Origin of the sequence: Stenotrophomonas sp. GZD-301 (assembly GCF_049310345.1) — a bacterium.
GTDB lineage: Bacteria > Pseudomonadota > Gammaproteobacteria > Xanthomonadales > Xanthomonadaceae > Stenotrophomonas.
On record NZ_JBMOWY010000022.1, the window covers coordinates 1 to 55896 of the forward strand.

A 55896-nucleotide genomic window follows, 5' to 3' on the forward strand; every position below is an offset into this window, starting at 1 on the left:
CCCCCAGGCACTCCGAAACGCCCACTCCCTGGCCGCGAGCCGCAGATGGCTTTCCGATCCGGTTGAGGCAGTGTGTGAGGGGCGAGGACCGCTGCACCCCGTAGCGACGCTCCAAAACATGGATGTTTTGGAGCAGCCCCCAGGGATGGGTTCACGGCGTGTCGCGGAGGGGTGCACCGGGCCTCGCCCCTGCGCGATAGCAAACAAACCGCCGCGCTCTTCGCGCCAAACCCGGCCACGGATCATTATCCATTTGAAATGTAAGCGTTTTCGGCGGGGCGTTGATTCGTTACATCCGGTATCATTGCCCGTTGATACCCAACTGGAGCCCCGCCATGCGCCGCAAGATCGTCGCCGGTAACTGGAAGCTGCACGGCAGCCGCCAATTCGCCACTGACCTGGTCAGTGACCTGGTTGCCAGCCTGCCGCGCGATGGGGTGGAGGTCGTCATCCTGCCGCCCCTGCCGTATCTGGGCGAGCTGGTCGAGGACTTCGAGGGCCGGGCCATCGCCTTCGGCTCGCAGGACGTGAGCTCCAACGAGAAGGGCGCCTACACCGGCGAGGTCTCGGCCTCGATGCTGGCCGAGGTCGGGGCCCGCTATGGCCTGGTCGGCCATTCCGAGCGTCGCCAGTACCATAATGAATCCAGCGAGCTGGTGGCGCGCAAGTTCGCCGCCGCCCTTCATGCCGGCCTGGTCCCGGTGCTGTGCGTGGGCGAGACCCTGGAGCAGCGCGAGGCGGGCCAGACCGAGCAGGTCATCGCCGGCCAGCTCGCCCCGGTGCTGGCCCTGGTCGGCCCGGCGGGCTTCCAGCACGCCGTGGTCGCCTATGAGCCGGTCTGGGCCATCGGCACCGGCCGGACCGCCAGCAAAGAGCAGGCCCAGCAGGTCCATGCCTTCATCCGTGGCGAAGTGGCCAAGCTGGATGCTAGAATCGCTGATTCGTTGCCGATCCTTTACGGTGGCAGCGTGAAGCCCGACAACGCTGGGGAACTGTTCGCGCAGCCCGATGTCGATGGTGGGCTGGTGGGCGGCGCCTCCCTGGTGGCCGCGGACTTCCTGGCCATCGTCGATGCGGCGGCCGGGCGCTAACAAGATAATGTGCCGACCGACCGTCGGCGCGACATGTCCGAGGACGGATTCGAAATGCTGATGTTGATCCTCAATGTGGTCTACGTGCTGGTGGCGGTGGCCATGATCGCGCTCATCCTGATGCAGCGTGGTTCCGGCGCGGCCGCAGGTTCGGGTTTCGGCGCGGGCGCCTCGGGGACTGTGTTTGGCGCGCGTGGCGCGTCCAACTTCCTGTCCAAGTCGACCAAGTGGCTGGCCGTGGTGTTCTTCGGTATCAGCCTCTTCATGGCCTGGTACGCCAGCCACGGCTCGCGCCCGGCTGCGCAGCAGGACCTGGGGCTGATGTCGGCCCCGGTGGAAAGCGTGCCGGCCGCGCCGGCAGGCGAGCTGCCGGTGGTGCCGAAGGCCCCGGTTGCACCCGCCCAGACCCCGGCCCAGCAGCCGGTTCCGCAGGCCACTGTGCCGGCTGAGGCGGAAGCGAAAACTTCTGGTGAAGAAAAGCCTTCGGAAGGCACCCAGAATCGCTGAAGACGGTTACAATATGCGGCGCATTGGGAAGTAACCCCCGGTGCGATCGTAAGCCCAGGTGGCGGAATTGGTAGACGCACTACCTTGAGGTGGTAGCGACGAGAGTCGTAGGGGTTCGAGTCCCCTCTTGGGCACCATTGTTTGTAAGCGGATTTCGTCTGGCGCGCACGGCGCCAGGTAGCGGAGTCCGTCCACTCCCCCATGCCAAAGCGCCTGCAGGCGCAGCGGCAGAGGCAAGAGAGAATCGCTGTGCTGGCCGAATATTTGCCGTCTCTGCTGTTTCTGATCGTTGCCACCGGTATCGGCGTTGCGCTGATGCTGGTCGGCCGATTCCTCGGTCCACGACGTCCTGATCTGCAAAAGCTCTCGCCGTACGAGTGCGGCTTCGAGGCTTTCGAGGACGCGCGCATGAAGTTCGATGTGCGCTACTACCTGATCGCGATCCAGTTCATCGTATTTGACTTGGAAATCATTTTCATCGTGCCGTGGACCCAGGTCTTCATGGAACTGGGTGCGCGTTCGTTGGTCACGATGGGCCTGTTCGTGGGCATGCTTTTCCTCGGTTTCATTTACGTCTGGAAGAAGGGAGCGCTGGAATGGGAGTGATTCAGACTCTCGATGGCCTGATGAACAACCCGGTCCCGGAAGGGCGGGTCGACGACATCCTGCGCCCTGAAGGCGACAACCCGCTGCTCGAAAAGGGCTACGTGACCACCAGCGTTGACGCGCTGTTGAACTGGGCGCGTACCGGCTCGATGTGGCCGATGACCTTTGGTCTGGCCTGCTGCGCGGTGGAAATGATGCATGCCGGCGCGGCGCGTCTGGATCTTGACCGCTACGGCGTGGTGTTCCGCCCGTCGCCGCGTCAGTCCGACGTGATGATCGTGGCCGGCACCCTGGTCAACAAGATGGCCCCGGCGCTGCGCAAGGTCTACGACCAGATGCCGGACCCGAAGTGGGTCATTTCGATGGGCAGCTGTGCCAACGGTGGCGGCTACTACCACTACTCCTATGCAGTAGTGCGTGGTTGCGACCGCGTGGTCCCGGTGGACGTGTACGTCCCCGGGTGTCCGCCTACCGCCGAAGCGCTGGTGTACGGGATCCTGCAGTTGCAGAAGAAGATCTGGCGTACGCAGACCATCGCCCGCTGACATTCCTCCTGACAAGAGCACGCCAAGCCCCCATGGCAGAGCAAGCATCCTTCATCGACCGACTTTCCGCACGCTTTGCCGGTGCGCAGGTCTTCGTGGTCGAACCCCGCGGCGAAGTGACGCTGGAAGTGCCCGCCGCTGACTGGCATGCCACCGCCCTGGCGCTGCGCGACGAATTCGGTTTCGAGCAGTCCGTCGACCTGTGCGGCCTGGACTACCTCGGCTACGGCAGCGACGAATGGGATACGGCCGACGTGTCGTCCCAGGGCTTCAGCCGTGGCGTCGAGGGCAAGTCCGTCGGTCGTTTCGCATGGGGCGAGTTCCCCACCCGCGAAACCAGCGATGGCGCCCAGCCGCAGCCGATTCCGCTGCAGCGTTTCGCCGTGGTCGCCCAGCTGCGTTCCTACCAGCACAACCTCACCATGCGCATCCGCTGTTTCGCGCCGAATGAGGAACTGCCGGTGGTCGCGTCGCTGACCAGCGTCTGGCCGGGCCTGAACTGGTTCGAGCGCGAAGCGTTCGACCTGTACGGCGTGATCTTCGAAGGTCACCCGGACCTGCGCCGGATCCTGACCGACTACGGTTTCGTTGGCCATCCGTTCCGCAAGGATTTCCCGCTGATCGGCAACGTCGAAGTGCGCTACGACGAAGAGAAGAAGCGCGTGATCTACGAGCCGGTCACCTCGGTGGAGCCGCGTGTCGGCGTGCCGCGCGTGATCCGTGACGATGCCCGTTTCCAGACCGCTGCCGGCGAAAGCGCGCAGACGGAGGCAGTAAAGTGAGCGAATTCCACCAGGCCAGCCAGGCCTTTGCGAGCAATTCCGCCGAAAGCCGGCAGGAAATCCGCAACTACACGATGAACTTCGGCCCGCAGCATCCGGCCGCGCACGGTGTGCTGCGCCTGATCCTGGAAATGGACGGCGAAACCATCATGCGTGCCGACCCCCACGTGGGCCTGCTGCACCGTGGTACCGAAAAGCTGGCCGAGTCCAAGCCGTTCAACCAGTCGATCGGCTACATGGATCGCCTGGATTACGTGTCGATGATGTGCAACGAGCACGCCTACGTGCGCGCGATCGAAACCCTGATGGGGATCGAAGCGCCCGAGCGTGCGCAGTACATCCGCACCATGTTCGACGAAATCACCCGCATCCTGAACCACCTGATGTGGCTGGGTTCCAACGCGCTCGATCTGGGCGCGATGGCCGTGATGCTGTACGCGTTCCGTGAGCGCGAAGAGCTGATGGACTGCTACGAAGCCGTCTCCGGCGCGCGCATGCACGCGGCGTACTACCGTCCGGGCGGCGTCTATCGCGACCTGCCGGACCGCATGCCCAAGTACAAGGAATCGCGCTGGCACAAGGGCAAGGCCCTGAAGAACCTCAACGCCGCGCGCGAAGGTTCGCTGCTCGATTTCCTCGAGAACTTCACCGTCGAGTTCCCCAAGCGCGTCGACGAGTACGAGACCCTGCTCACCGACAACCGTATCTGGAAGCAGCGTACCGTCGGCATCGGCGTGGTCACCCCGGAACTGGCCCATGCGTGGGGCATGACCGGCGTGATGCTGCGTGGCTCGGGCATCGCCTGGGATCTGCGCAAGAAGCAGCCGTATGCCAAGTACGATGCCGTCGACTTCGACATTCCGCTGGGCAAGGAAGGCGATTGCTACGATCGCTACCTGGTCCGCGTGGCGGAGATGCGCGAGTCCAACCGCATCATCAAGCAGTGCGTGCACTGGCTGCGTGCCAACCCCGGCCCGGTCATGGTCAAGAACTTCAAGGTCGCGCCGCCCAGCCGCGAGGACATGAAGGACGACATGGAAGCGCTGATCCATCACTTCAAGCTGTTCAGTGAAGGCTACTGCGTTCCCGCCGGCGAAACCTATGCCGCGGTCGAAGCGCCCAAGGGCGAGTTCGGCTGCTACCTGATGTCCGATGGCGCCAACAAGCCGTTCCGCGTGCACCTGCGCGCGCCGGGGTTCGCCCATCTGTCCTCGATCGACTCCATCGTGCGCGGGCACATGCTCGCCGACGTGGTGGCCATGATCGGCACCTACGACCTGGTGTTCGGCGAGGTGGACCGGTAATGGCAAGCGCATGCACGATGCCTGACACCCGCCGGCTGCTGCCGGCGCTGCAGGTTCTGGTTTTCCACGATTTGGTATTCGCTGAGGTCGGCCGATGAAGGCGACAGGTAATTTCGAGGCGGCGCGCGACGTCGACCCGATGGTGGTGTTGAGCGACAAGACGCGCGCGCATATCGATCACTGGCTGGCCAAGTTCCCGCCGGATCGCAAGCGCTCGGCCGTGTTGCAGGGCCTGCATGCGGCACAGGAACAGAACCAGGGCTGGCTGACCGACGAACTGATCGCCGGCGTTGCCAAGTACCTGGATCTGCCGCCGGTGTGGGCCTATGAGGTCGCCAGCTTCTACTCGATGTTCGAGACCGAGAAGGTCGGCCGCCACAACGTCGCCTTCTGCACCAACATCAGCTGCTGGTTGAACGGCGCCGAAGACCTGGTCGCGCATGCCGAGAAGAAGCTCGGCTGCAAGACCGGCCAGTCCACGGCCGATGGCCGCGTCTACCTCAAGCGCGAAGAAGAATGCCTGGCCGGTTGCGCCGGTGCGCCGATGATGGTCATCAATGGCCATTACCACGAGCGCCTGACCGTCGAGAAAGTCGACGAGCTGCTGGACGGGTTGGAGTAAGACATGGCACATCATCACGCACCCAAGGGTCCGGTCGGTCCTGCACCGCTTCCGCACCAGGTGGTTTACACCACGCTGCACTACGACACCCCGTGGTCGTACGAAAGCTACCTCAAGACCGGTGGCTACGCCGCCCTGCGCAAGATCATCGAAGAGAAGATCTCGCCGGAACAGGTCATCGAGATGGTCAAGCAGTCCAACCTGCGCGGCCGCGGTGGCGCCGGCTTCCCGACCGGCCTGAAGTGGTCCTTCATGCCCAAGGGCACCATGCAGAAGTACATCCTCTGCAACTCGGATGAATCCGAGCCGGGCACCTGCAAGGACCGCGACATCCTGCGCTACAACCCGCATTCGGTCGTGGAAGGCATGGCAATCGCCTGCTACGCCACCGGCAGCACCGTGGGCTACAACTACCTGCGCGGTGAGTTCCACCACGAGCCCTTCGAGAACTTCGAGCAGGCCCTGGCCGACGCGTACGCCAACGGCTGGCTGGGCAAGAACATTCTCGGCAGCGGCGTGGACATCGACATCTACGGTGCGCTGGGCGCCGGCGCCTACATCTGCGGCGAAGAAACCGCGCTGATGGAGTCGCTGGAAGGCAAGAAGGGCCAGCCGCGCTACAAGCCGCCGTTCCCGGCCAATTTCGGCCTGTACGGCAAGCCGTCGACGATCAACAACACCGAGACCTATGCTTCCGTGCCGGCGATCATCCGCAACGGCCCGGAATGGTTCCAGAGCCTGAGCCTGACCAAGAACGGCGGTCCGAAGATCTTCTCGGTCTCCGGCTGCGTGCAGAAGGGCGGCAATTTCGAAGTGCCGCTCGGCACCACCTTCGACGAACTGCTGGAGATGGCCGGCGGCCTCAAGCCGGGCCGTACCCTGAAGGGCGCGGTTCCGGGTGGTGTGTCGATGCCGGTGCTGAAGGCCGAGGAGCTCAAGGGCCTGCAGATGGACTACGACACCCTGCGTGCCCTGGGCACCGGTCTGGGGTCGGGCGCCATCGTGGTGCTCGACGACAGCGTCTGCTGCGTCAAGTTCGCCTGCCGCATCTCGCAGTTCTTCCACAAGGAATCCTGTGGCCAGTGCACCCCGTGCCGTGAAGGTACCGGCTGGATGCACCGCGTCCTGGAGCGCATCGTTGCCGGCAAGGCCACGATGGAAGACCTGCACCAGTTGAAGGCAGTGGCCGGCCAGATCGAAGGCCACACCATCTGCGCGTTCGGTGAAGCGGCGGCATGGCCCATCCAGGGCTTCCTGCGCCAGTTCTGGGACGAATTCGAGTACTACATCGTCAACGGTCATTCGATGGTTGACGGCAAGAAGGTGGAGGCAGCCGCTGCATGAGCGCGCAACCCAACAATCCTGGTGGCACCCCGGCGATCGTGCCGGAAGGGCATGTGACCGTCGAAATCGACGGCCAGTCCCTGGTCGTGCCCAAGGGCTCGATGATCATCCAGGCCGCCGACAAGGCCGGCATTCCGATCCCGCGCTTCTGCTACCACGAGAAGCTGCCGATCGCGGCCAACTGCCGCATGTGCCTGGTCGACGTCGAGAAATCGCCGAAGCCGGCACCGGCCTGCGCCACGCCGGTCATGGATGGCATGAAGGTCGCCACCCGCAGTGAAAAGGCGCTGAAGTTCCAGCGCTCGGTGATGGAATTCCTGCTGATCAACCACCCGCTGGACTGCCCGATCTGCGATCAGGGCGGCGAGTGCGAACTGCAGGACGTCTCGCTCGGCTATGGCCGTTCGGTCAGCCGCTTCAACGAGCGCAAGCGCGTGGTGGCCGACGAGGACATGGGCCCGCTGGTCGCCACCGAAATGACCCGCTGCATCCAGTGCACCCGCTGCGTCCGCTTCACCGCCGACGTTGCCGGTACCTATGAACTGGGTGGCATGTACCGCGGTGAGAACCTGCAGATCGGTACCTACGACGGCAAGCCGCTGACCACCGAGCTGTCCGGCAACGTCGTCGACGTCTGCCCGGTCGGCGCGCTGACCAACAAGGTGTTCCAGTTCCGCGCCCGCCCGTGGGAACTGACCGCGCGCGAATCGCTGGGCTACCACGACGCGATGGGCTCGAACCTGTTCCTGCACGTGCGTCGCGGCGAAGTGCTGCGTGCGGTGCCGCGCGACAACGAGTCGGTCAACGAATGCTGGCTGTCCGATCGCGACCGCTATTCGCACCAGGGCCTGTATAGCGACGACCGTGCGGTCAAGCCGCTGCGCAAGGTCAATGGCGAGTGGAAGGAAGTGAGCTGGGCCGAAGGCCTGGCCGCTGCCAAGGACATCTTCGCCGCCCACCAGGGCGACGATCTCGGCGTGCTGGTGCACCCGTCGGCCTCGAACGAGGAGGGCGCACTGCTGGCCCGTCTCGCCAGCGGCCTGGGCACCACCAACATCGACCACCGCATCAACAACCGCGACTTCTCCGACGCCGCCACCGCCGAAATCTTCGGCCTGCCGCTGGCCGAGATCGAAGCCGCCGACAGCATCGTGGTTCTGGGCAGCAACATCCGCCACGAACTGCCGCTGCTGCACGCCCGTCTGCGCAAGGCGCAGACCACGCGCAACGCGAAGATCCACGCGATCAACCCGGTGGATTTCGATTTCGCCTTCAAGCTGGCCGGCAAGCAGATCGTGGCCCCGTCGAAGTTCGTCGATGCCCTGGGCAACGCCGAGCTGCGCCAGGCCGTGACCGGCAACGCCGTGCTGATCGTCGGTGGCATCGCCGAAAACCACCCGCAGGCCGCCGCCATCCGCGCTGCCGCGCGTGATTTCGCTGCCGCCACCGGTGCCAAGCTGTGCCGTATCCCGCAGGGCGCCAATGCCGTCGGCCTGACCCGCGCCGGCGTGCTGCCGGCCGGCAAGGACGTCAATGCCATGCTGGCCCAGCCGCGCAAGGCATACGCCCTGTACGGCATCGAGCCGGGCCTGGACTTCGCCGACGCCGCCGCTGCCCGCAAGGCACTGGCCGGTGCCCAGGTGGTGGCCTTCAGCCAGTTCGCCTGCGCCTCGACCCGCGATGTGGCCGACGTGATCCTGCCGATCGGCGCGCTGCCGGAAGTGGACGCCACTCTGACCAACCTCGACGGTCGCGAGCAGACGGCCCGTGCCGGCGGCAAGCTGCCGGGCGAGGCGCGTGAAGGCTGGCGCGTGCTGCGTGCGCTGGGCGGCGAGCTGTCGCTGGCCGGTTTCGAGTTCATCGACCTGGCCGGCCTGCGCGCCAGCCTGGCCCCGGTCAGCGTTGCGGTTGCTTCGTCTGCCGCCGCACCGGTCGCTGTCGACGGCCTGGAAGTGGCCTCGACCGCCGCGATCTACCGCACCGATGCGGTGGTCCGTCGCGCCCAGGCGCTGCAGTCGCACCCGCTCAACAACGCGCCGCGCATCGTGCTCAACGCCGACGACGCCGCGCGCCTGCAGCTGGTCGAAGGGCAGATGGCCAAGGTCGGCACCGATGCCGGTCGCGCCACGCTGCCGGTGGTTGTCGACGCCCGCGTCGCCGCGGGGTCGGTCTGGATTGAATCGGGCCACGGTGCTACCGCGCCGCTGGGTGCCGCACGCGTAACGGTGGTGGCTGCATGAACGAATTGCTGTTGAACGCGGTCGACCCGCTGCACCAGTGGCTGCTGTCGCTGGGCGAGATCGGCGCGCTGGCCTGGATCATCCTGAAGATCCTGGTGATCACCATGCCGGTGATCATCTCGGTGGCCTTCTACGTGGTCTGGGAACGCAAGCTGATCGGCTGGATGCACGTCCGCCACGGCCCGATGTACGTGGGCATGGGCATCTTCCAGGCCTTCGCCGACGTCTTCAAGCTGCTGTTCAAGGAAATCATCCAGCCGGCCAGCTCGCACAAGGCCATGTTCGTGCTGGCGCCGCTGATCACCCTTGCTCCGGCCTTCGCGGCGTGGTCGGTGATTCCCTTCGATGCGAAGATCGTGCTGTCCAACGCCAACGCCGGCCTGCTGTATCTGTTGGCGATGACGTCGCTGGGCGTGTACGGCATCATCCTCGCCGGTTGGGCCTCCAACTCGAAGTACGCGTTCCTGGGTGCGATGCGCGCCTCGGCGCAGATGATCAGCTACGAAATCGCGATGGGCTTTGCCCTGGTCGGCGTGATGATCGCCTCGGGCAGCCTCAACCTGAGCAACATCGTGCTGGCCCAGGCCGGCAACTCCGGTCTGTTCGACTGGTTCCTGCTGCCGCTGTTCCCGCTGTTCGTCGTGTACTGGGTGTCCGGCGTGGCCGAAACCAACCGCGCGCCGTTCGACGTGGTGGAAGGCGAGTCGGAAATCGTCGCCGGCCACATGGTCGAGTACTCCGGCGGTGCGTTCGCGCTGTTCTTCCTGGCCGAATACGCCAACATGATCCTGATCAGCTTCCTGATCTCGATCTTCTTCCTCGGCGGCTGGCTGAGCCCGATCCAGGGCTGGGTCACCGCGGACATCTCCCCGTGGATCGACTGGATCTGGAAGGGCGGCTGGCCGTGGTTGCTGCTGAAGGTGTTCTTCTTCGCCAGCTCGTACATCTGGTTCCGTGCCAGCTTCCCGCGCTTCCGTTACGACCAGATCATGCGTCTGGGCTGGAAGGTCTTCATCCCGCTCACCATCGCGTGGATTGCTGTTACGGCTGTGATGGTGTTCTACGGCGTGATCCAGAAGGGCGTCTAAGTGATGAATCGAATTACCCATTACTTCAAAAGCCTGCTGCTCCTCGAGCTGCTCGGGGGGCTGTGGCTGACCCTGAAGTACGCGTTCAAGCCGAAGTACACCCTGATGTACCCGATGGAGAAGTTCCCGCAGTCGCCGCGTTTCCGCGGCCTGCACGCGCTGCGTCGTTACCCCAACGGCGAAGAGCGCTGCATCGCATGCAAGCTGTGCGAAGCGGTGTGCCCGGCGCTGGCGATCACCATCGACTCGGCCAAGCGCGAGGACGGCACCCGCCGTACCACCCGCTACGACATCGATCTGTTCAAGTGCATCTTCTGCGGCTTCTGTGAAGAAAGCTGCCCGGTGGACTCGATCGTCGAGACCCACATCCTCGAGTACCACTTCGAGAATCGTGGCGAGAACATCGTTACCAAGCCGCAGCTGCTGGCCATCGGTGATCGGCTTGAAGCCGAGATCGCCGAGCGTCGCGCCGCCGATGCCGCTTTCCGCTGAGGTCGAATGATGGATTGGGTAAATATCGCTTTCTGGGTCTTCTCCATCGTGGCGGGCATCTCCGCCGCGGCGGTGATCAGCGTGCGCAATCCGGTGTATGCCGTGTTGTGCCTGATCCTGACCTTCTTCTCCGTGGCCTGCATCTGGATTCTGGTGGGCGCCGAGTTCCTGGGCGTTGCCCTGGTGCTGGTGTACGTCGGCGCGGTCATGGTGCTGTTCCTGTTCGTGGTGATGATGCTGGACATCGATGCCTCCAACCTGCGTGAGGGCTGGGTGCGTTACCTGCCGATCGGGCTGGTGGTCGCGGTGACCATGCTGGTGCAGATGCTGGTGCTGATCGGCGTGAAGGGCAGGGCGGTCAATCCGTTCCCGGTCGACAACGCTGCCGCGCTGGCCGCCGACACCTCCAACATCACCTGGCTGGCCCGCAGCCTGTTCACCGAATACCTGCTGCCGTTCGAGTTCGCTGCCGTCATCCTCACCGTGGCCGTGGTCGCCGCCGTGATGCTGACCCTGCGTCGCCGCAGCGGCCTGAAGACCCAGAACCCGTCCCTGCAGACGATGGTGAAGGGCAGCGACCGCCTGCGCATCGTCAAGATGGACGCGGAGAAGCCGCTGGTGCACACCGTTACCAAGCCGTCGAGCGACGAGGAGGCCAAGCCATGATTACCCTCGGCCATATTCTGGCGCTGGGCGCGCTGCTGTTCTGCATCAGCCTCGCCGGCATCTTCCTCAACCGCAAGAACATCATCGTGCTGCTGATGTCGGTCGAGCTGATGCTGCTGTCGGTCAACATCAATTTCGTCGGGTTCTCGCGGGAACTGGGTGATACGGCCGGACAGCTGTTCGTCTTCTTCATCCTGACCGTGGCCGCGGCCGAGGCCGCCATCGGCCTCGCGATCCTGGTAACCCTGTTCCGTAACCGCCGCACCATCAATGTCGGCGAAGTCGATTCGCTGAAGGGCTGATCCGTAGATGGAAATCACTCTCTCCAAGAGTCTGTTGATCGCAGTGGTGCTTGCACCGCTGTTCGGCAGCATCATCGCTGGCCTGTTCGGTCGCCAGGTGGGTCGCGCTGGCGCGCAGGCGGTCACGATCCTCGGCGTCGCAGTGAGCTGCGTCCTTTCCAGCTATGTCCTGTACATGCTGCTGTGGGGCGGTGCCCAGCCGTACAACGAAAACGTCTACACGTTCTTCGAAGTGGGCCGCTACTCCGCGCATGTCGGTTTCATGATCGACAAGCTGACCGCGATGATGATGGTCGTGGTGACCTTCGTGTCGTTCCTGGTGCACGTGTACACCATCGGCTACATGCAGGACGATCCGGGCTACCAGCGGTTCTTCAGCTACATCTCGCTGTTCACCTTCTCGATGCTCACCCTGGTGATGAGCAACAACTTCCTGCAGCTGTTCTTTGGCTGGGAAGCGGTGGGCCTGGTGTCGTACCTGCTGATCGGCTTCTGGTTCAAGCGCCCGACCGCGATCTTCGCCAACATGAAGGCGTTCCTGGTCAACCGCGTGGGCGACTTCGGCTTCATCCTCGGCATCGCCGGTGTGATGTGGGTGTTCGGCACCCTGGACTACGCCACCGTGTTCGCCAATGCGCCGGTGCTGGCGCAGCCTGAGATGGCGTTGCAGGTCTGGTCGGGTTCGATCAGCCTGTTCGGCCAGAGCTACCAGCTGATGAGCGAGCCGGTCATCTGGTCGATCGCCACCATCATCTGCATCTGCCTGTTCATCGGTGCGATGGGCAAGTCCGCCCAGGTGCCGCTGCACGTCTGGCTGCCGGACTCGATGGAAGGCCCGACCCCGATCTCGGCACTGATCCACGCCGCGACGATGGTCACCGCGGGCATCTTCATGGTCACCCGCATGTCGCCGCTGTTCGAGCTGTCGCAGACGGCGCTGAACTTCGTGCTGTTCATCGGCGCCACCACCGCGTTCTTCACCGGCCTGATCGGCATCGTGCAGAACGACATCAAGCGCGTCGTCGCGTACTCCACGCTGTCCCAGCTGGGCTACATGACCGTGGCGCTTGGCGTGTCGGCCTACTCGGCGGCCGTGTTCCACCTGATGACCCACGCCTTCTTCAAGGCGCTGCTGTTCCTCGGCGCGGGCTCGGTGATCATCGCCATGCACCACGAGCAGGACATGCGCAAGATGGGCGGCCTGCGCAAGTACATGCCGATCACCTTCGTGACCATGTGGATCGGCACGCTGGCCCTGGTCGGCACGCCGTTCTTCTCCGGCTTCTACTCCAAGGACACCATCATCGAGGCCGCGCAGCACCATGCGCACGTCTCCTCGAGCTGGGTGGCGACCTACGGCTACTGGGCGGTGCTGGGTGGCGTGATCGTCACCAGCTTCTACAGCTTCCGTCTGCTGTTCCTGACCTTCCACGGCAAGGAACGCTTCCGCGACGCGCATGACGACCACGGCCACGGCCATGACGATCATCACGCGGCCCATGACGACCATCATCATGCCGCCGACGCGCACCATGACGACCACGGTCATGGCCACGGTCCGCACGAGCCGCACGAGACCCCGTGGGTGGTCACGCTGCCGCTGATCCTGCTGGCGATCCCCTCGATCGTGATCGGCTTCTTCAGCATCGGTCCGATGCTGTACGGCACCGACTGGGCCGGCCACCACGCCGAGCACGCGGTTCCGGGGCAGGTGCATTCGTTCTTCACCGGCATCGTCGACTTCTACAATCCGGCGCGCGACACCATCGGTGCGCTGGCCGAAGAGTTCCACGGTCCGGTCGCCTTTGCGCTGCACGGCATGATGGCGCCTGCGTTCTTCCTGACCGTGGCCGGTTTCCTGCTGGCGGTGCTGTTCTACCTGTGGAAGCCGGAGCTGGCGGGCAAGGCCCGCAAGACCTTCGCGCCGCTGGTGTCGGTGCTGGAGAACAAGTACGGTTTCGACAAGCTCTGGATCGGCGGTTTCGCCGGTGGCGGCATCAAGCTGGGCAAGGTTTCGCGCGCGATCGACACGAATGTGGTCGATGGTGTGGTGGTCAACGGTTCGGCGCGCCTGATCGATCTGGCGGCCAACCTGCTGCGTCGCACCCAATCCGGTTTCCTCTATCACTACGCCTTCGCGATGATCATCGGCCTGATTGCCCTCCTGGGCGTCCTGATGCATTACCTGCGTTGATGACCTGTACGGAATAAGAAGACGTGTCGAACTGGCCCCTACTCAGTGTTCTCATCTGGCTGCCGATCATCGGCGGTGCCTTGATCCTTGCCATCCGTGACGCCCAAACCGCCCGCTGGGCGTCCCTGGGCGTGGCGGTGCTGACCTTCGTGGCCAGCCTGTCGCTGCTCAGCGGCTACGACGTGGCCAACGACGCGCTGCAGTTCGTCGAGACCCGCGCCTGGATCCCGTCCTACGACATCGGCTACAACCTTGGCGTCGATGGCATCGCGATCGCGCTGATCCTGTTGACCACGCTGGTCTCGGTCCTGGCCCTGATCGGCGCCTGGAGCGCGATCGACAAGCGCGTCAACCAGTACGTGGCCGCCTTCCTGATCCTGGAAGGCGTCACGGTCGGCATCTTCGCCGCGACCGACGCGATGCTGTTCTACGTGTTCTTCGAAGCGATGCTGATCCCGATGTTCCTGATCATCGGCGTCTGGGGCGGCCCGCGTCGCATCTACGCGGCGATGAAGTTCTTCCTGTACACCTTCCTCGGCTCGGTGCTGATGCTGGTGGCGCTGATCTACCTGTACCTGAAGGGGGGCAGCTTCCAGCTGGCCGACCTGTACCAGCTGCAGCTGTCGGCCGCCGAGCAGACCTGGATCTTCTTCGCCTTCCTGATCGCCTTCGCGGTCAAGGTGCCGATGTTCCCGGTGCACACCTGGCTGCCGGACGCGCACGTGGAAGCGCCGACCGCCGGTTCGGTGATCCTGGCCGCCATCGCACTGAAGATCGGCGGTTACGGTTTCCTGCGCTTCAACCTGCCGATCGTCCCGGACGCGTCGCAGGAATGGGCGTGGCTGGTCATCGCCCTGTCGCTGATCGCCGTGATCTACGTCGGCCTGGTCGCCCTGGTGCAGGACGACATGAAGAAGCTGATCGCCTATTCGTCGATCGCGCACATGGGCTTTGTCACCCTGGGCACCTTCATCGCCCTGTGGCTGGTGCGTGACGCCGGCAACCCGGACGCCGCGCGTCTGGGCCTGCAGGGCGCGATGGTGCAGATGATCTCGCACGGTTTCGTGTCGGGTGCGATGTTCTCCTGCGTCGGTGTCCTGTACGACCGCATGCACAGCCGCCGCATCGCCGATTACGGCGGCGTGGTCAACGTGATGCCGTGGTTCGCCACCTTTGCCATGCTGTTCTTCATGGCCAATGCGGGCCTGCCGGGTACCAGCGGTTTCGTCGGCGAGTTCATGATCATCATGGCCAGTTTCCAGCGCAATCCGTGGCTGGCACTGGGCGCGGCCACCACGTTGGTGATCACCGCGGCCTATACGCTGTGGCTGTACAAGCGCGTGTTCTTCGGTGAAGTGGCCAATGCCCATGTCGCCGAACTGAAGGACATCAACGGTCGCGAGTGGCTGGTGCTGGGTGTGTTTGCCGTGGGCACCCTTGCCCTGGGCCTGTACCCCAAGCCGCTGACCGACCTGATGGAGCCCTCGATCGCGAAGCTGGCGATGCAGATCGCATCCAGCAAGCTGCTGTAATCGGGCCGTCGAGAGTATTGATTCCAGGATTTGATGATGACCACCTCGCCGCTGTTGCCACTGACCGCCGCCGACCTGCCGCCGCTCGCTCCCGAGCTGGTGCTGATTGGTAGCGCCTTCACCTTGTTGATCCTGGATCTGTTCATCAGCGAAAAGAACAAGATCTGGACCCACCTGTTCTCGGTTGCCGCGCTGGGCGTGGTGCTGTTCATGCTGGCCACCGGTGTGGGCGGGCAGGGCGAGGTGTTCCACGGCATGTTCGTCCGCGACACCGCGGCCGACGTGATGAAGACCGTGATCGTGCTCTGCAGTGGCCTGACCCTGGTCTACGGCTGGAGCTACCTGCGCGAGCGCAAGCTGTTCCAGGGCGAGATTCCGGTGCTGATCCTGTTCGGCACGGCCGGCATGATGATCCTGGTCTCGGCCGGCAGCCTGCTGATGGTCTACCTCGGCCTGGAACTGCTGGCGCTGTGTTCCTACGCGCTGGTGGCCAGCAACCGTGAGAACGGCCTGGCCTCCGAAGCGGCGATGAAGTACATCGTGCTCGGTTCGCTGGCATCGGGCCTGCTGCTGTACGGCATGTCGCTGATCTACGGCGCCACCGGCTCGCTGCACCTGGACGTGATCCACGCGGCGATTCCGCACTCGGAAGAGAAGATGCTGCTGCTGACCGGCGCGGTGTTCATGATCGCCGGTGTGGCCTTCAAGCTGGGTGCCGCTCCGTTCCACATGTGGCTGCCCGACGTGTACCAGGGCGCACCGGCCCCGGTCGCGCTGTTCATCAGCTCGGCACCGAAGCTGGCCGCGTTCGGCATGGCCTACCGCCTGCTGGAAGTGGGCGTGGGCCCGCTGTCGGACGAGTGGAAGTACCTGATCGGTGGCCTGGCCGCGCTGTCGCTGGTGGTGGGCAACCTGATGGCGATCGCCCAGACCAACCTCAAGCGCATGCTGGCGTACTCGACCGTCTCGCACATCGGCTTCCTGCTGCTGGGCATTGCCGGCGGTGGCGAGCAGGGGTATGCAGCGGCACTGTTCTACGCCCTGAGCTACGCGATCATGTCGACCGCCGGCTTCGGCGCGATCATCGCGCTGTCGCGCAGCGGCTTCGAGGCCGAGAACATCAATGACTTCAAGGGTCTGAACGCCCGCAACCCGTGGATGGCCGGCCTGGTGCTGTGCATCATGGCGTCGATGGCCGGCATTCCGCCGTTCCTGGGCTTCTGGACCAAGCTGGCCGTCCTCGGCGCAGCGATCAACGGCGGCATGCTGTGGCTGGCGATCCTGGGCGTGCTGTGCGCGGTGGTGGGCTGCTTCTACTACCTGCGCGTCATCAAGGTCATGTACTTCGATGAGCCGGTGGGCGAGCCGCTGCCGGCCAACAACGACCGCGTGCTGGGCGTGGTGCTGGGCGTGAACGCCCTGGCGCTGCTGGCCCTGGGCCTGGCCTGGAACCCGATCATGGTGTGGTGCCAGCAGGCATTTGCACATCTTGCGTAAAAAACGATACAAAACTGCGCAATTAGTGTAATATTCGTTTCCTGAGTTGTTGATGCAGCGGTTTCGCCAGAACATCGTTGCGGTAGGTTCCCACCCCGGTGGGTCCACCAACTCTTCCGCTACTGCTGCGGGGTGGAGCAGTCTGGCAGCTCGTCGGGCTCATAACCCGAAGGTCGCAGGTTCAAATCCTGCCCCCGCTACCATATCGACCCGGTGAAAGCCGGGTGGTGGACGAACCAGGCGATCCCGGCAACGGGGTCGCCTTTTTCGTTGCAGGGACCGGCAACGGTTTCGCGGTGTTTCAAAGGGGTTGCGCGGGAGTGAAAACTCCCTTACAATTCCGCTTCTGCTGCGGGGTGGAGCAGTCTGGCAGCTCGTCGGGCTCATAACCCGAAGGTCGCAGGTTCAAATCCTGCCCCCGCTACCACAGAAAATCTGCAGTGCAGATGCAGTAGACGAAAAGGCGATTCCGGCAACGGGGTCGCTTTTTTCGTTGTGGGGTGGCGCAGGGCAGGTGCGCGGGGTGTTCAGCTTCCGCAATAGCCGTCTCGCACAGCGCCCAAGCCATTGCACCAGCGCGGTGCAGCGGCTATCATCAGCGGCTTAGCGGACTGTCCATGCGCATCCTATCAACGGACGTGAATGCGGCCCGCTACCGGCTTCCAGGAACGGCACCCTGTAACCAGGTCGCCGTGACCCCCCGGAAGGCTGGGCTCGCAGGAATACACGCCGCGTGTGTTCCCGCTACCGGAATCCAGCATGACCGGAGTTGTACCGGACAAGGGGCCCAGCGGGCCCTTTGTTGTTTCCGGAATGTGGCCAGTGGTGTTGGGCCAGCGCAACTGGCCACGCCAGTATCTCTTTCAACGAATCAAGGCAGACTGTGAGCGACAAGGCAACCGAAATCGCGAATCTGCTCGCCCCCACCGTTCAGTCGCTGGGTCTCGAGCTGCTGGGCGTGGAATATCTGACTGCCCCGGGCGGTGCGACCCTGCGCCTGTACATCGACGTGCCGCTGGCCGAACAGCCCGAGCGCATCGTCAACATCGACGACTGCGAGCGCGTGAGCCGCGAAGTGTCCGCGCAGCTGGACGTGGAAGACCCGATCAGCGCCAATTACACGCTGGAAGTGTCCTCGCCGGGCGTGGACCGTCCGTTGTTCACGGGTGAGCAGTTCGAACGCGCCCTCGGCGAATCCGCCAAGGTGACGCTGAAGCTGCCGCAGGATGGCCGTCGCCGCCTGCAGGGCGAGATTCTCGCCGTGGATCTGGAACAGGGTACGGTCACCTTCAAGGTCGACAATGCCCCGTTCACCGCCGATGTCGAGAATATCGACAAGGCACGCATCATGCCGGACTGGGCCGCTCTCGGCCTGGCTCCGACCAAACCGACTGGCCCGGCACCCAAGCAGGGTGGCAAGGCGAACAAGAAACCATCCAACGAGCCGGCGGCCAAGAAGCCGCGCGCGGAGTGAGCCAATGAGCAAGGAACTTTTGCTGGTAGTGGATGCGGTCGCCAATGAAAAGGGCGTTCCGCGTGAAGTGATCTTCGAGGCCATCGAGGCTGCACTGGCGTCGGCCGCGAAGAAGCGTTATCCGGACCAGGAAGTGCTGGCCCGTGTGTCGATCGACCACAAGGACGGCAACTACGAAACCTTCCGCCGCTGGGAAGTGGTGGCCGACGATGTGGTGATGGAATCCCCGGATCGCCAGATCCGTCTGATGGATGCCATCGACGAAGCCGACGGCGTTGAAGTGGGCGACTACATCGAAGAGCAGATCGAAAACCCGGACTTCGGCCGTATCGCCGCACAGGCCGCCAAGCAGGTGATCGTCCAGCGCGTGCGCGAAGCCGAACGCCAGCAGGTTGTCGATGCGTGGAAGGACCGCGTTGGCGAGCTGGTCACCGGTGTGGTCAAGCGCGCCGAGCGCGGCAACATCTATGTGGACCTGGGCGGCAACGCCGAGGCCTTCATTCCGAAGGACAAGGGCATTCCGCGCGACGTGCTGCGCGCTGGCGACCGCGTGCGCGGTTACCTGGCCGAAGTCCGTTCGGAACCGCGTGGCCCGCAGCTGTTCATCAGCCGCGCCGCGCCGGAATTCATGATCGAACTGTTCAAGCTCGAAGTGCCGGAAGTCGGCCAGGGCCTGGTCGAGATCAAGGCCTGTGCACGCGATCCGGGTGACCGCGCCAAGATCGCCGTGCTCGCCCACGACGCGCGCACCGATCCGATCGGCGCCTGCATCGGCATGCGCGGTTCGCGCGTGCAGGCCGTGTCCAACGAGCTCAACGGTGAGCGCGTGGACATCGTGCTGTGGAACGACAACCCCGCCAACTTCGTCATCAACGCGATGGCCCCGGCGGAAGTGCAGTCGATCATCGTCGATGAAGAAAAGCATTCGATGGACCTGGCCGTGGCGGAAGAGCGCCTGGCCCAGGCGATCGGCAAGGGCGGCCAGAACGTGCGCCTCGCCAGCCGCCTGACCGGTTGGCAGCTCAATGTGATGACCCAGGACCAGGTGACCGCCAAGTCCGAGGCAGAGCAGGGCGTTGCCCGCCAGCTGTTCATGGACAAGCTGGAAGTGGATGAAGAAATCGCCGCCATCCTGGTGACCGAAGGCTTCAACACCGTGGAAGAAATCGCCTACGTCCCGGTCGGCGAACTGCTGGCCGTGGAAGGCTTCGACGAAGACATCGTCGAAGAGCTGCGTGCCCGTGCCCGCGATGCGCTGCTCAACGAAGCGCTGGCGGTGGAAGAGGGTCTGGAAGACGGTTCGCCGTCCGAAGACCTGCTCGCCCTGGAAGGCATGGACGAGGCAACTGCCTACGCCCTGGCCGGTCATGGCGTGCGAACCAGTGAGGACCTGTCGGACCTGGCCGCCGACGAGATCCTCGAGTTCGGTATCGAGGACCTGGACCAGGAGCGCGCCGCCGCTCTGATCCTGGCCGCCCGAGCCGAGGAGATCGCCCGCTTGGAGCGCGGCGAATGAGCCAGCGATGAACAGTGCCCTGACCCGATCAGGGCTTAGACTCCGCGCTGCCTTCGCACGTTTCGAGGGAGCGCCAACCAGATCATAGGATCCGAATGTCGCAGCAAACCACCATCCGCAAGCTTGCCGAACTGGTCAACACTCCGGTCGATAAACTGCTCGTACAGCTTGCCGAAGCCGGCATGAAGTTCAGCGGTCCCGACCAGGTCGTGACCAGCACCGAGAAGGTGAAGCTCCTGGGCTTCCTTCGTCGTTCGCACGGCAAGACCGAGCAGCCCGTCGAGAGCACCGACGAGGCCGCCAAGAAGATCACCCTCAACCGTCGCAAGTTGCAGGAAGTGACCGTCAGCGCCGGCCGCAGCAAGACCACCGTCAATGTTGAAGTGCGCCAGAAGCGCACCTACACCAAGGACAGCAGTGGCAAGGCGATGACGCCGGATGAGGAGCGCGCCGACATCCTGCGCAAGCTGGAGGAATCCCGCCAGCGCAATCTGGACGAGCAGCGCGCACTGGCCGAGAAGGACCGTGCGCGCGACGAAGAAATCGCCCGCAAGCGTCAGGAAGAAATCGACGCCAAGGAACGTGCCGAAGCCGAGCGCAAGGCGGCCGAAGCCGCTGCCGAAGCGGCCAAGAACGCACCGCCCGCACCGGCCCCGGTTGCAGCCAAGCCTGCCGCTGCCGATGCGCCGGCCCGTGGCCCGCGTCCGTCCGCGCCGTCGGCGGCACGTCCGGCACCGCGTGCGGACGACCGCAACTCGAACAACAACAATCGCCCGGGCGCCAAGCGCGACGACGATGGCGGCAACCGCTTTGCCGGTCAGCTGCATCTGTCGGCCGCCGATCGTGCCCGCCGCGGCAACAACAGCAACTCGCGCGGTCGTCCGACCGGGCGCGTGCAGCACGGTGGCCGTCGCGACAGCAACCAGTCGCGCAGCGGCGGTGGTGCACATGGTTTCGAACGTCCGGTCGCTCCGATCGTGCGTGACGTCACCATCGGCGACACCATCACCGTGGCCGATCTGGCCCAGAAGCTGGCCGTCAAGGGCGGCGATGTGGTCAAGGCGCTGTTCAAGATGGGCGTCATGGCGACCATCACCCAGACCATCGACCACGACACCGCCGCGCTGGTGACCGAAGAACTCGGCCACAACGTGATCCGTGCCAACACCAATGACGCCGAAGACGCGCTGCTGGCGCTGGCCGGTGGCAACCAGGGCGAGCCGGTGGCACGTCCGCCGGTGGTCACCATCATGGGCCACGTCGACCACGGCAAGACCTCGCTGCTGGATTACATCCGCCGCACCAAGGTCGCCACGGGCGAAGCCGGTGGCATCACCCAGCACATCGGTGCGTACCACGTTGAAACGCCGAAGGGCGTGATCAGCTTCCTGGATACCCCGGGCCACGCGGCGTTTACGTCCATGCGTGCCCGCGGTGCCAAGCTGACCGACATCGTGGTGCTGGTGGTGGCCGCCGACGACGGCGTCATGCCGCAGACCAAGGAAGCCATCCAGCACGCCCGTTCGGCGGGTGTGCCGCTGATCGTGGCGATCAACAAGATCGACAAGTCCGGCGCCGATCCGATGCGCGTCAAGAACGAGCTGCTCACCGAGCAGGTCGTGTCCGAAGACTTCGGTGGCGACACCCAGATGGTCGAGATCTCGGCCAAGGCTGGCCTGGGCATCGACGACCTGCTCGACGCGATTTCGATCCAGGCCGAACTGCTGGAACTGAAGGCCGTGGCCGACGGCCGCGCCAGCGGCGTGGTCATCGAGTCCTCGCTGGACAAGGGCCGTGGCCCGATCGCCACCGTGCTGGTGCAGCAGGGTTCGCTGAAGAAGGGCGACTACCTGGTCTGCGGTATCCAGTACGGCCGCGTGCGCGCCCTGTTCGACGAAACCGGCAAGCAGCCGGACCAGGCCGGTCCGTCGATTCCGGTGCAGGTGCTGGGTCTGTCCGGCGTGCCGGATGCAGGCGACGACTTCGTCGTGGTCGAAGACGAGCGTCTGGCCAAGGACGTCGCGCAGCAGCGCGAGACCAAGCGCCGTGAATCGCGCCTGGTGCAGTCGGCCGGCAGCCGCATGGAAGACATCATGGCGACCCTGGGCAAGGGCGATGGCCAGCAGGTGCTGAACCTGGTGATCAAGGCCGACGTGCAGGGTTCGGTGCAGGCGCTGAGCCAGGCACTGGTGGCGCTGTCCAACGAAGACATCCGCATCAACGTGATCCACTCCGGCGTGGGCGGCATCACCGAGTCGGACGCCAACTCGGCGGTCGCTTCGAAGGCCACCGTGATCGGTTTCAACGTGCGTGCCGACGCCTCCGCGCGTCGCATCATCGAATCCAACGGCGTGGACCTGCGTTACTTCTCGATCATCTATGACGTGATCGACCAGGTGAAGCAGGTGGCTTCCGGTCTGCTCGGCGTGGAAATCCGCGAAGAGATCATCGGTATCGCCCAGGTGCGCGACGTGTTCCGCAGCTCCAAGTTCGGTGCGGTGGCCGGTTGTATGGTCATCGAAGGCACGGTCAAGCGCAGCAAGCCGATCCGCGTCCTGCGCGACAGCGTGGTGGTGTTCGAAGGCGAGCTGGAATCGCTGCGTCGCTTCAAGGAGAACGTCGAGGAAGTCCGCAACGGTACCGAATGCGGTATCGGCGTGAAGGCTTACAACGACGTCAAGCCGGGCGACCAGATCGAGTGCTTCGAACGTATCGAAGTGCCGCGCACCCTGTAACAGGGAACAGCAGGGCCCGACCATCGGTCGGGCCCTGCCAACATTCCGGGTAGCGACCGTGGGTCGTGACCTGCTTATCCGAACATTGAAGAGTGTCTCGTGCCAAAAACCTTCCATCGAACCGACCGTGTTTCCGCCCAGATCCGCCGTGAGCTGGGTACGCTCGTGCACAATCTGGTGCGTGTGCACGGCTTGCCCTCGGTGAGCGTTTCCGACGTCGAAATCACCCGTGACATGGCGCACGCCAAGATCTTCGTCACCGCGCTTATGCCCGAGCGTTCGGCAGAGGCGATGAAGGGCCTGAAGGAGTTGGCCTGGGAGCTGCGCATGGATCTGGCCAAGGCCATGAAGCTGCGCCACGTCCCCGAGCTGCACTTCCACTACGACGATTCGGTGGATCGCGGCGAGCGCATCGACAACATCCTGCGCGACCTGCCCGACACGCTTGCGGCCGAGAAGAGCCGCGACGTTGACGGCGACGACGCTGACGACACCGACGACACCGACGACACCAAGTAACGTAGCGCCGGGCTCTGCCGCGCTGTGATCAGCGGGCGACCGTGCAGTGAACGCATCGCCATGCGCGGGCACATCGCCGCGCAGCCCGGAGGTGCCGCCTTGCATTTTCGCCACGTGGCGGCCGAGTCGGCCGCAGGAATACCATCGTTCCCATGACCCGAATTACCTTCCGTCGCCTGGATGGCCTCCTGCTGCTCGACAAGCCGGGTGGCATGAGTTCCAACGCGGCGCTGCAGATCGCACGACGCCTGTTCCGTGCCGAGAAGGGCGGCCATACCGGCAGCCTGGATCCACTGGCCACCGGCCTGCTGCCGCTGTGCTTCGGTGAAGCCACCAAGATCGCCGGGCTGCTGCTGGGCTCGGCCAAGGCGTATGACGCCGAAGTCGTGCTGGGCCAGACCACCGACACCGACGATGCCGACGGCACCGTGCTGCGCGAGCGTCCGGTACCGCCCATCAGCGCCGAGACGCTGGAAGCGGCGCTGGCGCCGCTGCGTGGACGCATCCGCCAGCGCGCCCCGATCTACTCCGCGCTCAAGCAGGGCGGTGAGCCGCTGTATGTGAAGGCGCGCCGCGGCGATGCGATCGAGGCGCCCGAGCGCGAGGTCGAGGTGCATGCCATCGAGGTGCTGGCGCAGCAGCCGACCCGCTTGACCCTGCGCGTGACCTGCGGCTCGGGGACCTATATCCGCAGCCTGGCCCGCGACCTGGGCGAAACCCTGGGGTGCGGCGCGCATATCGCCGGCCTGCGCCGCCTGTGGGTGGACCCGTTCCGGGATGCCCCGATGGTGACCCTGGATACGCTGCGGGCGATGGCCGCCCAAGGCGATGAAGCCGGCATGGAGCGCCTGCTGCTGCCGCTGGCCGACGGCCTGGCGCACTACCCGCGGGTGACCCTGGATGCTGAACAGGCGGCCCGGTTCTGCGTGGGCCAGCGCCAGCGTGGCGAGGGCTGGCCGGCGGGGCTGGTGGTCGTGTACGGCCCGGAGGACGCCATTCAGGGTCTGGGGCAGGTCGACGACAGCGGGCTGCTGGCCTCCCAGCGCCGTTTCAACCTCTGACCGCTGGTCCGGCAACACCCCCCTGGTCCTTGTCCCGGACGGCCGCGACCGTTACAATTTCGCGGCCTTTTCAGGCTTCCCGCCTTGTGCGGGTTCATCCTTTCGTTCACGGCGAGTCACGCGGTACGTCAATGGGACGTTTCTGCGGGCCACGCATCCAAGAGAAAATAAAATGTCGATCGACACCCAGAAGGTCATTGAAGACAACAAGCGCAGCTCGGCTGACACCGGCTCCCCGGAAGTCCAGGTTGCACTGCTGACCGCCCGCATCGAACTGCTGACCGGCCACTTCAAGACCCACAAGAAGGATCACCACAGCCGTCGTGGTCTGCTGCAGATGGTCAACCGTCGCCGCAGCCTGCTCGACTACCTGAAGAAGAAAGATGGCGTGCGTTACAAGGCCCTGATCGAAAAGCTCGGCCTGCGTCGCTAAGCAGGAATCCCGACCGCGGCGCAGGAATGCGCCGCGGTTTTGTTTTGGTAGTACCGCATCAAACGCCTGGACCGGACCACCGGTCACCCGTCGGCGGCAAGGGTCGCCCGCGGTCCATTCGAAGAAAGCATCATCCCAAGGACATCCCCCGTGGCAAAAATCACCAAAACCTTCCAGTACGGCAAGCACACCGTCACGCTTGAAACCGGCGAAATCGCCCGTCAGGCCGGTGGCGCCGTCATCGTCAAGTTCGACGACACCGTGCTGCTGGTCTCCGCCGTGGCTGCCAAGAGCGCGCGTGAGGGCCAGGACTTCTTCCCGCTGACCTGTGACTATCAGGAGAAGTTCTACGCCGGTGGCCGTATCCCGGGTGGCTTCTTCAAGCGCGAAGGCCGCGCGACCGAAAAGGAGACGCTGATTTCGCGTCTGATCGATCGCCCGATCCGTCCGCTGTTCCCGGAAGACTACAAGAACGAAGTGCAGATCATCGCCACGGTGATGTCGCTGAACCCGGACATCGACGGTGACATCCCGGCGCTGATCGGTGCCTCGGCCGCGCTGTCGCTGGCCGGTACCCCGTTCAAGGGTCCGATCGCCGCTGCCAAGGTCGGTTACAAGAACGGTGAGTACATCCTCAACCCGACCGTGACCGAACTGAAGGATTCGGAGCTGGAACTGGTTGTCGCCGGTACCGCCAACGCCGTGCTGATGGTTGAATCCGAAGCCGCGCTGCTGTCCGAAGACGTGATGCTGGGCGCCGTGACCTTCGGTCACCGCGAAATGCAGAAGGTCATCAACGCCATCAACGAGCTGACCGTGGAAGCCGGCACCAAGCCGTCGACCTGGGTTGCCCCGGCCAAGAACGACGCGCTGATCAGCGCCCTGCAGGAAGCCATCGGCCCGCGTCTGGGTGAAGCCTTCCAAGTGCGCGACAAGCTGCAGCGCCGTGACGCCATCTCGGCGATCAAGAAGGACGTGACCGAGTCGCTGGCTGGCCGTGTGGCCGCCGACGGCTGGAACCCGGCCGAGCTGTCGAAGGAATTCGGCGAGCTGGAATACAGCACAATGCGCAACTCGGTGCTGGACACCAAGGTCCGCATCGACGGCCGCGCGCTGGACACCGTCCGCCCGATCGCCGTGCAGACCGGCATCCTGCCGCGTACCCACGGTTCCTCGCTGTTCACCCGCGGTGAAACGCAGGCCATCGTGACCATCACCCTGGGCACCGCCCGTGATGGCCAGGTCATCGATGCCGTGTCCGGTGAGTACAAGGACAACTTCCTGTTCCATTACAACTTCCCCCCGTACTCGGTGGGTGAGACCGGCCGCATGATGGGCCCGAAGCGTCGCGAAATCGGCCACGGCCGTCTCGCCAAGCGCGGCGTGCTGGCAGTGATGCCGTCGCTGGAAGCCTTCCCGTACACCATCCGCGTGGTCTCGGAAATCACCGAATCCAACGGCTCCTCGTCGATGGCCTCGGTCTGCGGTTCCTCGCTGGCCCTGATGGACGCCGGCGTGCCGGTGAAGTCGCCGGTCGCGGGTATCGCAATGGGTCTGGTCAAGGAAGGCGAGCGCTTCGTCGTCCTGTCCGACATCCTGGGTGACGAAGATCACCTGGGCGACATGGACTTCAAGGTCGCTGGTACCGCTGAGGGCATCTCTGCCCTGCAGATGGACATCAAGATCGAAGGCATCACCGAAGAGATCATGAAGCAGGCACTGCAGCAGGCCAAGGCTGGCCGTCTGCACATCCTGGGCGAAATGGCCCACGGCCTGACCGCACCGCGTCAGGAGCTGTCGGACTACGCGCCGCGTCTGCTGACCATCAAGATCCACCCGGACAAGATCCGCGAAGTGATCGGCAAGGGTGGTTCCACCATCCAGGCCATCACCAAGGAAACCGGCACCCAGATCGACATCCAGGACGACGGCACCATCGTCATCGCCTCGGTGAACGCGATCGCGGCGCAGGCTGCCAAGTCGCGCATCGAGCAGATCACCTCGGACGTCGAGCCGGGCCGCATCTACGAAGGCAAGGTCGCCAAGATCATGGACTTCGGTGCGTTCGTCACCATCCTGCCGGGCAAGGACGGCCTGGTCCACGTGTCGCAGATTTCCAGCGAGCGCGTCGAGAAGGTCGGCGACAAGCTGAAGGAAGGCGATGTGGTCAAGGTCAAGGTGCTGGAAGTCGACAAGCAGGGCCGTATCCGCCTGTCGATGAAGGCCGTCGAAGAAGGCGAGGGCGTGGCTGCCGAGTAATCGGCGCACGCCGGTTACGGCAGGTGAGGACCGTTGGTCCTCACGCTTCCGGGCTGCTAGGTAGGTGAGGACCGTTGGTCCTCACACCTTCGAACAAAAAAAGCGGGCTTCGGCCCGCTTTTTTGTTGTCTGCGTTCCGAGGCCGGCGCGGCTACGCCACGTCGTCTTCGTCGTCCTGCTCCACCTCGGTGGGATCCAGCCACCACACCTGCCCATCGGCGGGCGCGCTGGCGGACCCGTCCCGGCTTTCGATCGCATCGAGGGCGCGCCCGGGCCCCGCCGCCACCCAGTCGGCGAGCAGGCGCTCCACCGCCGCCTTCCCCTGTGCGCCGATGCCCAGGGTGCGCTCCACCTGCCAATCGTCGTTGCCGGCAGCACCGTCGTCATGATCGGCCGCGGTATCCGCTGCGTGCGGCACACCGTAACTGCAGCGCAGGCACAGCGACCGCACCGACGCGGTCCAGTCCTCGACGTAGCCGATGCCCGGCAGCTGCGCGTCCTGCAGCGCCGCCATGTCGTCCGCCGACGGACACCGGATGAACGCCACGAAGGTGCGGTGGTCCGATGCCTGCAACGTCTGCAGCGCGTTGAACACGGGCACCGTGCCGCCGTTCAATGCGCGCTCGCCGGTCTTGGCACCATCGTGCAGCACGATATCGAACAGGCGATGCCCGCTGCTGCCGAACGGCACGTTCACCACCCGTGCGCGCACCACGTCGATGCGGCGCGCGTAGACCGTCTCGCCGCTGCCCCACGGATCAAGCCGGACGCAGACCATGCCGAAATCGGTGTCGATCGGACCGTCGCCGTCAGGCACGTTGATGCCGCACTGCGCCCACTGGCGGCGGGCTTCGGCCCAGTCGCCCAGTGCCGTGGCGGCAATCCCTGCATTCCAGGCCGAGGCCTCGTCGAACGCCTCCTGCAGCGCCTGCGCGCGCAGGTTGTGCTCCAGAGAGGCAGGCCAGTCGCGCAGGTACTTGTGCGCCAAACCGCGCATGTAGTGCAGGTACGGCACATGCGGGGCATGCCCGCTGAGTTCGCCGAACAGGGCGCTCGCCTGCTGCAGGTGGCCGGCGTCGAACGCAGCGTAGGCCTCGGCTTCCAGCGCCATCAGCGCGTCGTTGTCCGGCGGGGTGGGTGAAGCGTCGGCGGTAGCGGTCATGGGAGGACGGGCAGGTGATGTAGGTGCGCACTGTAGCGGCTGCGCGCGCAACCTGCGCCTGCCATTGCGTGGCATCGTCCGCTGCCGGCGTGTCCCGGTGCGACGTTGCGTTGACCTGTGCGCGGCGGCACGCGTTGTCCACCGGACGGGATTGCCGGACATCACCTCCCATGCGCCGATTCCGCGTGTGGTGTCTGCTAACGTGGCCCGGCCTTCGACCCGGGAGATCTCATGTTCCGCCAGACCGTGGCTGTACTCGCTGTCCTCATCGCCGGCTGCCTGCCGATGGCCGCCTCCGCCGCCGACCCGTTGCCGAAGGTGATCGGTGCCTACTATCCCGGCGGTTCGGCGGAGCGTTATCCGGTGGCGTCCATCCCGGCCGATACGCTGACCCATCTGTTCTACGCGTTCGCCCGCATCGAGGACGGTCGCTGCGTGGTCGATGCGCAGGCGGATGCGCACTTCAAGGCGCTGGCCACGCTCAAGCGCGCACATCCGACGCTGCACACGCTGATCTCGATCGGCGGCTGGAATGCCGGCGGTTTCTCCGACGCGGCGCTCACTGCCGAACGCCGCCAGCAGTTCGTGCGCTCCTGCGTTGCGTTGTTCTTCCAGCAGCACCGCGGCAGCTTCGACGGCGTGGACATCGACTGGGAGTTTCCCGTGTCCGGTGGCCCGGTAGAGATCACCGACCGCCCGGAGGACCGGCGCAACATGACCCTGCTGGTGCAGGAATTCCGCCGCCAGCTCGACGCACTCGATGGCGGCAACGGCCCGCACCGGCTGCTGACGGCTGCGTTGCCGGCCGGCCGCGTGCAGACCGATGGTCCGTACGATCCCGCGCTGAGCTATGAGCTCAAGGCGCTGGGGCAGGAACTCGATTTCATCACGCTGATGAGCTACGACATGGGCACCGGCTTCTCCAAGGTGTCCACCTTCAACGCGCCGCTGCGCGAGGTGCCCACCGATCCGCTGGACCCGGCGCTGCGCCGCTGGAACAACGTCGAAGGGGCGGTGGCCTACTACCAGCTGCACGGCGTACCGGCCGACAAGCTGGTGCTCGGGGTGCCCTTCTACGGGCGCGGCTTCCGGGTCACCACGCAGAGCCGCGATGGCCTGTACCAGCCGTACAGCGCACCGTTCGATGCCGGCGACTGGCGGCGCATCAAAACGGCGTTCCTCGACCAGCCCGGCTGGCAGCGGCATTGGCATCCGGTGGCGCAGACGCCGTGGTTGTACAACGCCGCCGAGCGCGTGTTCATCAGCTATGAAGACCCGACCTCGATCGGCCTGCGTGCCGCGTTCGCGAAGGACCACCAGCTGCGCGGCGTGTTCACCTGGGAGCTGACCGGCGACGACCCGCAGGGCAGCCTGCTGCAGGCGATGGCCGCGCCGTTCCTGCCTCACGCCAGGTAGCGCGATACCTCGATCAGGTTGCCGTCCGGATCGCGGAAGTACACCGACAGGATCGGTCCCGTGGCCCCGGTGCGCTGCACCGGGCCATCCTCGATGTGCACGGCCTGCGCGTGCAGATGGGCGAGGATCTCGTCCATCGTTGCGTAGGTGATCAGGCACAGGTCCGCCGAACCGGGCGTGGGGCGGAGCGCCTTGGGCGCGAACTCGTTGCCGTGCGCGTGCAGGTTGATCTTCTGCAGCCCGAAGCGCAGCGCGCGGCGTCCTTCGCCGAAGTGCACGATCTCCATGCCCAGTACGCGCTGGTAGAAGTCGCAGGTGGCGGCGATGTCGGCCACGGTGAGGACGAGGTGGTCGAGGCGGTCGATGTGCAGGTCGGTCATGGCGATGGACGGAGCGGGAGGGCGGCCTACTGTAGGACGGCGGCGGCCATCAACGGGTGAGGGTGCATCCCGTCGCCAGCGACGGCAACGCGCGGCGTGCCCTATGCTGGCCGGCATGGATACCGTTCGCCTGCAGGACCTGGATATCGACCGCGCCGCCCAGCAGGTTCGGCGCGGCGATGTGGTGCTGCCGGTCAGCGGGCTCAGTTGGCGGCTGCTGGACTGCCTGCTCGCGCATGGCACCGACGTGGTCACCTTCGACACGCTGGCGCAGGAGGTGTGGGCGCCGGCGGTGGTCGGCGAGGATGCGATCAGCCAGCGGGTGAAACTGCTGCGCCAGGCGCTGGGCGACGACAGTCGACGTCCGCGCTATGTGCGCTCGGTGCGTGGCCGCGGCTACCAGCTGTGCGCTGCGGCGCAGCCGGTGCCCGCAGGCATTGGCGCCGCGCCGGTGGCGGCGCGGCGCTGGCGCTGGTGGGGGGCTGGCGCTGCCGCCGTCGCGGCGGTGGTGCTGGTGGTGGCGTGGCCGGTGGCCGTACCGCCATCGCCGGCCGACCCGCTGCTGCAACGCGCCGAGCACTACGCCGGCATCGGCCAGGCCAGCAACAACGGCCGCGCCATTGCCCTGTATCGCCAGGCGCTGCAGATCGATCCGGACTCGCTGGCGGCGCGGCGTGGGCTGGCGCGTGCGCTTGCGGCCGAGGCCTGCCTGTTCAATGGTCCACGCGAGCGCGCCGAGGAGGCGCTGCAACTGGCGGGTCAGGTGCTGCGCGCTGCCCCCGACGAGGCCGCCTCGTTCGTCGTGCGCGGCTACGCCTACGATTGCCTGGGGGCGATGCCGCAGGCGGTCGCCGACTACCGGCAGGCGCTGCGGCGCGATCCCGGCGATGAGCGCACACGTGCGTCACTGGCGTATCTGCAGCAGGAACAGGGCCAGCTGGCGCAGGCCCTGCAGGAAAATCTGGGCCTGAAGGCGCCCGAGCGGATCCGCTTCCGCGATGTGCAGGTCGCGCGCGAACTGGAACTGCTTGGCTTCACCGAGGCCGCCGCGCGCCGCCATGAGCGCAGCTTCCAGCTGTATCCGGACAACGTGTTCGCCAACATCGCCTGGCCGCACAGCCTGCTGGCCAGGGGTGAGCCGGGCAGGGCACGGCAGGCGCTGGACCTGGCGCTCGGGCGCGGCACGCCGCATCCGCAACTGCTGCGCCTGCAGGGCGAACTGCTGCTGCTCCAGGGCGACCGTGCGGGCGCGGCGCAGGCGTTCGAGCACAGCCGCCAGCTGCGTCCGCAGCAGTCGATGGGGCAGACCCTTGCGGGCCTGCATGGCACTGGCCCGGTGACCCCGGACTGGATCGACGGGCGCCTGCGTGGCCTGTCCGCCGAGGCGGGCGATGGCTGGGCGGACACCGCACTGGAACGCGCGTTGCTGCACCAGGCGCAGGGCAATGCCGAGGCGGCACTGGCCGACCTGCACCGCGCCGTGGATGCAGGATTCCGCGACGCCGGTTGGCTGCGGGCCACGCCGCTGTTCGCCGGCCTGCGCGGCACGGCCGGGTGGCCGCGCCTGCTGGCCAGAATCGACGCGGACGTGGCCACGCAGCGCGCCCGCGTGCTGGCGGCGGCGTGGCGTCCGAGTGACCTGGACGGGCTCAGCGCAGCGCCGGCAGCAGGAACCCGGTGAAGATGCGCCGCGACTGCGGATGGGCGAAGCTGCGGTTGTAGGCGCTGCTGGTGATCACCGCGACCAGCTTCTTCTCCGGCAGCACGAAGACATAGTTGCCGCCGTTGCCGGACATCGCCCACACGGTGGTCTCACGGCCGTCCACCGGGAGCGTGAGTCCCCACCACTGGTAGCCGTATGCGCTGCCGTCGTCGGTGCGCGCCTGCTCGCTGACCATTGCCCGCACGTAGTCGGCCGGGATCAGTTGCCGGCCCTGCCAGGCACCGCCGTCCAGCACCAGCTGGCCCAGTCGCGCCAGATCGCGGCTGCGGTAGCGGGTGCCGCCGCCGCCCATCCCGATCCCCTCGGGCGAGCGGTTCCAGTGGCTGCCGTCGATGCCCAGTGGTCGTTCCAGTGCCTGCGCCGCGTACGCGGCCAGCGGCATCCCGGTGGCACGCTCAAGCACGGCGCCGAGCACGAACGAGTTGGCGGTGCAGTAGGCGTGCGCACGGCCATGCGGGCTGGCCTCGGGCCGGGTCATCCACGGTGCGAACCCCTTGACCGGCAGGGACAGCGCGAAGTCCAGCCATGCTTCGGTGACATACATGCGTTCTTCATTGCCGGCCGAGAACGGGTTCTGGTCGTCACACTCCCACAGGCTGCTCATGGTCAGCAGGTCGTCCAGCGTGGTGGCGCGCAGGCGCGGATCAATGCGGTGCTGCGCGGTGAACGCGGGAAAGTAGTCGTACACGCGGGCCTGCACGCCGGGCAGGTGGCCGTCGCCGATTGCCGCGCCCACCAGCAGGGCGGTGACGCTCTTGCTGGCCGAGCGGACGTCGTGCAGCGTCTCCTGGCCGGCGCCGTTGAAGTAGCGCTCATAGACCACTTCGCCATCGACCATCATCAACACGCTGGAGACCTGTTTGATCTCCTCGCTGGCGATGGCCGATTCGAGTGCGGTGAGCCTGGCCGTGTCCAGCGGAGCCGGGGTGGCCTGCGCGGCGAGGGGCAGGCAGGCGGCCAGGGCCAGGGCCAGGGCCAGGATCAGCGGGGCTGCGCGGCGGGTAGGGTGCATGGGTGGGTTCCTCGGGATGGGGAACCCACTGGGCCACGGCCACGACTGAACTGCTGGAAACGCGCCTGAAGAATTCTGAAAGCCCGGTGGCACAAGGCCTCTGGCGCGCACGCCGGGGGCGACGCGCCGTCGATCACCCTGCCGCAGATTCCGTCCTGCGCGACCAGACACTGTTCGGGTCGCCGTGCAGTGCGCGCCGCCGGGTGGCCCGTGCCATCGCCATGAAGCCCACCGCCATCGCCAGGGCCACCCCGTCCACCCAGAACAGGGGCCAGTAGCCGTGCCGGGCGCTGGTCCACAGCCAGAGGCCGGTCATCGCGCCATGCGCCAGCGGAACCAGCGCGGTGACCGCCGCTGCAGCCCACAGCAGCTCCTCGGCGGCGCGTGACGGCGCGCGCAGGGCCGCCCACAGGGCGCAGCCGCCCCAGACCAGGAAGCAGGTCCAGCGCATTCCCGGGTCGGCGTAGGACGGGGCCAGGTGTTCCAGCAGCTGTACGCTGACGAACGCGGCCGAAATGGCCACGCACAGGCCGATGCAGACGCCGACCGTGGCCCGCGCCATGTTGACCTGCGCACGGCCCTGTTCGACCTGCCGGCGCTTGCGGCGCGACTCGATCCACAGCAGGTTGCCGGAATAGAACAGGAAGGCGCCGCCCAGGCCGAGCGCGAAATAGAGCCAGGGCACCGCGCCGTTGCCGAACTCACCGAAGTGCAGCGCGTAGGCGGCGGCCAGCGTGGCGTGGTTGGCATCGCGGCGGCCGGGCAGCTGGGTGTGCAGTACTTCGCCGGTATTGGCATCCATCGCCACCGCGCCGAGCGGGCCGAGCGACGCGCCGCCTTCGCCGGTGATCTCGATGACCGCGTTGGCGTCGCCGGCATTGGCCAGTTTCAGGTAGGCCGGCTCGAAGTGCGGCAGGCCTTGGTCGGTGGCCACTGCGATCGCACGCCCATGCAGCATGGCCAGGCTGCCCGGCCGTACCGGCTCGCCGGCGGCGGCGCGGATCGGCGCGGTGTCCAGCGCCGCCGGCAGCGCCGCCATCAGCCTGCCCTGGTAGACCAGCGGGTTGAGCGCGGCCATCTGCAGGAACATCAGGCACAGCAGCGCGCCGGTGACCGCGAACAACAGGTGGAACGGCAGGCTGAGCACGCCGATGACGTTGTGCGCGTCCTGCCACATCTGCTTGAGGTTGCGGCCCGGCCGCAGCGCGAACAGGTCGCCGGCCAGCTTGGGCAGGTGGATCACCAGCCCGGACAGCAGCGCCACGCCATACAGCAGGCTGACCACGCCCATCAGGTAGATTCCGGCCACCGGCAGGCCCAGCGTGTAGTGCAGCTCATTGACCAGCTCGGCCAGGCCGGCCTGGGGTGGCGTGGGGCTGCCCTCGACATGATCGGCCCAGGCGAACAGCCAGGTGCCCTTGGCATCCTGCCAGTACGCCACCGACTGCGGCGTTTCCGCCCCGGGGAAGGTCATGCCGATGTGCTGGCGCGCCGCCGGGTGCCGCGCCAGCACCCCGTCGAGCAGCCGCTGGGCATCGTCCAGGGTCTGTGCCGGCTGTTCCATCGCATGTGGCGCCTGCCACAGTGGCAGGTCATGGTGGAACACGGTGATGGCACCGGCGTAGAAGGCCACGAACAGCGCGAAGCCGGCCACCAGGCCAACCCAGGTATGCAGCGTGGTGAAGGTGCGGAGGGTAAGCGAGCTGAACTTCATGGGGATTCCGTCATTGCACCCAGCCGGTGCCGCGCAGCAGCCACAGCAGCGCGAAGCAGAGGGCGGCGGCCAACCCCATTCCGGTCCATGCACGCAGGCCGGTGCGGAAGCTGAAGGCCCATACCGCCGCCAGCATCCACAACGGCACGAAGGCGATCAGGCTGGGCACCACGGCCCGTTCCCAGGGGCCGGGCGGCAGCCAGGCCACCAGGCCGGTGGCGGCGGCAGCGACCAGGAAGCCGGCCACCAGCGCAGCGAAGGCGCGCGCCCACATCAGCGCTGCTCCGCGGCGTGCGGGCGCGTCCATGCGGCCAGATAGGGCAGAGCCATCGCGGCCAGCATCCAGCCGGCCAGGGTCACGCACAGGCCGGCGGCCAGTCCCAGCTGCCCCATCCACAGCCACAGGCCGGTCGCGAAGGCGACCAGGCCGATCTGGCGGCCGAGCCGGCCGGCGCGGCGCAGGCGCGGCCAGCGGCAATGCGGCGAGGCGGCGTAGAAGGCCAGCGCGGAGAACGCCGAGGCGAGGCCACCGAGCGCGCAGTACAGCGCTGCAGCGAAATCGGTACCTACCACGGGCGCGGCGGCAGAGCGGGCGAGGCCCGGTGCGGAAGAGGGGGCAGGGGGGGCCGGGCCGGGCGGACGGCGGGTGTCATGGCGGATCCTTGGGGGGAGGCGTCACCGGGGGTGGCACGGCGATCCGCGCATGGTAATCATTGCGGTTTTCGGGCGCCACAGCCCCACGTTCAGGCGCTGCCCGGGCAAGCGGAGCGGCAACGCGGCCCGGATTGGTTTAAGATCAAGCCATCTCTATCGATGGCAACAAGGTGGCCCGCGCCCAGCGCCGGTCTAGCGTGTGACATGAGCACTACCACCGCCCACCGCTGAACGTCCCGACGGCCCCTGACGCAGGCGCCTTCGTGGCGCTTTTTTATTGCCGATCTCCCCGATTCCGTACCTTCGGCCCGCCCGGCGGGCCCACCAGCCAAAGCCTATTCATGATCGCGATCACGCTCCCCGACGGCAGCCGCCGTGAGTTCGAAAACCCCGTCAGTGTCATGGACGTCGCCCAGTCGATCGGCGCCGGCCTGGCCAAGGCCACCATCGCCGGTTCGGTGGATGGCGTGCTGGTCGATGCCAGCGATGTCATCGACCGCGATGCCAGCCTGCGCATCATCACCGCCAAGGACGAGGAGGGCGTGGAGATCATCCGCCACTCCTGCGCCCACCTGGTCGGCCATGCGGTCAAGCAGCTCTACCCCGACGTCAAGATGGTGATCGGCCCGGTCATCGCCGAAGGCTTCTACTACGACATCTACTCCGAGCGCCCGTTCACCCCGGACGACATGGCCGCCATCGAAAAGCGCATGGGCGAGCTGATCGCGCAGGACTACGACGTGGTCAAGAAGGTGACCCCGCGCGCGGAAGTCGTTGAAATCTTCAAGGCGCGTGGCGAGGACTACAAGCTGCGCCTGATCGAGGACATGTCCGACGACATCCAGGCGATGGGCATGTACTACCACCAGGAATACGTGGACATGTGCCGTGGCCCGCACGTGCCGAACACGCGCTTCCTCAAGGCCTTCAAGCTGACCCGCATTTCCGGTGCGTACTGGCGCGGCGATGCCAAGAACGAGCAGCTGCAGCGCATCTACGGCACCGCGTGGGCCGACAAGAAGCAGCTCGAGGCGTACATCAAGCGCATCGAAGAAGCCGAAATGCGCGACCACCGCCGCATCGGCAAGCAGCAGGAACTGTTCCACCTGCAGGAAGAGGCGCCGGGCCTGGTGTTCTGGCACCCCAAGGGCTGGGCGCTGTGGCAGGTGGTCGAGCAGCACATGCGCAAGGTGTACCGCGACAGCGGCTACGGCGAAGTGCGCTGCCCGCAGATCCTGGACGTCTCGCTGTGGCAGAAGTCCGGCCACTGGGACAACTACCAGGAAAACATGTTCTTCACCGAGTCGGAGAAGCGCACCTACGCGGTCAAGCCGATGAACTGCCCGGGCCACATCCAGGTGTTCAACCAGGGCCTGCACAGCTACCGCGACCTGCCGATCCGTTACGGCGAATTCGGCTCGTGCCACCGCAACGAGCCGTCCGGCGCGCTGCACGGCATCCTGCGCGTGCGCGGTTTCACCCAGGACGACGGCCACGTGTTCTGCACCGAGTCGCAGATCGAAGCCGAAGTGACCGCGTTCCACCAGCAGGCGCTGGCGGTGTACACGACGTTCGGGTTCGAGGACATCCAGATCAAGATCGCGCTGCGCCCGGAAAAGCGCCTCGGCGACGACGCCACCTGGGACAAGGCCGAAGCCGCGCTGCGCTCGGCGCTGGGCAGCTGTGGCGTTGAGTGGCAGGAGCTGCCGGGCGAGGGCGCCTTCTATGGCCCGAAGATCGAGTACCACCTCAAGGACGCCATCGGCCGTACCTGGCAGCTGGGCACGATGCAGGTCGATTTCATGATGCCCGGCCGCCTCGGCGCCGAGTACGTGGACGAAAACAGCCAGAAGAAGCACCCGGTCATGCTGCACCGGGCCATCGTGGGCTCGATGGAGCGCTTCATCGGCATCCTGATCGAACACCACGCCGGCGCCTTCCCGTCCTGGCTGGCCCCGACCCAGGTGGTGGTGGCCAATATCACCGATGCGCAGGCTGAATACGTGTCTGAAGTCCGGAAAACCCTTGCAGATCAAGGCTTCCGGGTAAACGCCGATTTGCGCAACGAGAAGATCGGTTATAAGATTCGCGAGCATACGCTGCAGCGGGTCCCGTACCTGCTGGTGGTTGGCGACCGTGAGAAGGAAAATGGCGCCGTGGCCGTGCGTACGCGCTCTGGCGAAGATCTGGGCAGCATGTCCGTCCAGGCCTTCATCGAGCGGTTGCAGGCAGAACAGTCCGTGTAAGAAAGTCCCGGCCCTGCGGATGATCCGCTGAGGGCCGGTTTGATTCCTCTGGGAGATTGCAATATCAGTACCCCTGACAACAAACAGAACCGCAAGAATCAGGAAATCCGGGTGCCGCGCGTCCGCGTGATCGGCAGCGACGGAGAAATGATTGGCGTGTTGACGCGTGACGAAGCGCTGTCGATGGCCGAAGACGAAGGTCTGGACCTGGTCGAGATTCAGCCGCAGGCTGATCCGCCGGTGTGCAAGATCATGGACTTCGGCAAGTTCAAGTTCGAAGCGCAGAAGAAGGCCAACGAGGCCAAGAAGAAGACCAAGCAGGTCGAGATCAAGGAAGTGAAGTTCCGCCCGGTCACCGATGAAGGCGACTACCAGATCAAGCTGCGCAAGATGCGCGGTTTCCTGGAAGAGGGCGACAAGATCAAGGTCAACATCCGCTTCCGTGGTCGTGAAATGAGCCATCAGGAACTGGGTCGCGAAATGGCCAACCGGATCGAAGCCGATCTGGGTGAGGACATCGTGATCGAGTCCCGTCCGCGCCTGGAAGGCCGGCAGATGGTGATGATGATCGCGCCGAAGAAGAAGTAATCGCGCTCTGGCGCGACGCGCGACGCGCGCCACGTCGAACGTGGCTGCGCGGAACTCCCGGTTCGTCTGCTCTTGGGCAGGCGACGGCGGGGGTGCGACGGGATGCGACGGGAAAGCAGCCGACTGTTAGTCGGCTGCTTTCCCGGCATGCCGCCAAGGGCAGCCGACTAACAGTCGGCTCTACCCAGTCGGCGATACCCAGTCGCTGTGACGGCAAGGCCGTCCGTTTCGTTCAGGTTTCCGGCCCAACACCCGGCAAATCCCGCCTGATCAACAGCTTGCACCCGTTCTCCAACCCATGCATAATGGGCGACCCCGTTTTTGCGGGGGTGCTGTTTTGAACGGTTTCACGCTTTTCAACGGCAACAGGACCGGCCTGGTTCCCAATGGGGATCCCGGGCTTACAAGCAGGCAAGGGCACGGACGGAAAGTGTGGCAATGCCACCGCCCTGGTCAGTGACAAAACACCATCAAGGACATTGCAATGCCCAAGATCAAGACCAACCGGGCGGCGGCCAAGCGTTTCCGCAAGACCGCCTCCGGCAAGTTCAAGGCTGGCCACGCCAACCGTAGCCACATCCTCACGAAGAAGTCGACCAAGCGGAAGCGCAATCTGCGTCAGACGAACCATGTTCGTGCAGAAGACGCAGGCCGTTTGAACCGTATGCTTCCCTACCTCTGAGGACTGACCCATGGCACGAGTAAAGCGTGGCGTACAGGCGCGTCGCCGCCACAAGAAAATTCTGACCCTGGCGAAGGGTTACTACAACGCTCGCCGCAAGGTCTTCCGCGTTGCCAAGCAGGCCGTCATCAAGGCACAGCAGTACGCCTACATCGGTCGTAAGCAGAAGAAGCGCAATTTCCGTTCGCTGTGGATCACCCGCATCAACGCGGCTGCCCGCATCAACGGCCTGAGCTACAGCCGTTTCATGAATGGCCTGCTCAAGTCCGGCATCACCCTGGACCGTAAGGTTCTGGCTGACATCGCCGTGCACGACGCAGCCGGTTTTGCTGCACTGGCCGAAAAGGCCAAGGGCGCACTGGCGGCATAAGTCCATTCCCCTGCCGTTGCCGTTCACGCGCAACGGCTGTGGGTAAGGCAAATGCATGGGGAAGGGCGCAAGTCCTTCCCCATTCTTTTTTGTGTTGGCGGTGGCCCTCCCGGTGCCATCGATCGACAGCGGTGGCGACGGGGGTCGGCCCGACGCGCATCGCGATGGCATACCGACGCGAGGCTCCGGCTATCCATGAGTGACATCCAATCCCTGACCACCCAGGCGCTGGCCGACGTGGCCGCTGCCCAGAGCCCGGACGCGCTGGAAGCCCTGCGCGTGGCGCTGCTCGGCAAGAGCGGCAGCATCACCGCCCAGCTCAAGCAGCTCGGCGCACTGCCCGCCGACGAGCGCAAGGCCGCCGGTGAGGCGATCAACCGTGCCCGCGACGCGCTGACCACCGCGCTGGGCGAACGCAAGGCCGTGCTGGAAGACGCTGCGCTGGACGCGCGCCTGGCCGCCGAAGCGATCGACATCACCCTGCCGGGGCGCCGCGACGAACGCGGTGGCCTGCATCCGGTCACCCGCACCCTGGAGCGCATCACCGAGATCTTCGGCCGCCTGGGCTACGAGCTGTCCGAAGGCCCGGAAATCGAAGACGACTGGCACAACTTCGAAGCCCTGAACTTCCCGCCGCACCACCCGGCGCGTGCAATGCACGACACCTTCTATTTCGGCGATGGCCGCCTGCTGCGCACGCATACCTCCGGTGTGCAGGTGCGCTACATGGGCGACCACGCGCCGCCGCTGCGCATGATTGCCGCCGGCAAGGTCTACCGCAGCGACAGCGACCAGACCCACTCGCCGATGTTCCACCAGGTGGAAGGCCTGCTGGTCGACGAGCATTCCACCTTCGCCGACCTGAAGGGCACGCTGTCCGAATTCGTGCGCGCCTTCTTCGAGCGCGACTTCGAAATGCGCTTCCGCCCCAGCTACTTCCCCTTCGTCGAACCCGGCGCGGAAGTGGACATCGCCTGGCAGCAGCCCGACGGCAGCACCCGCTGGCTGGAAGTGCTCGGCTGCGGCATGGTTCACCCGAACGTGCTGCGCAACGTGGGCATCGATCCGGAGCGCTATACCGGCTTCGCCTTCGGCCTGGGCGTGGAGCGTTTTGCGATGCTGCGCTACGGGGTCAACGACCTGCGCGCGTTCTTCGAAAACGACGTGCGGTTCCTGAAGCAATTCGCCTGATGACGGCATGCCGGGCAGCGCCCGGCACTACGATTGTTGAATTACGGCCCAGGCGCATGCGCCGGCCCACCAGGGTGACACCATGAAATTCTCTGAAAACTGGCTGCGCAGCCACGTCCCGACCACCGTTTCGCGCGATGAACTCAGCGCGGTGCTGACCGCCATCGGCCTGGAAGTGGAAGAGGTCGATGCGTTGGGCGAAGGCCTGCAGCATGTGGTCGTGGCGCGGATCGTGTCCGCCGAGCGCCATCCGGAAGCCGACCGCCTGCAGATCTGCCAGGTCGATGCAGGGCAGGGCGAGCACCTGCAGATCGTCTGCGGCGCGCCGAACGCGCGTCCAGGCCTGGTCGCGCCGCTGGCGATGATCGGCGCGCAGATCGGCGAACTGAAGATCAAGCCGGCGCAGCTGCGCGGCGTGGCCTCCAACGGCATGCTGTGCTCGGCCAAGGAACTGGGCCTGGACAGCGATGCCTCGGGCCTGTTCGAACTGCCCGACGATGCGCCGGTCGGCCAGTCGCTGGTGGAGTACCTGGGCCTGCCCGACGCCAGCATCGAGATCAAGCTGACCCCCAACCGCGCCGACTGCTTCAGCATCCGCGGCATCGCCTTCGACGTGGCCGCCGCGTGCGCCAGCGAAGTGGTGCCGTTCAACGCCGCGCCGGTCGCGGCCGTGGGCAGCCGCGAACTGACCATCGCGCTGCAGGCCGGCGCCGAGGCGCCGCGTTTCGTCGGCCGCGTCATCGAGGGCGTCAACCCGCGCGCGGCCACCCCGCTGTGGATGGCCGAACGCCTGCGCCGCAGTGGCGTGCGTCCGGTGTCGCTGCTGGTGGACATCACCCAGTACGTGATGCTGGAACTGGGCCAGCCGATGCATGCCTACGACCTGGGCACCCTGCAGGGCAGCATCGGCGTGCGCCGTTCGCGTGCCGGCGAAACCGTGAAGCTGCTCGACGGCCGCGACGCCGCGCTGGACGACAGCTTCCTGGTGGTGACCGACGCCGACCGTCCGGTCGCGCTGGCCGGCCTGATGGGCGGCTTCGACACCCGTGTCACCGACGACACCACCGCCGTGTTCCTGGAGGCGGCGCACTTCGCGCCGGCCGCCATCATGGGCCGTGGCCGCAAGCTGGGCCTGCACACCGATGCCGGCCACCGCTTCGAGCGGGGCGTGGACCCGGCGCTGCCGCGCACGGCGGTCGAGTACGCCACCCGTCTGATCCTGGACCTGGCCGGCGGTACGCCGGCACCGGTGACCGAGGCGGTCAATGCCGGCGATCTGCCGGCGACCGCGGCCATCACCCTGCGCCGCGCGCGCATCGCCCGCGTGCTCGGCATCCAGATCGCCGATGCCGACGTGGAGCGCATCCTGCGCGCGCTGGGCATGGACGTGGCGGCCGTCGCCGAGGGCTGGCAGGTCACCGCCCCGAGCCGTCGCTTCGACATCGCGATCGAAGAAGACCTGATCGAGGAACTGGCCCGCATCCACGGCTACGAGCGCATCCCGACCACGCTGCCGGGCGGTGCCTCGCGTGTGGCGATGCCCAGCGAGACCCGTCTGGACGACCTCAGCACGCGCCGCCAGCTGGTCGCCCGTGACCTGCAGGAAACCATCAATTACGCCTTCGTCGATGCCGCCCTGCTCGCGCAGTGGCAGCTCACCGACGGGCTGGTGCCGCTGGCCAATCCGCTGTCGGCCGAACTGGCCGTGATGCGCCCGTCGCTGCTGCCGGGCCTGGTCGCCACGCTGGGCCGCAACGCCGCCCGTCAGCTGGGCCGGGTGCGCCTGTTCGAGCTGGGCCGCGTGTTCCACCAGCAGGCCGGCGACGGTCAGCCGGCACCGCTGGAGACCCAGCGCGTGGCCGCGGCCATCTGTGGCGACGCCGATACCCAGCAGTGGGGCATCGCCTCGCGCAAGGTGGACTTCCACGACCTCAAGGGCGACCTGGAGTCGCTGGCCGCCGCCAGTGGCGCGGCGCTGACCTTCCAGCCGTCGCAGCGCCCCTACGGGCACCCGGCGCGCTCGGCCGAGGTGCTGCGCGATGGCGTGCCCCTGGGCTGGATCGGCCAGATCCACCCGCGCCTGGCCAAGGCGCTGGACATCGACGTGGACGTGTACGCATTCGAGCTGGACCTGGCGCCGCTGGCGGCCCGCGCGCTGCCGCGTGCCACCGAGCTGTCGCGCTACCCCTCGGTGCGCCGCGACCTGGCCTTCCTGGTGCCCGACGCGGCCGCCTGGACCGACCTGGAAGCGACCCTGCGCCGGGCTGTCGGGCCGCTGCTGCGGGAGGTCACCCTGTTCGACCGGTACGTCGGCCAGGGTGTCGAGCCGGGCTTCAAGAGTCTCGCTATAGGCTTGATTTTGCAGGACAAGTCGCGCACTCTGACGGACCGCGACGTGGATTCGGTAGTGGCCGAGGCGGTCACTGTCATGGAGCGTGAACACCACGCCCGGATCCGCGGTTGAGCGGGAAGCATGGGGGTAGCAGGCAATGGCATTGACCAAGGCTGAGATGGCCGAAAAGCTGTTCGACGAAGTCGGTCTGAACAAGCGTGAAGCCAAGGAATTTGTCGACGCGTTCTTCGATGTGTTGCGAGAGGCATTGGAACAGGGACGTCAGGTGAAGCTGTCCGGCTTCGGTAATTTCGACCTGCGGCGCAAGAACCAGCGCCCGGGTCGCAATCCCAAGACCGGCGAGGAAATTCCTATTTCCGCCCGCACGGTGGTCACCTTCCGTCCGGGCCAGAAGCTCAAGGAAAGGGTGGAGGCATATGCTGGATCCGGGCAGTAACCGCGAACTTCCGCCGATACCGGCCAAGCGCTACTTCACCATCGGTGAGGTCAGCGAGCTGTGCGATGTCAAACCGCACGTGCTGCGTTACTGGGAAACCGAGTTTCCCAGTCTCGAGCCGGCCAAGCGCCGTGGCAACCGCCGCTACTACCAGCGCCACGACGTGCTGATGGTGCGTCAGATCCGCGGCCTGCTCTACGAACAGGGCTACACGATCGGCGGCGCGCGGCTGCGCCTGGAAGGTGCCGGCGCGCGCGACGAATCGGCATTGAGCAACCAGATCATCAAGCAGACGCGGATGGAACTGGAAGAAGTGCTGCAATTGCTGCGCCGCTGAACCCTTTTTCACGTAAACCCGTTATACTCGTCGGCCCGCTGCAAGGCGGGGACATTGCCAGCATCATCGGGGCGTAGCGCAGCCTGGTAGCGCATCTGCCTGGGGGGCAGAGGGTCGTCGGTTCAAATCCGGCCGTCCCGACCAATGTTGGTAAAGAACAAGGGCTTGCACAGCGATGTGCGGGCCCTTTTTCGTTGGCGGGTTCTCCGCCGCGCTAGTCGAAGTAGAACGACACGCCCAGCCCGGCCTGCAGGTCGGGGCTGGCGTTGTCCAGGCCGAGATCGAACGAGGCATCCAGCTGCACGCGCGGGCGCAGCATCCAGGTCACGCCGGCACCGGCGATGGCGGTGGACGGTTCGCCATCGGTGTCGGTGAAGCCGAGTTCGACATAACTGCTGACCGTGTCGGTGAGCGCCACGCTCAGGCTGGGCGACCAGGTGAAGGTGTCCGCGCCCGCGCCGCGCACCGCGTTGGCGTACAACGCACCGCTCCAGCGGTCGTCGAAGGCGTATTCGTAGCTGGCGCCCAGTGCGTACTGGGTGCCGCCTTCGGAGAAATCGCGGTCGCCGGTGGCGAAGGTGCTGCTGGCCAGCACGGCGACACTGTGCCGGTCCGATCCCGTGGGCAGCGCGAGCTTGAGTGCCAGTCCGGCATCGCCCGCGCCGCGTCGGGTGTAGGTTGGGCCGCCGCGCGGACGCACCTGCAGCCGGTTCCACGGCGTGGCGAAGGCCTGCAGTTCCAGACGCTCGGCCAGGCCGACGCGCAGGGTGATGTCGCTGCTGTACTGGGTACTCAGGACGCCATCGGCGTCGCGGTCACGTTCCAGGCTGGGCAGGCCCAGCTCCAGCGCGAGCGCGCCACGCGGCACGGTGCCGGTGGAGAAACCGATACCGGGACGATCGAAGGACGGGGCGTCGTCGGCGTCCTGCGCGTGGGCGTTGGCGGCGGCGAACAACAGCAGGCAGGCGGCGGCAGGCAGGCGCATCGACAACTCCCGGACAGGCATCGGAACCACGGACCGTCCGCCGGTGGCGGACACGGCCGGGAGTATGCACAGTCCGGCCGCGCACGGATGTGCACGGCATGGTGGCGATGCGACCGGGGCGATCAGTGCGCCGGTCGCGTCATCGCCAGCAGGGCATGCAGAACGCGGTCGGTCTCGCCTGCGGCGGAGCGTCCGGTACAGGCGCTTTGCAGCCAGACGCCATCAGCGGCATGGCGCGAGGCGATCAGGCGCTGGTCGCGGCCCTCTTCAGGGTGTTGCTGCAGGCGTTCGTGCAGCCAACGCCGGCGGGCGCCGATCCAGTCCGGATCGACACAGCGGGTGTGTGCGCCCGCGGCAGCCGAGCGCGAGGCATCCAGCAGCGTGGCGATGTAGGCGCGCGAGAAACGCCCGTAGGTCATCGGATCGCTGGCCATGCGCTCGCGCACGGCATCGTCGAAGCGCAGCACCGCCGCCGCGCTGGTCTCGGCGGCGGAGGCGGGCACGCTGGGCCGGGGGGCGTGCGTGATCTTGCTGTTCCGGTTCATTGGTCGACTCCGTGGGGGGCGGGGGAGGCGTGCGGCACCGGCTGCGGCGCGTCAGGACGCGCCGACAGCCCCGGGCAGGCGGCGAGGGGCATCGCCGGCGGCCAGGTGTGCATCGAGCAGGGCAAGCACACGTTCGCCTTCGCCGTTGCAGGCCAGTTCGAACGTGGTCTGCCCGTCCAGCGCGGGCAGGGGGGAATACAGAATCCATTCAATGACGGCGCTGCGGTCCGGCTCGATCTGCAGAGCGCGTTCGGCGACACGACGTACGATTCCCTTGGGCATGGTCAGAATCCGTAACTGAGCGAGAAGGCGGCCGAATCCATGTAGTCGCCGCGGGTCATCGGGCTGTCGCGGACCGCATCGGAGAGCCGGCTGCGGCGCAGCGAGGCGGTGCCGGTCCAGTGCGTGCCCAACGGCACCACCACGGTGACGTCCATGTACGGCGAGGCGCCGCTGCCGGCCTCATAGCGGTCCAGGCCGCTGCGCAGCGCTTCGGCCTGGCTGACGCCGAAGTAATAGTCGTTGAGCTTGCTGCTGGCGTAGTTGACGCCCACGCCCGGGATCAGCCGCACCTTGCCTACCGGCAGCGGGTAGCTGTAGCGCGCATCGGCAGCGAAGCCGCCACCGTGGCCGGTGACCTCGGCCTCGGCGCTGGCCTGGACCACGCCCCAGTCGGCGCTGTGACGCCAGGCCAGACCGGCCATGCCCGACAGGCTGCGGTTGGAGAGCTGGCGCAGCTGCGGGTTGTCGGTGTCGCGGTGCTTGAAGCGCATCATGTACGGCGACAGCGTGGCCGACAGCTCCGTGCCGCCCTGGTTGACCAGGCGGTAGCCCATTGCGCCGCCGCGGAAGTAGAACGATCTGCCCTCGTAGCTGATCAGCGGCGCGGGGATGGTATCGGTGTCGTAGCCGGCGTAGGGCGACTTCAGGGCCACCACGGCCAACCCGACGCTGGTGCGTTTGGGGGCCGGAGCCGTGTCCTCGGCCTGGGCGGCGGAAGCGGCCAGCATGGGCAGCAGTGCCAGCAGAGTGGCGGCCGGATGACGCGGGAAAGCGGGAAGACGGAGCTGCATGTACCTGTCGCGGGCGAGGATCCAGCGGACAGGATGGACGGCCTACATTGTCGGAACGTTGCGCTGGATCGCGCGGTACCATCGAGCCCCCAGTCGCCCCCCGTACCCCGCATGCGCATTCTCCTGCTCGAAGACGACCCGGAAATGGCCGCCGCCATCCAGGTGAGCCTGGGCCGGCACGGCATGGTCGTGGACGTGGTGGGCAGCATGGCCCAGGCCACCGAAGCGCTGCGCGCCGGCGTACACCAGATCCTGCTGCTGGACCGGCAACTGCCCGATGGTGACGGGGCCGGGTTCGTGCAGGTGGCGCGCGGGCTGATCGCCAACCTGCCGGTGATCATGCTGACCGCGCGCGGATCGGTCGCTGACCGCGTGACCGGGCTGGACGTCGGCGCGGACGATTACCTGACCAAGCCGTTCGCGGTCGAAGAGCTGCTGGCGCGCATCCGCGCGATCTCGCGGCGGCCGTCGCAGATCGCGCTGCCCGAGTTGGCACTGGGGCGGCTGCAGTTCGATTTCGTTGCGCGCCAGGCCAGTGTGGCCGGTGTGCTGCTGGCGTTGCCGCGGCGGCAGCTGCTGGTGCTTGAAGCACTGGCGCTGCGCCAGGGACGCACGGTGGCGCGCGCGGCGCTGCTCGAAGCGGTGTACGGCTTCGACGATGCGATCCAGTCCAACGCGCTGGACGCGCACGTGTCCAAGCTGCGCAAGGCGCTGGCCGAGGCCGACGCGCGCGTGGAGGTCCACGTGATGCGCGGTATCGGCTATCTGTTGAAGGAGGCGTCATGAAGTTCCTCAAGCCCGGCTCGCTGTCTTTCAGCCTGGCCTGGAAGATCTGCCTGATCCAGATCACGATGGTGGCCATCGCACTGGGCGCCCTGGTGCTGGCCTACGGCGACCGCAGCGCGGCCTACATCGACTGGAACCTGAGCCAGACCCTGGCCGATGCGATCCAGGTACGCGACGACGCGCTGCACGTGGACTGGGCGGCGGTGGATGCGGTGAGCCGCGACCGCCCGGCGAGCTTCTGGTTCGTGGCCGCCGATGAGCAGGGGCGGCGCTTGACCCACGGCACCGTGCCGGCGATCTACCAGTCGCTGGTGCAGCAGCTTCAGCACATCGAACCGACCGACGTGCGCACCCGCACCCGCGGCGATGAGCTGGCCGCGCGGGTGATGGTGGGCGAGCACGACGGCGACCGCGTGCACGTGATGATGGGCGGGATGCCGCAGCACGGGTTGTGGCGGCAGATGCTGGTGGTGATGCGCTATCTGGGCGGCTGGATTGCCGGGCCGCTGATCGTGATCACGCTGGTGGCCGCGCCGTGGGTGATCCATCGCTCGCTGCGCGGGGTCAACCGGGTGGCCGCGCAGGCCGCGGCGATCCAGGTCACCGAGCGCGGCACCGGACTGGATACGCGTGCGGTCCCGGCCGAGATCTACCCGCTGGTGGATGCCTTCAACGCCGCGGTACGGCGGATCGGCGAAAGCTACGATGCGCAGGACCGTTTCCTGGCCGGTGCCGCGCACGAACTGCGCATGCCGATCGCGATCCTGGCCACGCGCATCGCCAACCTGCCCGCAGGTGCCGAGCGCGCGCGCCTGCAACTGGACCTGAGCCGGCTGGGCAACATCACCGAACAGCTGTTGGACCTGCAGCGCCTGGACCACCATGCCAGCCAATCGCAGCGGGTGGACCTGGCCGCGCTGACCGGCGAGGTGGCCGGCGACGTGGCGCCGCTGGTGGTCGATGCCGGCTACGCGTTCTCGGTGGACGCGCCGTCGCTGCCGGTGTGGGTCCGCGGTGACCCGCATGCGCTGCACCGGGTGGTGGCCAGCCTGGTGCAGAACGCCATCGCGCATGGCGGCGGCCGCGGCACCATCGAGATCGCGCTGGATGCCGCCGCCGAGCTGTGCGTCAGCGATGATGGCCCGGGGGTGCCGCTGGACGAGCGCGAGTCGATCTTCGAGCCGTTCCACCGGCTGCGTCCCAGCGGCAGCGGCAGCGGGCTGGGCCTGCATCTGGCGCGCGAGATCGTGCACCGCCACGGCGGCACCATCGCCGTGGTGGAAGCGGCCACCGGCGGCGCGCGGTTCCGCATGCGCCTGCCGCTGGATGGCGCACTGCCATGACCTATGGCAGGCGAAGCGCCCGGCGTGGGGGTAAAGAATCGGTTGGGTTCCCCCTTTCCTGGCGAGGCTGCATGAACCTGTCCCTGTGTGTGCGTACCGCGGCCGTTGCCGCCGTGTTGTCGCTGTCGCTGTCGGCCTGTGCAACCACCGATGAGGTTGCCGGCCCGCCGCAGTGCGAGGACTCGCCGCTGGTCAAGGAACTGCCCGACCAGGTGGCCCGGCGCGAAAGCCGGTGCCGCGACAGCGTCCAGGTGTGGTCCACAGAGAAGCGCGGCAGCGACCAGCCGCTGGACTTCGGCGGCAAGAACAAGGGCGATTGAGCCGAACGCGGTGACCGCTCAGCGCGGTCGCGGCGTTGCCGGTGCCGGCGTGGCGCAGTAGGCATCGATCGCTGCAGGCGTGTTGTCCAGGCCCTGCGCCTTGGCCAGCTCCCACGGGCGCTCGCACTGGCCGCTGCGCGCGCACCAGCGATAGCCCGCCGAGCCGATGCAGCCGTGGCTGTCGCGGTCGCCGCCGACAACGGGGGCCGAGGACGGCGCTGACGGTGTCGGGGTTGAGCAGGCGGCCAGCAGGCCACAGGACAACAGAAGCGACAGGGCAGTTCTCATCGGGGCGGTGTCCGGGGTGGCGATGGCCGCAGGGTAGCGCCATGCCGGCACGAGGTGCTGACGGCGCCCTCACCTGGCACCGATGCGCCTGTGGTTCACCTGTCCATCACCACCGCTTGAGTGTGATGGCCTGGGCACGGCAGGGAGGCTGGCATCCGCTCAGCCCCGCGCGTTGCCCGCCGGGAGAATCCGCATGATGCCTGTTTCCGCAGTGCGTTGGGCCCTGATTGCGCTGGCAGCCGCGTGCGTACCGCCGCCGGCGCAGGCCTGCACCCGCCTGGTGTATCTGGGCGACAACCAGGACGTGATCACCGCCCGCTCGATGGACTGGAAGACCGACGTCTCCACCAACCTGTGGGTGTTTCCGCAGGGCATCGCACGCGAGGGACAGGCCGGGCGCAATTCGATCCGCTGGACCTCGCGCTACGGCAGCGTGATTGCCAGCGGCTACGACATCTCCACCACCGACGGCCTCAACGAGGCCGGCTTGTCGGCGAACCTGCTCTGGCTGGTCGAATCGGAGTATCCGCAGCAGCGCAGCGGCAAGCCCGGTCTGGCGATCTCGCTGTGGGCGCAGTACGTACTCGACAATTTCGCCACCGTGGCCGAGGCGGTCGCCGCGCTGGAGCGCGAGCCGTTCTCGATCGTGACCGACGCGGTGCCCGGCGAAGCGCGGCTGGCCACGCTGCACCTGTCCATGTCCGATGCCACCGGCGACAGTGCCATCGTCGAGTACATCGGCGGGCGCCAGGTCATCCACCACGACCGCGCCTACCAGGTAATGACCAACTCGCCGGTGTTCGAGCAGCAGCTGGCGCTCAACAGCTACTGGCAGCAGATCGGCGGCACAGTGATGCTGCCGGGGACGAACCGATCGGCCGACCGGTTCGCGCGCGCGTCGTTCTACGTCAACGCCATTCCCAAAAGCGAAGATCCGGTGGTCGCGCTGGCCAGCGTGTTCAGTGTGATCCGCAACGTCTCGGTGCCCTACGGCATTGCCACGCCGGGCGAACCGAACATTTCGTCCACGCGCTGGCGTACCGTGGCCGACCACAAGCGCCGGCTGTATTTCTTCGAATCCGCGCTGACGCCGAACACGTTCTGGGTGGACCTCAACAGGATCGATTTCTCGCCGGTGACCGGCAGGATTCTCACGCTGGACCTCGGCCCGGACCAGCGCAATGTCTTCGCCGGCGACGCGCTGCCGCAGTTCCGGCCGTCGGCACCGTTCGCGTTCCTGGGCAAGGCGGACTGAGCGGTTGACCGGATCACGTCGGCCTGCCGCAGTCGAAAATTCAGACTATTCCGATATCCGAAACGGAAGGGGCGATCTATCGTGCTTCCCGAGAGCGGGATGCTCTCCCGATGCCCCGCGTGTGCCACCGGTCCCAGGGAACTGGATGGTCGCCGTGCCCCCGCCACGGAAACGATAGGAATGCCCGTCATGTTGATCACCGTGCAATGCCAGGAGCGCCAATGGCGCGTGGTTCACCCGTCGCGCCCGGGAGCCATCGATTTTCCGAATGGCGCAGTGGCGTTCGATTTCGCCGATGCGATGGCGCGCGAACATCACGCCAGTACCGGCGGCGCCAGCGCCGTGCGGGTGGAAGTGCAGGACGCGGCGGTGGAAGCGGTGCGCTACGGGTAACCGCGCCCGCGCGGGTCAGGCGTCGCGGTCCAGATTGGCGCTGAGGCGCTGCAGGAAGCTGGCCAGCAGCAGGGTTTCATCGACCGAGAAACCGGCCAGCATGCGCGTATTGCCGGCGTTGAGGATCTCCCGCGCCTGCGGCAGCCGCTGCAGTGCCAGCGGCGTCAGTTCGATGCGCTGGGCACGCGGCCGATGCGGGTCCGGGAAGCGCCGGATCAGCTGATCGCGCTCCAGCCGCGCCAGGGTCTGCGCCATCGACGGCTGTTCCACCCGCAGCAGCCGCGCCAGCTCGCTCTGAGTGGTGGCCTTGCCTTGCCGCACCGCTTCCAGCACCGGCAGGCTGGCCATGCCCAGGCCCAGCGGGCGCAGCTCGGTTTCCGCCAGGCGGGTCAGTTCGCGGGCCACCCGCTTGATCAGAAAGGACGGGACGTTCCTCGGGTCGGGGCGGTCCATGCGGTCACTCCGGGCACTTGACATAGGTCCCTATGGTAACAATCATAGGCGCCTATGTTTAAGGCCGTGGAGGCCGCGTATGTCCCGTGTTCCCCGTATCGCCATTGTCGGTGCCGGTCCGGCGGGCCTGCTGCTGGCCTGCCGGCTGCATCAGGCGGGTCTCCCGTTCGCGCTGTTCGATGCCGACGCGGCGGCCGATGCCCGCGCGCAAGGCGGCATGCTCGACCTGCACGCCGGCACGGGCCAGGCGGCCCTGCGCAGCGCCGGGTTGTTCGAGCGCTTCCAGCAGGTGGCGCGTTATGAGGACCAGGGCATGCGGCTGCTCGACGGGCAGGGCCGCGTGTTGCTCGAGGACGATGGCCAGGACGGCGACCGGCCCGAGATCGATCGCGGGCATCTGCGCGACCTGCTGCTGTCGGCCTTGCCGCCGGACCGGGTGCGCTGGGGCCACGCGCTGCACCAGGCCGTGCTGGAGGGGCCGTCGGTGGCGCTGCACTTTGGCAACGGGACGTGCGAGCGCTTCGGCCTGGTGGTCGGAGCGGAGGGTACGTGGTCGAAGGTGCGCCCGCTGCTGACCGACGTCCGCCCCCGGCACGCAGGCATCACGCTGTACGAGCTGTCGCTGCGCAACGTCGATGTGGATCACCGGGCGCTGGCCGCACTGGTGGGACGCGGCACGCTGGTGGCCAAGCAGGGCACCCGCACGCTGTTCGCCCAGCGCAATGCCAACGCGCATGTGCGGGTGTACGCCGCGTTGCCCCAGCAACTGGCAGCGGGGGAATCTGCCCCCGTGCAGACCCGCGCCAGCCTGCTGCAGCACTTTGCCGACTGGCATCCGCAGCTGCGTCGCCTGATCGCCGACGCGGACGATGCGGTGCGGCCGTGGCCGATCCACGCGCTGCCGGTCGGCCATTGCTGGACGCACCACCCGGCGGTGACGCTGATCGGCGATGCGGCGCACGTGATGCCGCCGGCGGGCGAGGGCGCGAACCTCGCACTGCGCGACGCCGCCGATCTGGCCGATGCGCTGTGCAGCGCCGACTGGCGCACGGCGGTGCAGACGCATGAGGAGGCAATGTTCGCGCGCGCTGCGGTGTCGGCCGAGGCGGCGCAGCGCATCCTCGTCTCAGGTTCGGCCGAGCACATGCTGGCGACGATGCGCGGCGACGACGGACGTGACAGCAACTGACGCGCGTCAGTCAGGAAAGCGACGGTTACCTAAATAGGGGATGAAATCAGCGACTTCCGGCCTATGTCGCATGCAGCCGCTTTGCCACATCCTGTTCGCCACCACCACACACGGTTTCGAGGCAGGCATGAGGAGCAATGGGATGACGCAGGGAAAGCACCGATGGCTGTGGGCGTTGCTGCCCTCGATGCTGGTGCTGGGCGCCACCGCGCACGCGCAGCAGTACGAACGCTACGACGATGGCTACAACAGTGGCCCGGTACGCTGCGAGTCGAACAAGAACCGCACCCAGCAGTGCCCGCTGGACGGCCGCGCGCGGCTGGTGCGGCAGATCTCCGGCTCGCCGTGCATTGAAGGCGAGACCTGGGGCCAGGCGCGCAATGGCGTGTGGGTGACCCGGGGCTGCCGTGCGGAGTTCATCGCCGAGCGTGGGCGTCCCTCGCATGGCGGCGGCCACTGGAATGGCGGCGGCGGCTGGAACAACGGCGGCGGCCGTGGCGAGATCATCAGCTGCGACTCCAAGGACCGCCGTGATCGGCGCTGCAACGTCACCATCCGCCGCGATGTGCGGCTGGTACGCCAGACCTCCGGCACGGCGTGTATCGAAGGGCAGACCTGGGGCTGGGACCGCAATGGCGTGTGGGTCACCGGCGGCTGCCGCGGCCAGTTCCTGGTCAACTGATCCCACCCGGGGCCCGTGCCCCGCAGTCAGAAAAATCTGATACAGATCACAGTTTCGATGGATTACTGTGCGCGTCGGGGGCCGAATGCGGCCCCGACGCTCCAGAGCGACCGCGCCGCCCTGTGCCGCGGTCGCCCTCTGGCCCGATATGCCGCCTCAAGGAGAGAGCAACGCATGTTGATCCGCCTGCAACTGGACGAGCGCCTGTGGCGTGTGGTCCACCCGGACAAGCCCGACGGGCTGCGTTTCCGCAACAGTGCCATCGCCTTCGATTTCGCCGACGCACTGGCACGCCTGCACCATGCCGATACCGGCCAGCGCAGCGCGGTGCGGGTGGAAGCCAGCGGTGCCTGCGTGGAAGCGGTCAGCTACGGCTGAGCGCGGTGCCGGGCAGAACCCGGCACGCGCGGCGGCCCCTCAGCCTGCCGCGCTGAGTGGCTGGCCCAGGCTGGCCAGGGTCGGCCAACGCTTGAGTACGGCGGCACGGATGCCGGCGGCATCGATACCGGCCTCGGCCAGCAGATCCTCGCGGCTGGCGTGGTGCTGGAAGCTGTCGGGCAGGCCCAGATGCAGGAACGGCCGCAGCACATCTTCGGCATTGAGCAGCTCGGCCACGCCGGAGCCGGCACCGCCGGCCACCACGTTGTCCTCGATGGTCACGAAGCCGTCGTGCCGCTGCGCCAGTTCCAGCAGCAGGGTGCGGTCCAGCGGTTTGATGAAACGCATGTTGACCACGGTCAGGCCCAGCTCGCGGCCCACGGCCTCGGCGGCCGGCAGGGTGCTGCCGAACGCGAGCAGGGCGACACGGCTGCCGGGCACGCGCACCTCGGCCTTGCCGATCTCCAGCGTGGACAGGTCGGTGCCGGCCGCCACACCGGTGCCGCTGCCGCGCGGGTAGCGCACCGCGGCGGGGCCGGGGTAGCGCAGACCGGTGGTCAGCATCTGGCGGCATTCGGCTTCGTCCGACGGCGCCATCACCACCATGTGCGGCACGCAGCGCAGGAAGCTCAGGTCCAGGTTGCCGGCGTGCGTGGCGCCATCCGGGCCGACCACACCGGCGCGGTCGATCGCGAACAGCACGTCCAGTTCCTGTACCGCCACGTCATGGACCAGCTGGTCGTACGCGCGCTGCAGGAACGTGGAGTAGATCGCCACGACGGGTTTGGCGCCCTGGGTGGCCATGCCGGCGGCGAGGGTGACCGCGTGCTGCTCGGCGATGGCCACGTCGAAGTAGCGCTCCGGGTACTCCTTGCTGAAGCGCACCAGGCCGGAGCCTTCGCGCATCGCCGGGGTGATGCCGAGCAGGCGCGGTTCGGCGGCGGCGGCATCGCACAGCCAGTCGCTGAAGACGTCGGTATAGGTCGGCTTCTTGGCGCCGCCCTTGGCGATCAGGCCCTTGTCCGGGTCGAACGGACCCACGGCGTGGTAGCCGATCTGGTCGCCTTCGGCGCGTTCGTAGCCCTTGCCCTTGGTGGTCATCACGTGCAGCAGCTTCAGGCCCTTGAGGCTCTTGAGCGTCTTCAGCGTGGCAACCAGCGCCGGAACATCGTGACCGTCGATGGGCCCGGTGTAGTGGAAGCCCATTTCCTCGAAGAACGTGGACGGCACGAACATGCCCTTCCAGTGTTCTTCCCAGCGCTTGACGAAGCGCGCGGTCGGGTTGTGTTTCTTGTCGCCGAGAATCTTCTTGCCGCCCTCGCGCAGTGCGTTGAGCGTGCGGCTGCCGGTGGCGCGGCCGAGCATCTTGGTCAGCCCGCCGACGGCCTCGGAGATCGACATGTTGTTGTCGTTGAGGATCACCAGCAGATTCGGTTCGGACTCCATGCCGCCGGCGTGGTTCAGCGCCTCATAGGCCATGCCGGCGGTCATCGCGCCGTCGCCGATCACCGCCACCACCTTGCGGTCGTCGCCTTCGCGCTGGCGCGCGATGGCCATGCCGAGCGCGGCCGAGATCGAGGTCGAGGAGTGGCCGACGCCGAAGGTGTCGAAGTCGCTCTCTTCGCGCTTGGGGAACGGCGCCACGCCGTCCTTCTGCTTGACGGTATGGATCTGGTCGCGGCGGCCGGTCAGGATCTTGTGCGGGTAGGTCTGATGCCCCACGTCCCACACCAGCTGGTCGACCGGCGTCTGGTACAGGTAGTGAAGCGCGACGGTCAGTTCGATCACCCCCAGGCCTGCGCCGAAATGGCCGCCGCTCTTCCCGACCGATTCGATCAGGTACGCGCGCAACTCGTCGGCGATGGCGGGCAGTTCGGATTCTTCGAACCTGCGCAGGTCATCCGGTGACTGGATGCGCGCGAGGCGGGGATAGCGTGCGGAATCGATCATTTTTATCGCGCTTCGTCTCAAGCGCCTATTTTCGCCCCCAAACCGGGGTGGGGCAAGCAAACCCCCACGTAAGTGAGTAAATGGTGAGGGTGCCTGCGTCAGTCTGCCGCAGGTCAGGCCGCCAGTTTGGAGCGCTTGGGCAGCTGCGCGCGCAGAAATGCCATCTGGTCGGCCAGGATGTTGCGGTTGGAGAGGATCATGTGTTCGATCCAGCTCGGCCGGTACGGCACCGCCAGCAGGGGCATGCCGGCCTGCTGCGGGGTGCGGTTGCTCTTGCGGGAATTGCAGTGGAAGCAGGCGCTGACCACGTTCTCCCACACGTCCAGGCCGCCCTTGGAGATCGGCATGACGTGGTCGCGGGTCAGTTGCGGGCGATTGAACTGCTGCCCGCAGTACAGGCACAGGTGCGAGTCGCGCGCGAACAGCGCCGGGTTGGACAGGTTCGGGGTGGGATCCAGTGCGCGTGAACGGGCATGGCCGCGCGCGGCGATGATCGGGTGCAGGTCCATGCCGCTGCGCAGCCCGGTATCGCGGCAGATGCCGCCGTGGATATGCACACAGGGGTCGCCGAGGGTCCAGGCGACCGCATCACGGGCGTAGAGGCAGGCCGCGTCCTGCCAAGTGATCCAGTCCAGCACCCGCCCGTGGGCATCCAGCGACAGCAGGCGGACCGAGCCGGGCCGGTGCAGCGTGGCGATGGGCGATGCTTCGGCGACCGGGGCGGACGAGGCTCCGGTATCGATCAGACCCAAGCGTGTAGTGTCTGTCTCCATCGGGAAAACAGCTTATACCCGAATCATGACGAATTGTGTATAGGAGCGAACCAAAGGTTCGTTCCGGGTAGCAACCGACCGTTGGTCGGTTGACCTTCCCGTATCCCATCAACGCCCCGGGGTGCGGTCGGAGTAATGCTTCACGATCACCGTACCCACCAACGTTGGGTACCTACCGGGAATGCGGCCGGCAACCCACCGGGTAGGCAACGACCGTTGGTCGTTGCACCGGTGTCCGCCTCAACCTTCGCCGAACCGCGCGTCTTCCATCGCCATCAGCGTTTCCGCCCCGGCCTGGATGGCCGCCGCGTGGCTGAGCGTGCGCGGCAGCACGCGGGCGAAGTAGAAGCGCGCGGTTTCGCGCTTGGCCTGCTTGAACGCCTCGCTCTGGGCGGAGGCATCTGCAGCGG

General features: G+C 66.5%; 56 protein-coding genes and 4 tRNA genes (1 of these 60 only partly in view). 45 read left to right on the forward strand and 15 right to left on the reverse strand.

Annotation, left to right across the window (positions count from 1 at the left end; genetic code table 11):
• Nucleotides 1-335 precede the first annotated feature (335 nt).
• The 26 genes from tpiA to pnp all read left to right on the forward strand — a co-directional run bounded on the left by tpiA (nt 336) and on the right by pnp (nt 26809).
• A complete protein-coding gene (tpiA, locus tag ACO6VK_RS05230) occupies nt 336-1091 on the forward strand; it encodes a triose-phosphate isomerase (RefSeq protein WP_422505876.1) in 756 nt (251 codons plus the stop codon).
• A 54-nt stretch (nt 1092-1145) separates the two neighbouring features.
• Nucleotides 1146-1598, forward strand: coding sequence for a preprotein translocase subunit SecG (gene secG / locus ACO6VK_RS05235; protein ID WP_422505877.1), 453 nt, complete (start codon nt 1146-1148; stop codon nt 1596-1598).
• Between the two features lie 52 nt (nt 1599-1650).
• Nucleotides 1651-1735 (forward strand) — tRNA-Leu (locus ACO6VK_RS05240).
• A gap of 112 nt (nt 1736-1847) precedes the next feature.
• Nucleotides 1848-2204: an NADH-quinone oxidoreductase subunit A gene (locus ACO6VK_RS05245; protein WP_411852688.1), complete on the forward strand. Its 357-nt coding sequence runs from the start codon at nt 1848-1850 to the stop codon at nt 2202-2204.
• Nucleotides 2195-2749, forward strand: a complete 555-nt coding sequence (locus tag ACO6VK_RS05250) for a NuoB/complex I 20 kDa subunit family protein (RefSeq protein WP_017354657.1) — start codon at nt 2195-2197, stop codon at nt 2747-2749. Before ACO6VK_RS05245 ends, ACO6VK_RS05250 begins: the two co-directional genes overlap by 10 nt.
• Nucleotides 2750-2781: 32 nt before the next feature.
• A complete protein-coding gene (locus ACO6VK_RS05255) occupies nt 2782-3531 on the forward strand; it encodes an NADH-quinone oxidoreductase subunit C (protein ID WP_017354658.1) in 750 nt (249 codons plus the stop codon).
• Nucleotides 3528-4835 (forward strand): NADH-quinone oxidoreductase subunit D, encoded by a 1308-nt coding sequence (locus ACO6VK_RS05260; protein ID WP_422505878.1) that lies wholly within the window; start codon nt 3528-3530, stop codon nt 4833-4835. Before ACO6VK_RS05255 ends, ACO6VK_RS05260 begins: the two co-directional genes overlap by 4 nt.
• Nucleotides 4836-4929: 94 nt before the next feature.
• Nucleotides 4930-5457, forward strand: a complete 528-nt coding sequence (gene nuoE, locus ACO6VK_RS05265) for an NADH-quinone oxidoreductase subunit NuoE (protein WP_422505879.1) — start codon at nt 4930-4932, stop codon at nt 5455-5457.
• Nucleotides 5458-5460: 3 nt separating this feature from the next.
• Nucleotides 5461-6801: an NADH-quinone oxidoreductase subunit NuoF gene (gene nuoF, locus ACO6VK_RS05270; RefSeq protein ID WP_422505880.1), complete on the forward strand. Its 1341-nt coding sequence runs from the start codon at nt 5461-5463 to the stop codon at nt 6799-6801.
• Nucleotides 6798-9041, forward strand: coding sequence for an NADH-quinone oxidoreductase subunit NuoG (gene nuoG, locus ACO6VK_RS05275; protein WP_422505881.1), 2244 nt, complete (start codon nt 6798-6800; stop codon nt 9039-9041). The genes nuoF and nuoG overlap by 4 nt, the downstream gene beginning before the upstream one ends.
• A complete protein-coding gene (gene nuoH, locus ACO6VK_RS05280; protein WP_422505882.1) occupies nt 9038-10129 on the forward strand; it encodes an NADH-quinone oxidoreductase subunit NuoH in 1092 nt (363 codons plus the stop codon). Before nuoG ends, nuoH begins: the two co-directional genes overlap by 4 nt.
• Nucleotides 10130-10132: 3 nt before the next feature.
• On the forward strand, nt 10133-10621 hold the full coding sequence (gene nuoI, locus ACO6VK_RS05285; RefSeq protein WP_017355930.1) for an NADH-quinone oxidoreductase subunit NuoI: 489 nt from the start codon (nt 10133-10135) through the stop codon (nt 10619-10621).
• Nucleotides 10622-10627: 6 nt separating this feature from the next.
• Nucleotides 10628-11287, forward strand: coding sequence for an NADH-quinone oxidoreductase subunit J (locus tag ACO6VK_RS05290; RefSeq protein ID WP_422505883.1), 660 nt, complete (start codon nt 10628-10630; stop codon nt 11285-11287).
• The gene (gene nuoK, locus ACO6VK_RS05295; RefSeq protein WP_017355932.1) at nt 11284-11589 is read left to right on the forward strand and encodes an NADH-quinone oxidoreductase subunit NuoK; all 306 of its coding nucleotides are present in this window, start codon (nt 11284-11286) and stop codon (nt 11587-11589) included. The genes ACO6VK_RS05290 and nuoK overlap by 4 nt, the downstream gene beginning before the upstream one ends.
• A gap of 7 nt (nt 11590-11596) precedes the next feature.
• On the forward strand, nt 11597-13783 hold the full coding sequence (nuoL, locus tag ACO6VK_RS05300) for an NADH-quinone oxidoreductase subunit L (RefSeq protein WP_422505884.1): 2187 nt from the start codon (nt 11597-11599) through the stop codon (nt 13781-13783).
• A gap of 23 nt (nt 13784-13806) precedes the next feature.
• Nucleotides 13807-15315 (forward strand): NADH-quinone oxidoreductase subunit M, encoded by a 1509-nt coding sequence (locus ACO6VK_RS05305; RefSeq protein WP_422505885.1) that lies wholly within the window; start codon nt 13807-13809, stop codon nt 15313-15315.
• Between the two features lie 36 nt (nt 15316-15351).
• Nucleotides 15352-16812 (forward strand): NADH-quinone oxidoreductase subunit NuoN, encoded by a 1461-nt coding sequence (gene nuoN / locus ACO6VK_RS05310; protein ID WP_411851630.1) that lies wholly within the window; start codon nt 15352-15354, stop codon nt 16810-16812.
• A gap of 126 nt (nt 16813-16938) precedes the next feature.
• Nucleotides 16939-17015 (forward strand) — tRNA-Met (locus ACO6VK_RS05315).
• Nucleotides 17016-17162: 147 nt separating this feature from the next.
• A tRNA-Met gene (locus ACO6VK_RS05320) sits at nt 17163-17239 on the forward strand.
• Nucleotides 17240-17695: 456 nt separating this feature from the next.
• Nucleotides 17696-18286, forward strand: coding sequence for a ribosome maturation factor RimP (gene rimP / locus ACO6VK_RS05325; protein ID WP_422505886.1), 591 nt, complete (start codon nt 17696-17698; stop codon nt 18284-18286).
• 4 nt (nt 18287-18290) lie between these two features.
• Nucleotides 18291-19802, forward strand: coding sequence for a transcription termination factor NusA (gene nusA / locus ACO6VK_RS05330; RefSeq protein ID WP_422505887.1), 1512 nt, complete (start codon nt 18291-18293; stop codon nt 19800-19802).
• A 95-nt stretch (nt 19803-19897) separates the two neighbouring features.
• On the forward strand, nt 19898-22537 hold the full coding sequence (gene infB / locus ACO6VK_RS05335) for a translation initiation factor IF-2 (RefSeq protein ID WP_422505888.1): 2640 nt from the start codon (nt 19898-19900) through the stop codon (nt 22535-22537).
• A 99-nt stretch (nt 22538-22636) separates the two neighbouring features.
• Nucleotides 22637-23056: a 30S ribosome-binding factor RbfA gene (gene rbfA / locus ACO6VK_RS05340; protein ID WP_422505889.1), complete on the forward strand. Its 420-nt coding sequence runs from the start codon at nt 22637-22639 to the stop codon at nt 23054-23056.
• Nucleotides 23057-23208: 152 nt separating this feature from the next.
• Nucleotides 23209-24117, forward strand: coding sequence for a tRNA pseudouridine(55) synthase TruB (gene truB, locus ACO6VK_RS05345; RefSeq protein WP_422505890.1), 909 nt, complete (start codon nt 23209-23211; stop codon nt 24115-24117).
• A gap of 172 nt (nt 24118-24289) precedes the next feature.
• Nucleotides 24290-24550, forward strand: a complete 261-nt coding sequence (gene rpsO, locus ACO6VK_RS05350; protein WP_017355941.1) for a 30S ribosomal protein S15 — start codon at nt 24290-24292, stop codon at nt 24548-24550.
• A 150-nt stretch (nt 24551-24700) separates the two neighbouring features.
• The gene (gene pnp / locus ACO6VK_RS05355) at nt 24701-26809 is read left to right on the forward strand and encodes a polyribonucleotide nucleotidyltransferase (RefSeq protein ID WP_411851625.1); all 2109 of its coding nucleotides are present in this window, start codon (nt 24701-24703) and stop codon (nt 26807-26809) included.
• Nucleotides 26810-26960: 151 nt separating this feature from the next.
• Here pnp and ACO6VK_RS05360 read toward each other — a convergent pair whose 3' ends face one another.
• A complete protein-coding gene (locus tag ACO6VK_RS05360; RefSeq protein WP_422505891.1) occupies nt 26961-27971 on the reverse strand; it encodes a tetratricopeptide repeat protein in 1011 nt (336 codons plus the stop codon).
• Nucleotides 27972-28202: 231 nt separating this feature from the next.
• Between ACO6VK_RS05360 and ACO6VK_RS05365 the strand changes: the two genes are divergently transcribed.
• Nucleotides 28203-29387, forward strand: coding sequence for a glycoside hydrolase family 18 protein (locus tag ACO6VK_RS05365; protein WP_422505892.1), 1185 nt, complete (start codon nt 28203-28205; stop codon nt 29385-29387).
• Here the strand turns inward: ACO6VK_RS05365 and ACO6VK_RS05370 are convergent.
• Nucleotides 29375-29758: a VOC family protein gene (locus tag ACO6VK_RS05370; RefSeq protein WP_422505999.1), complete on the reverse strand. Its 384-nt coding sequence runs from the start codon at nt 29756-29758 to the stop codon at nt 29375-29377. The two genes, ACO6VK_RS05365 and ACO6VK_RS05370, sit on opposite strands and share 13 nt — an antisense overlap.
• A gap of 124 nt (nt 29759-29882) precedes the next feature.
• On the opposite strand from ACO6VK_RS05370, the gene ACO6VK_RS05375 reads away from it, so the two are divergent.
• Nucleotides 29883-31448 (forward strand): winged helix-turn-helix domain-containing protein, encoded by a 1566-nt coding sequence (locus ACO6VK_RS05375; RefSeq protein ID WP_422505893.1) that lies wholly within the window; start codon nt 29883-29885, stop codon nt 31446-31448.
• Here ACO6VK_RS05375 and ACO6VK_RS05380 read toward each other — a convergent pair.
• The 4 genes from ACO6VK_RS05380 to ACO6VK_RS05395 form a co-directional block, all read right to left on the reverse strand.
• Entirely contained in the window at nt 31417-32502 is a 1086-nt protein-coding gene (locus ACO6VK_RS05380; RefSeq protein WP_422505894.1) for a serine hydrolase domain-containing protein, read from the reverse strand. The genes ACO6VK_RS05375 and ACO6VK_RS05380 overlap by 32 nt on opposite strands.
• A gap of 133 nt (nt 32503-32635) precedes the next feature.
• Nucleotides 32636-34216, reverse strand: coding sequence for a PepSY-associated TM helix domain-containing protein (locus ACO6VK_RS05385; protein WP_422505895.1), 1581 nt, complete (start codon nt 34214-34216; stop codon nt 32636-32638).
• 10 nt (nt 34217-34226) lie between these two features.
• Nucleotides 34227-34490, reverse strand: a complete 264-nt coding sequence (locus ACO6VK_RS05390; RefSeq protein ID WP_422505896.1) for a hypothetical protein — start codon at nt 34488-34490, stop codon at nt 34227-34229.
• The gene (locus ACO6VK_RS05395; protein WP_422505897.1) at nt 34490-34789 is read right to left on the reverse strand and encodes a hypothetical protein; all 300 of its coding nucleotides are present in this window, start codon (nt 34787-34789) and stop codon (nt 34490-34492) included. The genes ACO6VK_RS05390 and ACO6VK_RS05395 overlap by 1 nt, the downstream gene beginning before the upstream one ends.
• Nucleotides 34790-35211: 422 nt before the next feature.
• Here ACO6VK_RS05395 and thrS point away from each other — a divergent pair, with 422 nt between their 5' ends.
• From thrS to ACO6VK_RS05440, 9 genes are all read left to right on the forward strand, one after another.
• A complete protein-coding gene (gene thrS, locus ACO6VK_RS05400; protein ID WP_411851619.1) occupies nt 35212-37116 on the forward strand; it encodes a threonine--tRNA ligase in 1905 nt (634 codons plus the stop codon).
• 48 nt (nt 37117-37164) lie between these two features.
• Nucleotides 37165-37704 carry a translation initiation factor IF-3 gene (gene infC, locus ACO6VK_RS05405; protein WP_026070650.1) on the forward strand — a complete coding sequence of 180 codons (540 nt, stop codon included), beginning with the start codon at nt 37165-37167 and terminating at the stop codon, nt 37702-37704.
• 484 nt (nt 37705-38188) lie between these two features.
• Nucleotides 38189-38386: a 50S ribosomal protein L35 gene (gene rpmI, locus ACO6VK_RS05410; protein WP_017355265.1), complete on the forward strand. Its 198-nt coding sequence runs from the start codon at nt 38189-38191 to the stop codon at nt 38384-38386.
• A gap of 10 nt (nt 38387-38396) precedes the next feature.
• On the forward strand, nt 38397-38756 hold the full coding sequence (rplT, locus tag ACO6VK_RS05415; protein WP_017355264.1) for a 50S ribosomal protein L20: 360 nt from the start codon (nt 38397-38399) through the stop codon (nt 38754-38756).
• Nucleotides 38757-38951: 195 nt separating this feature from the next.
• Complete coding sequence (locus ACO6VK_RS05420) at nt 38952-39947, forward strand: phenylalanine--tRNA ligase subunit alpha (protein WP_017355263.1); 996 nt, start codon at nt 38952-38954, stop codon at nt 39945-39947.
• A gap of 82 nt (nt 39948-40029) precedes the next feature.
• Entirely contained in the window at nt 40030-42411 is a 2382-nt protein-coding gene (gene pheT / locus ACO6VK_RS05425) for a phenylalanine--tRNA ligase subunit beta (RefSeq protein ID WP_422505898.1), read from the forward strand.
• A 25-nt stretch (nt 42412-42436) separates the two neighbouring features.
• Entirely contained in the window at nt 42437-42736 is a 300-nt protein-coding gene (locus tag ACO6VK_RS05430; RefSeq protein WP_005410432.1) for an integration host factor subunit alpha, read from the forward strand.
• The gene (locus tag ACO6VK_RS05435) at nt 42717-43073 is read left to right on the forward strand and encodes a MerR family transcriptional regulator (RefSeq protein WP_068853353.1); all 357 of its coding nucleotides are present in this window, start codon (nt 42717-42719) and stop codon (nt 43071-43073) included. Before ACO6VK_RS05430 ends, ACO6VK_RS05435 begins: the two co-directional genes overlap by 20 nt.
• 67 nt (nt 43074-43140) lie before the next feature.
• A tRNA-Pro gene (locus ACO6VK_RS05440) sits at nt 43141-43217 on the forward strand.
• A 70-nt stretch (nt 43218-43287) separates the two neighbouring features.
• On the opposite strand, the gene ACO6VK_RS05445 is transcribed toward ACO6VK_RS05440, so the two are convergent.
• The 4 genes from ACO6VK_RS05445 to ACO6VK_RS05460 all read right to left on the reverse strand — a co-directional run bounded on the left by ACO6VK_RS05445 (nt 43288) and on the right by ACO6VK_RS05460 (nt 45676).
• Nucleotides 43288-44058, reverse strand: a complete 771-nt coding sequence (locus ACO6VK_RS05445; RefSeq protein ID WP_422505899.1) for a transporter — start codon at nt 44056-44058, stop codon at nt 43288-43290.
• Between the two features lie 122 nt (nt 44059-44180).
• Nucleotides 44181-44603 (reverse strand): hypothetical protein, encoded by a 423-nt coding sequence (locus tag ACO6VK_RS05450; protein WP_422505900.1) that lies wholly within the window; start codon nt 44601-44603, stop codon nt 44181-44183.
• 51 nt (nt 44604-44654) lie between these two features.
• Nucleotides 44655-44885, reverse strand: coding sequence for a hypothetical protein (locus ACO6VK_RS05455; RefSeq protein ID WP_422505901.1), 231 nt, complete (start codon nt 44883-44885; stop codon nt 44655-44657).
• Between the two features lie 2 nt (nt 44886-44887).
• Nucleotides 44888-45676, reverse strand: a complete 789-nt coding sequence (locus ACO6VK_RS05460; protein WP_422505902.1) for a MipA/OmpV family protein — start codon at nt 45674-45676, stop codon at nt 44888-44890.
• A 111-nt stretch (nt 45677-45787) separates the two neighbouring features.
• Here ACO6VK_RS05460 and ACO6VK_RS05465 point away from each other — a divergent pair, with 111 nt between their 5' ends.
• From ACO6VK_RS05465 to ACO6VK_RS05475, 3 genes are all read left to right on the forward strand, one after another.
• Nucleotides 45788-46462: a response regulator transcription factor gene (locus tag ACO6VK_RS05465; protein ID WP_422505903.1), complete on the forward strand. Its 675-nt coding sequence runs from the start codon at nt 45788-45790 to the stop codon at nt 46460-46462.
• On the forward strand, nt 46459-47805 hold the full coding sequence (locus tag ACO6VK_RS05470) for a sensor histidine kinase (protein ID WP_422505904.1): 1347 nt from the start codon (nt 46459-46461) through the stop codon (nt 47803-47805). Before ACO6VK_RS05465 ends, ACO6VK_RS05470 begins: the two co-directional genes overlap by 4 nt.
• Nucleotides 47806-47876: 71 nt before the next feature.
• The gene (locus tag ACO6VK_RS05475) at nt 47877-48125 is read left to right on the forward strand and encodes a hypothetical protein (protein WP_422505905.1); all 249 of its coding nucleotides are present in this window, start codon (nt 47877-47879) and stop codon (nt 48123-48125) included.
• Between the two features lie 18 nt (nt 48126-48143).
• Here ACO6VK_RS05475 and ACO6VK_RS05480 read toward each other — a convergent pair whose 3' ends face one another.
• Complete coding sequence (locus ACO6VK_RS05480; RefSeq protein WP_422505906.1) at nt 48144-48413, reverse strand: peptidase; 270 nt, start codon at nt 48411-48413, stop codon at nt 48144-48146.
• Nucleotides 48414-48609: 196 nt separating this feature from the next.
• Between ACO6VK_RS05480 and ACO6VK_RS05485 the strand changes: the two genes are divergently transcribed.
• Nucleotides 48610-49668, forward strand: a complete 1059-nt coding sequence (locus ACO6VK_RS05485; RefSeq protein WP_422506000.1) for a linear amide C-N hydrolase — start codon at nt 48610-48612, stop codon at nt 49666-49668.
• Between the two features lie 189 nt (nt 49669-49857).
• Nucleotides 49858-50061 carry a hypothetical protein gene (locus ACO6VK_RS05490; RefSeq protein ID WP_422505907.1) on the forward strand — a complete coding sequence of 68 codons (204 nt, stop codon included), beginning with the start codon at nt 49858-49860 and terminating at the stop codon, nt 50059-50061.
• A gap of 15 nt (nt 50062-50076) precedes the next feature.
• Here the strand turns inward: ACO6VK_RS05490 and ACO6VK_RS05495 are convergent, their stop codons facing one another.
• Entirely contained in the window at nt 50077-50514 is a 438-nt protein-coding gene (locus ACO6VK_RS05495; protein ID WP_422505908.1) for a MarR family winged helix-turn-helix transcriptional regulator, read from the reverse strand.
• 79 nt (nt 50515-50593) lie between these two features.
• Between ACO6VK_RS05495 and ACO6VK_RS05500 the strand changes: the two genes are divergently transcribed.
• The 3 genes from ACO6VK_RS05500 to ACO6VK_RS05510 all read left to right on the forward strand — a co-directional run bounded on the left by ACO6VK_RS05500 (nt 50594) and on the right by ACO6VK_RS05510 (nt 52763).
• A complete protein-coding gene (locus ACO6VK_RS05500; protein ID WP_422505909.1) occupies nt 50594-51703 on the forward strand; it encodes an FAD-dependent oxidoreductase in 1110 nt (369 codons plus the stop codon).
• A gap of 142 nt (nt 51704-51845) precedes the next feature.
• A complete protein-coding gene (locus ACO6VK_RS05505) occupies nt 51846-52385 on the forward strand; it encodes a DUF3011 domain-containing protein (RefSeq protein ID WP_422505910.1) in 540 nt (179 codons plus the stop codon).
• A 174-nt stretch (nt 52386-52559) separates the two neighbouring features.
• Complete coding sequence (locus ACO6VK_RS05510; protein ID WP_017355250.1) at nt 52560-52763, forward strand: hypothetical protein; 204 nt, start codon at nt 52560-52562, stop codon at nt 52761-52763.
• A 39-nt stretch (nt 52764-52802) separates the two neighbouring features.
• Here the strand turns inward: ACO6VK_RS05510 and dxs are convergent, their stop codons facing one another.
• The 3 genes from dxs to ACO6VK_RS05525 form a co-directional block, all read right to left on the reverse strand.
• The gene (gene dxs, locus ACO6VK_RS05515; RefSeq protein ID WP_422505911.1) at nt 52803-54713 is read right to left on the reverse strand and encodes a 1-deoxy-D-xylulose-5-phosphate synthase; all 1911 of its coding nucleotides are present in this window, start codon (nt 54711-54713) and stop codon (nt 52803-52805) included.
• A gap of 113 nt (nt 54714-54826) precedes the next feature.
• On the reverse strand, nt 54827-55486 hold the full coding sequence (locus ACO6VK_RS05520; protein ID WP_422505912.1) for an HNH endonuclease: 660 nt from the start codon (nt 55484-55486) through the stop codon (nt 54827-54829).
• 240 nt (nt 55487-55726) lie between these two features.
• Nucleotides 55727-55896, reverse strand: the end of a protein-coding gene (locus tag ACO6VK_RS05525; RefSeq protein ID WP_422505913.1) for an acyl-CoA dehydrogenase C-terminal domain-containing protein. 1624 nt of this gene lie beyond the right edge of the window; only the last 170 of its 1794 coding nucleotides appear in the window; its start codon lies off the right edge, out of view; it ends in the stop codon at nt 55727-55729.

Coding starts and splice junctions, on each gene's coding strand:
- tpiA (WP_422505876.1), top strand. CDS start 336: ATGCGCCGCAAGATCGTCGCCGGTAACTGGAAGCTGCACGGCAGCCGC.
- ACO6VK_RS05495 (WP_422505908.1), bottom strand. CDS start 50,514: ATGGACCGCCCCGACCCGAGGAACGTCCCGTCCTTTCTGATCAAGCGG.
- ACO6VK_RS05420 (WP_017355263.1), top strand. CDS start 38,952: ATGAGTGACATCCAATCCCTGACCACCCAGGCGCTGGCCGACGTGGCC.
- ACO6VK_RS05490 (WP_422505907.1), top strand. CDS start 49,858: ATGTTGATCACCGTGCAATGCCAGGAGCGCCAATGGCGCGTGGTTCAC.
- nuoI (WP_017355930.1), top strand. CDS start 10,133: ATGAATCGAATTACCCATTACTTCAAAAGCCTGCTGCTCCTCGAGCTG.
- ACO6VK_RS05385 (WP_422505895.1), bottom strand. CDS start 34,216: ATGAAGTTCAGCTCGCTTACCCTCCGCACCTTCACCACGCTGCATACC.
- ACO6VK_RS05480 (WP_422505906.1), bottom strand. CDS start 48,413: ATGAGAACTGCCCTGTCGCTTCTGTTGTCCTGTGGCCTGCTGGCCGCC.
- ACO6VK_RS05505 (WP_422505910.1), top strand. CDS start 51,846: ATGACGCAGGGAAAGCACCGATGGCTGTGGGCGTTGCTGCCCTCGATG.
- dxs (WP_422505911.1), bottom strand. CDS start 54,713: ATGATCGATTCCGCACGCTATCCCCGCCTCGCGCGCATCCAGTCACCG.
- ACO6VK_RS05250 (WP_017354657.1), top strand. CDS start 2,195: ATGGGAGTGATTCAGACTCTCGATGGCCTGATGAACAACCCGGTCCCG.
- rpsO (WP_017355941.1), top strand. CDS start 24,290: ATGTCGATCGACACCCAGAAGGTCATTGAAGACAACAAGCGCAGCTCG.
- nuoG (WP_422505881.1), top strand. CDS start 6,798: ATGAGCGCGCAACCCAACAATCCTGGTGGCACCCCGGCGATCGTGCCG.
- nuoE (WP_422505879.1), top strand. CDS start 4,930: ATGAAGGCGACAGGTAATTTCGAGGCGGCGCGCGACGTCGACCCGATG.
- ACO6VK_RS05430 (WP_005410432.1), top strand. CDS start 42,437: ATGGCATTGACCAAGGCTGAGATGGCCGAAAAGCTGTTCGACGAAGTC.
- ACO6VK_RS05435 (WP_068853353.1), top strand. CDS start 42,717: ATGCTGGATCCGGGCAGTAACCGCGAACTTCCGCCGATACCGGCCAAG.
- thrS (WP_411851619.1), top strand. CDS start 35,212: ATGATCGCGATCACGCTCCCCGACGGCAGCCGCCGTGAGTTCGAAAAC.
- ACO6VK_RS05380 (WP_422505894.1), bottom strand. CDS start 32,502: ATGCACCCTACCCGCCGCGCAGCCCCGCTGATCCTGGCCCTGGCCCTG.
- pheT (WP_422505898.1), top strand. CDS start 40,030: ATGAAATTCTCTGAAAACTGGCTGCGCAGCCACGTCCCGACCACCGTT.
- nuoN (WP_411851630.1), top strand. CDS start 15,352: ATGACCACCTCGCCGCTGTTGCCACTGACCGCCGCCGACCTGCCGCCG.
- nuoH (WP_422505882.1), top strand. CDS start 9,038: ATGAACGAATTGCTGTTGAACGCGGTCGACCCGCTGCACCAGTGGCTG.
- rplT (WP_017355264.1), top strand. CDS start 38,397: ATGGCACGAGTAAAGCGTGGCGTACAGGCGCGTCGCCGCCACAAGAAA.
- nuoL (WP_422505884.1), top strand. CDS start 11,597: ATGGAAATCACTCTCTCCAAGAGTCTGTTGATCGCAGTGGTGCTTGCA.
- ACO6VK_RS05390 (WP_422505896.1), bottom strand. CDS start 34,490: ATGTGGGCGCGCGCCTTCGCTGCGCTGGTGGCCGGCTTCCTGGTCGCT.
- ACO6VK_RS05445 (WP_422505899.1), bottom strand. CDS start 44,058: ATGCGCCTGCCTGCCGCCGCCTGCCTGCTGTTGTTCGCCGCCGCCAAC.
- ACO6VK_RS05470 (WP_422505904.1), top strand. CDS start 46,459: ATGAAGTTCCTCAAGCCCGGCTCGCTGTCTTTCAGCCTGGCCTGGAAG.
- infB (WP_422505888.1), top strand. CDS start 19,898: ATGTCGCAGCAAACCACCATCCGCAAGCTTGCCGAACTGGTCAACACT.
- ACO6VK_RS05360 (WP_422505891.1), bottom strand. CDS start 27,971: ATGACCGCTACCGCCGACGCTTCACCCACCCCGCCGGACAACGACGCG.
- ACO6VK_RS05375 (WP_422505893.1), top strand. CDS start 29,883: ATGGATACCGTTCGCCTGCAGGACCTGGATATCGACCGCGCCGCCCAG.
- ACO6VK_RS05520 (WP_422505912.1), bottom strand. CDS start 55,486: ATGGAGACAGACACTACACGCTTGGGTCTGATCGATACCGGAGCCTCG.
- rpmI (WP_017355265.1), top strand. CDS start 38,189: ATGCCCAAGATCAAGACCAACCGGGCGGCGGCCAAGCGTTTCCGCAAG.
- ACO6VK_RS05460 (WP_422505902.1), bottom strand. CDS start 45,676: ATGCAGCTCCGTCTTCCCGCTTTCCCGCGTCATCCGGCCGCCACTCTG.
- ACO6VK_RS05455 (WP_422505901.1), bottom strand. CDS start 44,885: ATGCCCAAGGGAATCGTACGTCGTGTCGCCGAACGCGCTCTGCAGATC.
- ACO6VK_RS05450 (WP_422505900.1), bottom strand. CDS start 44,603: ATGAACCGGAACAGCAAGATCACGCACGCCCCCCGGCCCAGCGTGCCC.
- ACO6VK_RS05255 (WP_017354658.1), top strand. CDS start 2,782: ATGGCAGAGCAAGCATCCTTCATCGACCGACTTTCCGCACGCTTTGCC.
- ACO6VK_RS05290 (WP_422505883.1), top strand. CDS start 10,628: ATGATGGATTGGGTAAATATCGCTTTCTGGGTCTTCTCCATCGTGGCG.
- ACO6VK_RS05510 (WP_017355250.1), top strand. CDS start 52,560: ATGTTGATCCGCCTGCAACTGGACGAGCGCCTGTGGCGTGTGGTCCAC.
- nusA (WP_422505887.1), top strand. CDS start 18,291: ATGAGCAAGGAACTTTTGCTGGTAGTGGATGCGGTCGCCAATGAAAAG.
- ACO6VK_RS05485 (WP_422506000.1), top strand. CDS start 48,610: ATGCCTGTTTCCGCAGTGCGTTGGGCCCTGATTGCGCTGGCAGCCGCG.
- nuoF (WP_422505880.1), top strand. CDS start 5,461: ATGGCACATCATCACGCACCCAAGGGTCCGGTCGGTCCTGCACCGCTT.
- ACO6VK_RS05365 (WP_422505892.1), top strand. CDS start 28,203: ATGTTCCGCCAGACCGTGGCTGTACTCGCTGTCCTCATCGCCGGCTGC.
- secG (WP_422505877.1), top strand. CDS start 1,146: ATGCTGATGTTGATCCTCAATGTGGTCTACGTGCTGGTGGCGGTGGCC.
- ACO6VK_RS05475 (WP_422505905.1), top strand. CDS start 47,877: ATGAACCTGTCCCTGTGTGTGCGTACCGCGGCCGTTGCCGCCGTGTTG.
- ACO6VK_RS05500 (WP_422505909.1), top strand. CDS start 50,594: ATGTCCCGTGTTCCCCGTATCGCCATTGTCGGTGCCGGTCCGGCGGGC.
- truB (WP_422505890.1), top strand. CDS start 23,209: ATGACCCGAATTACCTTCCGTCGCCTGGATGGCCTCCTGCTGCTCGAC.
- nuoK (WP_017355932.1), top strand. CDS start 11,284: ATGATTACCCTCGGCCATATTCTGGCGCTGGGCGCGCTGCTGTTCTGC.
- ACO6VK_RS05465 (WP_422505903.1), top strand. CDS start 45,788: ATGCGCATTCTCCTGCTCGAAGACGACCCGGAAATGGCCGCCGCCATC.